Origin of the sequence: Streptomyces sp. NPDC048171 (genome assembly GCF_043202655.1) — a bacterium.
In the GTDB taxonomy this organism is placed as follows: Bacteria; Actinomycetota; Actinomycetes; order Streptomycetales; family Streptomycetaceae; genus Streptomyces.
Window position 1 is genome coordinate 56746 of sequence record NZ_JBIDAU010000018.1, and the last position, 44312, is coordinate 101057.

General features: G+C 69.5%; 36 protein-coding genes, 1 tRNA gene and 2 pseudogenes (1 of these 39 running past the window's edge). 14 read left to right on the plus strand and 25 right to left on the minus strand.

What is annotated here, in order from left to right; all coding sequences use genetic code 11:
* Together ACGF3J_RS36285 and ACGF3J_RS36290 are read left to right on the plus strand one after the other, a co-directional pair.
* On the plus strand, window positions 1-990 hold the 3' portion of the coding sequence (locus ACGF3J_RS36285) for a DnaB-like helicase N-terminal domain-containing protein (RefSeq protein WP_393855772.1). The gene continues 129 nt to the left of window position 1, outside the view; 990 of the gene's 1119 nt are visible here — the last part of the coding sequence; the start codon falls outside the window, past its left edge; it ends in the stop codon at window positions 988-990.
* Between the two features lie 67 nt (window positions 991-1057).
* The gene (locus ACGF3J_RS36290) at window positions 1058-2422 is read left to right on the plus strand and encodes a DUF317 domain-containing protein (protein WP_393855773.1); all 1365 of its coding nucleotides are present in this window, start codon (window positions 1058-1060) and stop codon (window positions 2420-2422) included.
* A 176-nt stretch (window positions 2423-2598) separates the two neighbouring features.
* Here the strand turns inward: ACGF3J_RS36290 and ACGF3J_RS36295 are convergent, their stop codons facing one another.
* Entirely contained in the window at window positions 2599-3495 is an 897-nt protein-coding gene (locus tag ACGF3J_RS36295) for a DUF5655 domain-containing protein (RefSeq protein ID WP_362092053.1), read from the minus strand.
* 210 nt (window positions 3496-3705) lie between these two features.
* Between ACGF3J_RS36295 and ACGF3J_RS36300 the strand changes: the two genes are divergently transcribed.
* A tRNA-Arg gene (locus ACGF3J_RS36300) sits at window positions 3706-3779 on the plus strand.
* Window positions 3780-4057: 278 nt separating this feature from the next.
* Here ACGF3J_RS36300 and ACGF3J_RS36305 read toward each other — a convergent pair.
* The 5 genes from ACGF3J_RS36305 to ACGF3J_RS36325 all read right to left on the minus strand — a co-directional run bounded on the left by ACGF3J_RS36305 (window position 4058) and on the right by ACGF3J_RS36325 (window position 9322).
* Complete coding sequence (locus ACGF3J_RS36305; protein ID WP_393855774.1) at window positions 4058-5194, minus strand: FAD-dependent oxidoreductase; 1137 nt, start codon at window positions 5192-5194, stop codon at window positions 4058-4060.
* Between the two features lie 257 nt (window positions 5195-5451).
* The gene (locus ACGF3J_RS36310; RefSeq protein ID WP_393855775.1) at window positions 5452-6879 is read right to left on the minus strand and encodes an amidohydrolase family protein; all 1428 of its coding nucleotides are present in this window, start codon (window positions 6877-6879) and stop codon (window positions 5452-5454) included.
* Window positions 6880-7062: 183 nt separating this feature from the next.
* A complete protein-coding gene (locus tag ACGF3J_RS36315; protein ID WP_051351870.1) occupies window positions 7063-7467 on the minus strand; it encodes a RidA family protein in 405 nt (134 codons plus the stop codon).
* Window positions 7468-7544: 77 nt separating this feature from the next.
* The gene (locus ACGF3J_RS36320; RefSeq protein WP_393855776.1) at window positions 7545-8408 is read right to left on the minus strand and encodes an alpha/beta fold hydrolase; all 864 of its coding nucleotides are present in this window, start codon (window positions 8406-8408) and stop codon (window positions 7545-7547) included.
* Window positions 8405-9322: a fumarylacetoacetate hydrolase family protein gene (locus ACGF3J_RS36325; protein WP_393855777.1), complete on the minus strand. Its 918-nt coding sequence runs from the start codon at window positions 9320-9322 to the stop codon at window positions 8405-8407. The genes ACGF3J_RS36320 and ACGF3J_RS36325 overlap by 4 nt, the downstream gene beginning before the upstream one ends.
* Window positions 9323-9761: 439 nt before the next feature.
* On the opposite strand from ACGF3J_RS36325, the gene ACGF3J_RS36330 reads away from it, so the two are divergent.
* On the plus strand, window positions 9762-10433 hold the full coding sequence (locus tag ACGF3J_RS36330; protein WP_393855778.1) for a FadR/GntR family transcriptional regulator: 672 nt from the start codon (window positions 9762-9764) through the stop codon (window positions 10431-10433).
* A gap of 367 nt (window positions 10434-10800) precedes the next feature.
* A complete protein-coding gene (locus tag ACGF3J_RS36335; protein WP_393855779.1) occupies window positions 10801-12411 on the plus strand; it encodes a purine-cytosine permease family protein in 1611 nt (536 codons plus the stop codon).
* 80 nt (window positions 12412-12491) lie between these two features.
* Here ACGF3J_RS36335 and ACGF3J_RS36340 read toward each other — a convergent pair whose 3' ends face one another.
* Window positions 12492-13739: an MFS transporter gene (locus ACGF3J_RS36340; protein ID WP_393855780.1), complete on the minus strand. Its 1248-nt coding sequence runs from the start codon at window positions 13737-13739 to the stop codon at window positions 12492-12494.
* Between the two features lie 140 nt (window positions 13740-13879).
* Here ACGF3J_RS36340 and ACGF3J_RS36345 point away from each other — a divergent pair, with 140 nt between their 5' ends.
* Window positions 13880-14581 (plus strand): FadR/GntR family transcriptional regulator, encoded by a 702-nt coding sequence (locus tag ACGF3J_RS36345; RefSeq protein WP_393855781.1) that lies wholly within the window; start codon window positions 13880-13882, stop codon window positions 14579-14581.
* A 96-nt stretch (window positions 14582-14677) separates the two neighbouring features.
* Here the strand turns inward: ACGF3J_RS36345 and ACGF3J_RS36350 are convergent, their stop codons facing one another.
* From ACGF3J_RS36350 to ACGF3J_RS36365, 4 genes are all read right to left on the minus strand, one after another.
* Entirely contained in the window at window positions 14678-16762 is a 2085-nt protein-coding gene (locus ACGF3J_RS36350) for an iron ABC transporter permease (protein ID WP_393855782.1), read from the minus strand.
* Window positions 16759-17733, minus strand: a complete 975-nt coding sequence (locus tag ACGF3J_RS36355) for an ABC transporter substrate-binding protein (RefSeq protein WP_393855783.1) — start codon at window positions 17731-17733, stop codon at window positions 16759-16761. Before ACGF3J_RS36355 ends, ACGF3J_RS36350 begins: the two co-directional genes overlap by 4 nt.
* Window positions 17730-18539, minus strand: a complete 810-nt coding sequence (locus tag ACGF3J_RS36360; RefSeq protein ID WP_393855784.1) for an ABC transporter ATP-binding protein — start codon at window positions 18537-18539, stop codon at window positions 17730-17732. The genes ACGF3J_RS36355 and ACGF3J_RS36360 overlap by 4 nt, the downstream gene beginning before the upstream one ends.
* Window positions 18540-18705: 166 nt before the next feature.
* The gene (locus tag ACGF3J_RS36365; RefSeq protein WP_393855785.1) at window positions 18706-19971 is read right to left on the minus strand and encodes an MFS transporter; all 1266 of its coding nucleotides are present in this window, start codon (window positions 19969-19971) and stop codon (window positions 18706-18708) included.
* Between the two features lie 229 nt (window positions 19972-20200).
* Here ACGF3J_RS36365 and ACGF3J_RS36370 point away from each other — a divergent pair, with 229 nt between their 5' ends.
* Complete coding sequence (locus tag ACGF3J_RS36370) at window positions 20201-20986, plus strand: AraC family transcriptional regulator (RefSeq protein ID WP_393855786.1); 786 nt, start codon at window positions 20201-20203, stop codon at window positions 20984-20986.
* Window positions 20987-21056: 70 nt separating this feature from the next.
* Here ACGF3J_RS36370 and ACGF3J_RS36375 read toward each other — a convergent pair whose 3' ends face one another.
* On the minus strand, window positions 21057-21830 hold the full coding sequence (locus ACGF3J_RS36375) for a siderophore-interacting protein (RefSeq protein WP_393855787.1): 774 nt from the start codon (window positions 21828-21830) through the stop codon (window positions 21057-21059).
* 130 nt (window positions 21831-21960) lie between these two features.
* Window positions 21961-23259, minus strand: a complete 1299-nt coding sequence (locus ACGF3J_RS36380) for a CynX/NimT family MFS transporter (protein ID WP_393855788.1) — start codon at window positions 23257-23259, stop codon at window positions 21961-21963.
* Between the two features lie 114 nt (window positions 23260-23373).
* Between ACGF3J_RS36380 and ACGF3J_RS36385 the strand changes: the two genes are divergently transcribed.
* Complete coding sequence (locus ACGF3J_RS36385) at window positions 23374-24177, plus strand: helix-turn-helix domain-containing protein (RefSeq protein WP_393855789.1); 804 nt, start codon at window positions 23374-23376, stop codon at window positions 24175-24177.
* Window positions 24178-24256: 79 nt separating this feature from the next.
* Window positions 24257-24749: pseudogene (locus ACGF3J_RS36390) on the plus strand (DUF4265 domain-containing protein).
* 551 nt (window positions 24750-25300) lie between these two features.
* On the opposite strand, the gene ACGF3J_RS36395 reads toward ACGF3J_RS36390, so the two are convergent.
* Complete coding sequence (locus ACGF3J_RS36395) at window positions 25301-27610, minus strand: FdhF/YdeP family oxidoreductase (protein ID WP_393855790.1); 2310 nt, start codon at window positions 27608-27610, stop codon at window positions 25301-25303.
* Window positions 27611-27891: 281 nt separating this feature from the next.
* Between ACGF3J_RS36395 and ACGF3J_RS36400 the strand changes: the two genes are divergently transcribed.
* Entirely contained in the window at window positions 27892-28809 is a 918-nt protein-coding gene (locus tag ACGF3J_RS36400; protein WP_393855791.1) for a LysR family transcriptional regulator, read from the plus strand.
* A gap of 222 nt (window positions 28810-29031) precedes the next feature.
* Here ACGF3J_RS36400 and ACGF3J_RS36405 read toward each other — a convergent pair whose 3' ends face one another.
* The 6 genes from ACGF3J_RS36405 to ACGF3J_RS36430 form a co-directional block, all read right to left on the minus strand.
* Window positions 29032-29163 (minus strand): hypothetical protein, encoded by a 132-nt coding sequence (locus ACGF3J_RS36405; protein ID WP_393855792.1) that lies wholly within the window; start codon window positions 29161-29163, stop codon window positions 29032-29034.
* Between the two features lie 140 nt (window positions 29164-29303).
* Window positions 29304-30086: an SDR family NAD(P)-dependent oxidoreductase gene (locus ACGF3J_RS36410; RefSeq protein WP_393855793.1), complete on the minus strand. Its 783-nt coding sequence runs from the start codon at window positions 30084-30086 to the stop codon at window positions 29304-29306.
* A 114-nt stretch (window positions 30087-30200) separates the two neighbouring features.
* Window positions 30201-30728, minus strand: coding sequence for a carboxymuconolactone decarboxylase family protein (locus tag ACGF3J_RS36415; RefSeq protein WP_393855794.1), 528 nt, complete (start codon window positions 30726-30728; stop codon window positions 30201-30203).
* Window positions 30729-30823: 95 nt separating this feature from the next.
* Entirely contained in the window at window positions 30824-31357 is a 534-nt protein-coding gene (locus tag ACGF3J_RS36420; RefSeq protein WP_087807895.1) for a DinB family protein, read from the minus strand.
* A 9-nt stretch (window positions 31358-31366) separates the two neighbouring features.
* The gene (locus ACGF3J_RS36425) at window positions 31367-31648 is read right to left on the minus strand and encodes a hypothetical protein (protein WP_393855795.1); all 282 of its coding nucleotides are present in this window, start codon (window positions 31646-31648) and stop codon (window positions 31367-31369) included.
* 132 nt (window positions 31649-31780) lie between these two features.
* Entirely contained in the window at window positions 31781-32668 is an 888-nt protein-coding gene (locus ACGF3J_RS36430) for a LysR family transcriptional regulator (RefSeq protein ID WP_393855796.1), read from the minus strand.
* Window positions 32669-32795: 127 nt separating this feature from the next.
* Between ACGF3J_RS36430 and ACGF3J_RS36435 the strand changes: the two genes are divergently transcribed.
* From ACGF3J_RS36435 to ACGF3J_RS36450, 4 genes are all read left to right on the plus strand, one after another.
* The gene (locus ACGF3J_RS36435; RefSeq protein ID WP_393855797.1) at window positions 32796-33824 is read left to right on the plus strand and encodes an alcohol dehydrogenase catalytic domain-containing protein; all 1029 of its coding nucleotides are present in this window, start codon (window positions 32796-32798) and stop codon (window positions 33822-33824) included.
* Between the two features lie 146 nt (window positions 33825-33970).
* A complete protein-coding gene (locus ACGF3J_RS36440) occupies window positions 33971-35089 on the plus strand; it encodes a flavin monoamine oxidase family protein (protein ID WP_393855798.1) in 1119 nt (372 codons plus the stop codon).
* 165 nt (window positions 35090-35254) lie between these two features.
* Window positions 35255-36520: an MFS transporter gene (locus tag ACGF3J_RS36445; RefSeq protein ID WP_393855799.1), complete on the plus strand. Its 1266-nt coding sequence runs from the start codon at window positions 35255-35257 to the stop codon at window positions 36518-36520.
* 1425 nt (window positions 36521-37945) lie between these two features.
* Window positions 37946-38548, plus strand: coding sequence for a restriction endonuclease (locus ACGF3J_RS36450; RefSeq protein WP_393855811.1), 603 nt, complete (start codon window positions 37946-37948; stop codon window positions 38546-38548).
* Between the two features lie 131 nt (window positions 38549-38679).
* Here ACGF3J_RS36450 and ACGF3J_RS36455 read toward each other — a convergent pair whose 3' ends face one another.
* The 5 genes and pseudogenes from ACGF3J_RS36455 to ACGF3J_RS36475 all read right to left on the minus strand — a co-directional run.
* Window positions 38680-39018 (minus strand): hypothetical protein, encoded by a 339-nt coding sequence (locus tag ACGF3J_RS36455; RefSeq protein WP_393855800.1) that lies wholly within the window; start codon window positions 39016-39018, stop codon window positions 38680-38682.
* A gap of 61 nt (window positions 39019-39079) precedes the next feature.
* On the minus strand, window positions 39080-42391 hold the full coding sequence (locus tag ACGF3J_RS36460; protein ID WP_393855801.1) for a DEAD/DEAH box helicase: 3312 nt from the start codon (window positions 42389-42391) through the stop codon (window positions 39080-39082).
* A gap of 79 nt (window positions 42392-42470) precedes the next feature.
* Window positions 42471-43187: a hypothetical protein gene (locus tag ACGF3J_RS36465; RefSeq protein WP_393855802.1), complete on the minus strand. Its 717-nt coding sequence runs from the start codon at window positions 43185-43187 to the stop codon at window positions 42471-42473.
* 210 nt (window positions 43188-43397) lie between these two features.
* Window positions 43398-43523: pseudogene (locus tag ACGF3J_RS36470) on the minus strand (hypothetical protein); the annotation flags it as partial.
* A 427-nt stretch (window positions 43524-43950) separates the two neighbouring features.
* Window positions 43951-44312, minus strand: a 362-nt coding sequence (locus tag ACGF3J_RS36475; RefSeq protein WP_393855803.1) for a transposase, incomplete at its 5' end; no start/stop codon positions are given.

Below are 44312 nucleotides of genomic sequence, written 5' to 3' on the forward strand. Positions count from 1 at the left end.
GGCATCACCGCCGACTCGTTCTCCACCGCCGCGCACGCCGCCCTGTACGCCGCGATCAGCACCCTGCCGCGGCCCGACCCCGCCGAGCACGCGAAGAACACCATGTGGCTCGACCGCGTACTCGCCACCGCCCTGGAGGAGGCGCGCGGACTGACCGCCTCCTACCTGCACGCCCTCGTCCAGGTCTGCCCCTGGCCCCGCCACGCCCCCGCCTACGCCCGCATGGTCGAGGCCGAGCACGCCCGCCGCCGCCTGCTGACGGCCGCCGAACGCCTCGTCCACACCATCCACGACGCCAGCCTCCCGCACCCCGTCCAGACAGTGCTCGCCGAGGCGGACGCGCTTGCCGCGGTCGTGGACGACATCGCGAACCGCTTCCCCCCGCGCTCCGGTGTCCTCCCCCGCACCCCGGCACCTCCTCCCGCAGCCGCCCCCGACTACACCGAGGCGGTCGAGGAGGAGCAACTGCTGCTCGCCACCGCCACCGCCCGCCCTGACGACATCGACGCCGTCCGGTGGCTGCTCCCCGACGACCTCACCCTGCCCCTGCACGCCGGCCTGTGGCAGTGCCTGACCACCCTCGCCCGCCGCGACGAGCCCATCGACCCCGTCACCGTCCTGTGGGAAGCCCAGCAGCGCGGCCTGCTCAACGACGGCGCCGATCCAGGCGAGGTCCTGCGCATGCTGGCCGAACCGGCCGGATCCGTCGGGCACTGGGCCGAACGCGCCCTACAGCGCTCCCTGCTGGCCACAGCCGAGCACACGGGACGGCGCATCGAGACATACGCCTGCGACCCGGCGAACACCCCCTTCCAGCTCGTCGTCGGCGCCCGCCGCGCCCTCGCCGACATCGCCGCCGTCCGCACCCGCTGGCAGCACGCCACCGGAACCACCCCGCCACAGCAGCGGCGAGCGGCGCCCGCCACCCGCGCCAGCCCGCCGACCACCACGGCCGCACACCCCTCCCGATCCACACGAGCAACCCGATAACCCCAAATACGCCACTGCCAGACGGACCCGCAGGCCCGGCCACCGGCAGAACAGATGAGACCCCCACGTGACTGACCCCATCGACGCCCACGTCCGCCTCGACACCCACCCCACACACCCAAGCGCCGTGCAAGCCGTCCTGACCGGCAGCCAGGCCCGCGTCGCCCTCACGGCTCTAGAGGCTGCCGGCTGGAGCGTCGCCGCCACAGACGTCCTGGTCCTGGCCCGCATCGATCACGAGGAGCCCTACTGGGCCGCCGACACCGCCCAGCACCTGATCGCCGAAGGCATCACCGTCGAGATCACCCCACGGCTCCAGGAGGCCATCGACGAGGAATGGACCTGGGTGAACTATCCGATGCCCTGGCTCACCCGCAGCGAAATCCGCGAGGTATCCAGCGAGGCCCAGAAGATCCACGACGACATCCGCAACGGCCACCTCCTGATCCACGCCCACGCCCACGACGGCCACACCACCATCGCGGTCGGCACATACCTCCACCAGGGCGGCAAGTCCGTCTACCTGCACGGCGAGGACCACCTGCGTCAGGTCGCCGACACCTTCGACTCACTCGCAAGCGCCCTGCTCGCCTTCGAGGAGACTCACGCGGACGGGACGCGCCCTGGACCGGCACCCCTGACTGACACCGAACGCGCCGCCATCGCAGCGCGCTCGGTCTTCGACGTCACCGCGTCCAAGCCCGACCCTGCCCGCCGGGAGCCGGAGACCGTCCCCGTCTACCTGGCCGATGCCGGCGACCACGACGCCCTCCTCGACGCCTTCCTCGACAAGCACCGCCAGTTCGAGAAGTGGCGGACCTGGTCCGATGAGACGACCCACGCCATCCACGAATCCCAGACCCTGCGCATCGAACACGTCCACGAAACCCAAGGCCGCGAGACCGCCTGGACTGTGGCCGCCTACGAGACACCTGTCTCCGACCGCATGTGGCACCTCACCGCGACCAGCGCCACCCCCGCCCCAGTACTGCAGAATCTGCTGAACCACCTCGCCGACGGCGACGGCTGGGACACGGTCATCGGCGTCCCAGTGGGCGAGAGGACGGTCACCACAGCCACACAGCCGCTCACTGAGGCCGGGTGGAAGCACACCCTGACAGGGCACGGGATCCGGTGGACGTCCCCCGACGGGCAGGCAGGCGTTCGGTTTGACCCACTGACCGCGCAGGCCCCCCAGAGCCCAGCCACCTGGACCATCTGTGCCGGCCCCGACCCGGACCGGCCCACGTGGGCCATCACCGCGTCCCCGCACACCCCGAGTTCGCTACTGGCCGACCTCTCCGAATCTCTCGCCCACGAGACCGGCACACGCCAGACGCAGCCGGCCAGTGAGCACAGGACCCGCCTAGCCGCCAGCCTGCCGTCGGTTCCGGCGGTCACCACCGGGCGACCCGCCAGCCGTTCACGCTGACCATCGCCCCGCACGAGCGGGGCAACATAGCGCGGGATCGCCGGTTGGCCAAACCGGCGATCCCGCACACCATAGACAGTCCACCGCCACGCCCTGCCCGCACGTCGAGAGGCTCCCCCCACGACCAAGACACCACACGTGCCGCAACCCCTCACGAGGCCGGCCTCTGCAGGCGATCAGGCCGCCGCGTAGCTTGCCCGGAACAGGTCCTGGGCCCGCTCCACGTCCCTGACCGTACGGAGCTGGACCTCCAGATCACCCGTGCCGTGGTGACCGAGACCGGACACGTCCCGAGTGAAGCCCGGAACAAGATCGACGTCCTTCGGGTCGACCTTCAGATAGACCAGCAGCTTGCTTCGCTGCGGCGGGCACACGCAGGCGAAGTTCCGCAGCCGCTGATACGCCCGGTAAGTCTTGCGCTCCACCCGGTTCACGCCGTCCCCGAGCCCGAGCAGGACCTCATCGACCGCACCCGCCAACTCGCGCATCGCCAACCCCCGGACATCAGCAGCCGCCCGGGCAACAGCCTGGCGCCGCGCCTGGCGGGACACCTGCGTGCCCCCGCTCACGGAGGCCACGGTCTCAAGCCCGAGCAGGTCCCTGCCGAAGAGTCGATAGCGGACCAGGTCGATCGACCTCCGGTGCTCGCGCACGGCGTGCACGTCGTAACGGGTGAAGTCGCCGGCGATGCAGATCAGGCGCGGTCCGCTCCACAGGACCTGGGACGCGGCCGTCACCCCGAGCCGGTCGCGGACCAGGTGCTCGAACTCCGCCCGGTGGTCCATCAGCCAGGCCAGGTAGAACAGGCCCTGGTTGATGACGCCGGCGTCCGTGCCGCGCTTGTACTCAACGATGACCGGCGATCCGTTCTCGTCCAGTCCGAGCGAGTCGATCCGGCCCCCGTGGGCGGGCCCAGTGCTGTACTCGCTCGCCAGGAACCGGACGCCCAGCAGGGTCTCCATGTGCGCCTCGACAAGGCCCTGCACATCGGCCTCGACCTCAGCAAGACGCGGCGTGACCTCCGTCATGCCGCTATTCGTCGTGTCCGTGCGGAACAGCTTCAGGCCCGACACCTTCCCCTCCTCGGCTCGGAGATCACCAACGCCGACGGGGTGCGGGATTGTTTCCGCGAGAGCCTTCGGGGGCGTGAAGATAGTGTGAGACCCTACGTACTGCCCGATCAGGGAGCGCTTGCGTCCCCCGGTCACCGGGAATCCGCGATTCCCCCATGTGTCCCCCGCGACCTTGGGGACAGCTCCCGGAAGCTGCGTTTACGCAGGTCAGCCCCCGTAGCTCAGCGGATAGAGCACGTGCCTTCTAAGCGCTTGGCCGCAGGTTCGAATCCTGCCGGGGCGCCGGTTTCCGCCCGCCCTTCGGGGAGGGCTTGCTACTGGTCAGGCTGATTGCGGGCGCACACGCAAGAGTTCCGGACCCTCCCCCCGGTGATCGCGGGGAGAGCAAGCGCTGTCCGGCCGCGTGTCCCCATGCCCGGGCGCGCGAAGACCAGGTGGTCAACAAGATGCGGGACGTGTGGTGACGCCCATACGCCGCGTCAAACGAGGCGGCAAGGCAGAAGCAGCCGGGAGGCGCAGCCCTGGCCCGGGGGCCGTCTCTGCTTCCAGGCGGCCGAGCGGGTCAGTGGGCTGCCAGGGAACCCATTGGCTGGTGCCGCGCGCCGCGGTTGAGGTTCCGGTCGAACCACTGGGTCTGGGACAGGCGCCCGAGCGTGCGGGCGCGGGCTCCGAGCAGTGGGCTTGGGCAGTGGCCGAGCACGAAACCGTAGTAGTAGGACCAGCGTTGCACGTGGTCGGTGATGGCTTTTTGCCGTCGCTCCCATTCGGGCAGAACGGTGGTGATGTCCTTGTTCTGTTCCGCGAGGGCGGCTAGGGCCATCGCGTTGATGAAGGCGGTGTTCGCGGCTTGTCCCAGGTTGGGCGGCATGGCGTGGGCGGCGTCGCCGAGGACGGCGGCACAGCCAGCGCTCCAGCGTCGGCAGCGGACGTTGACCAGGCGGTCCCACCGGCCGTCCTCGGCGAAGCGGTGCACGAGGTCGGCGACAGCGGGGAAGTCGGCCGCCCACAGATCGCGGTCGACGGGGAGTCGTCCGGCGCGGTCGTCCCCGACCGGGGCGCTGAGGAAGATGTAGTCCTGGTCGTCGGTGCAGGGGTTGAACAGCAGGCGCCGTGCTCCGTGCCAGTACTCGATGATCGTATCGTCGGGTTGGTCGTCGGAGCGGTCGATGAGCATGCGGATGCCGGCCTGGCTGCCGAAGTCCATCCATGCGGTGCAGAAGATCGATTCGCGCAGGCGGGAGTACGCGCCGTCTGCGGCGACGACCAGGTCGGCGCGGCTCGATTTGTCGTTGGCGTACTCCATCCGGCCGTCCGCGGACATTCCGGTGACCAGTGAGGACGTGACGATGTCGACGCCGTAGTACTCCGCGCGGGCGATCAGCGCGGCGTAGAGGTCGGCCCGGGGTGGCAGGAGCATGCGGTCGCCGGGGCCGGTGTAGCGCGACATCAGCGGCTTGCCGCGGTGGTCTGCGATGCGCCATTCGCGGATGGTGCGTGCCCGCTTGGTGGCCTGGTCGAAGGCCCCGAGGGTTTCCAGTGTCTGCAGGCCGCTTTCCCACAGCCAGATTCCGGCACCGTACATGCGCAGTTCGTCGTTACGCTCATGCAGCCGTACGTGCCAGCCGAGTTGGGCGAGCCGGGTGGCCAGGGTGAGACCGGCCAGGCCGGCTCCTGCTATTTCTGCGGTTCGCGGTGCCATCCGTAGACCTCCAAGATGCGTTGGAAAGTGCCTGGATCGGGGTGGAGCCGTCAGAGTGCGGTGTTGAGTACGGCACAGGCGCGGGGGCGACCGTGCCGGGGCGGGGCTGTCAGCGGTTGCGTCTCGTCTGGGACGTTGTGCGGTGTGCTGCTGCAGGGTGTCGGGCGGAGATTGGGGGTTGCCCGGCCGCCGGGGGTGATCCGGCGGTCGGGGAGTGAAGCATCCGGGTCCGGCCCGGCGGCTGGAGGCGCGGTGCGCTATTCGGCGGCGGCCGCGACCTCGTGCTCGCGCTTTTGCAGGTCCGAGACGAGGTCCTCGCGCTGCTCGGTGCTCCAGTCGAGTTGGGTGACCGGGCGTTCGCCGCCCTCGAAGGCGCGCTCGTAGGACATGACCTCGAAGCCGTAGTCGTGCGGCAGGTAGTTGTTGCGCAGGTAGCGGGTGCGGATGTCGTCGGGGAAGGTCTGCAGTTCGCCGGCGAGGACGACATGCGTGATCTTGCCCGGCGTGTAGAGCAGCTTGAGGTTCACGCTGGGGTCGCCGTCGACGACGATCAGGTCGGCGAGTTTGCCGACGGCGACCTCGCCGACCTCGCCCTCCAGGCCGACCATGGGGGCGTTGTTGAGCGTGCCGGCGCGGATGGCCTCCAGAGGTGTCATCCCGGCGTATTCCACGAGGAGTTCGAGTTCGCGGGCGTGGAACTCGCCGTAGGGGACGACGGCGAAGCCGCTGTCGGTGCCCATGCCGAACTTGACGCCGGCCGCGTGGGCCCGGTGCAGGGAGTCCATGGTTTTTTCGTTCATGCGCTTGGTCGCCTCGGCGATGCTGGGGCGGATCCCGGACAGGTGGGAGAACTCGACGATGTGGTGCATGAACAGCAGGGTCGGGACCAGCGGGATCTGGGACTTCGCCAGCTTGTCAATCACCTCGTCCGTCATCATGTTGCCGTGCATGATGTGGTCGAAACCCGCGTCGACGGCCGCGCCGACCTCGTCCGAGCCCCGGGCGTGGATGGTGATGCGCCGGTTGAAGCGGTGTGCGGTGTCGGCGCACAGCTTCATCTCGTCGTTGCTGAATGCCTGGAATTCGCCGAACGGGCTGTCCGCCAGTTTGATCAGGTCGACGCCGTTCTTCACCTGGTGGCGGATCTCGGAGACCATCTCGTCCGCGGTGTTGGTCAGCCGTCCGGTGCTGGCCTCCGGGTTGCCGGTGGTGTCCGGGAACCAGTCGGTGAGGCCGTTGCTCGTGGTCAGGTACCGGCCGGCGGTCGTCATGCGGGGGCCGTGCACGAGCCCCTGCCGGATGCCTTCGCGCAGGCCGACGCCGATGTAGAAGGAGCCGCCGGGCTGGGAGATGCTGGTCACCCCGGCGTGCAGCACCTTTTCGATGTTGGCCGCGGCGATCAGGGTGCGCAGCTCGGCCGGGGTGTACATGCTGATTTCTTCTTCGGTGCGCGCCAGCCCGTAGGTCATGTGACAGTGCGCGTCGATCAGTCCGGGCATGACGGTTTTGCCGCGGGCGTCGATGCGCTGCAGTGTGACACCGCGGGGTATGTCGGTTTCTGCGTCGACGCTGCCGAGCTTGACGATCCGGTCGCCTTCGGCGAGGACGTCACAGGTGCGCAGAATGGTGGAGCCATCGCCGGTGATGACGTCCCCGCCTTCGATCAACATCCACTGCTTCGCCATTGTCCAACTCCTGCTCTTTGCCGTTTTCCGCCGGGGCCTCCGTGGTGCGGGGGTCTCGGGCTTGCGGTTTTGCTGGTCGTTTCGAACGCACCGGGCGTACAGGTGGGGCGGGTCCGCGGGCGGGCGGTGCCGACTGCTTGGGGAGAAGCGTGGGCGCCGCCCGCTCGCGGTGGGCCGCTGGGTTTAGCCGATGGCGAGTGCTTCGATCTCCACGCTGAACTGCTCTTCGACGAGGCCGGAGACGAGGACGAGGGTGTTGGGCGGGTATTCGCCGTTGGGGTAGATCTCGGCGAAGACTTCCCGGCGGGCGTCCATGAACTCGGGGATGGAGGCGCGGTCGACGATGAAGGTGTTGAAGCGCAGTACGTCGGCGAAGGTGAGGCCGATGCCGTTGAGGACGGTCTGCACGTTGGCGAAGGACTGCTTGGTCTGGGCGTAGATGCTGCCGTCGCCGGGCAGGGAGCCGTCCGGGAGTCCTCCCAGCTGGCCGGCGATCGAGTGCACGGTTCCGGTCCCGCTCGAGGCCGGCGAGTAGGCGCCGTACAGCTTGCCCAGGTCGGGGATGTGCGGGGTGAACTTCACGGACATGGGGTGCTCCCGTTCAGAGGATGAGGTTGTTCAGTGGGGTGGGGCTGGTCGCCGGCGGGTCCGGGTGGCCTTGGGCGTCAGAAGGTGCGTTCGCGGCCGTGCCGGGTGGCGGTGTCGGCGAAGATCCAGTTGAGGGCGTCGATGAAGGCGGCCGGCCGCTCCCAGTAGGGGGCGTGGCCGGTGTCGCGGATCCAGGCCATGGGCAGGTCGGGCAGGCGGTCCATGCTGGCGCGCCCGGTCTCGGCGGAGACGATGGTGTCCTCGCTGCCCCAGATCATTCCGACGGGTGCCCCCTGGTCGGCGAGGCGTTGGGCGTCGGCTGCGATGAGGTGGTCGTTGATGGGGCCTTCGAAGTGGCGGCCGATGGCGTCGAAGGAGGCGTCGGCGCCAGCGGAGTTGTTGATCCTGGATTCCTCCAGGGCCCAGGCGTCGGTGACTCGCGCGGTGTCGTGGATGAGGGCGGTGAGCTTGCGTCGGCAGTCCTCGACGCCGCGCTGCTTGAGGATGACCTGGCTGATGTTGGCGCCCTCCTTCTCGTCGAGCGGGACGACGCCGAGGGTTCCCACCATGGCCAGGCGGTGCACGGGGGTGGTGGTGTTGCGTGCCATGTAGCCGCCGATCTGGCCGCCGAGGGAGGTTCCGATGACGGTCAGCCGCGAGTGGGTGTACTGGGCGGCGACCTTGCTGGCGATGTCGGCGCAGTAGGGGACGGTGAAGGGGATGGTGCCCTTGTCGGCGAAGCCGTGGCCGGGCAGGTCCAGTGCGAGGACGCGGTAGCCCTGGGCGGCCAGGGGCTCGAGCAGGGGGGTGAACCGGTCGGCCCGCGAGCCGACGCCGTGGATGCACAGGACGAGGTCGCTGCCCGATCCTGCGTCCAGGACGCGGGTCTGCACGCTTTTGCCGTCCGCCTCGACGTGGACGGGGTATTGCCTGGTGGTCACTGGGTGGCTCCTCCTGTGGGGGTGTGTGCCGGGGTGGGGTGGGCGATGGTGTTGCGCAGGGCTCCCAGGCCGCTGGCCTTGATGACGACTTCGTCGCCGGGCTGGAGGTAGCGCGGGGGGTTGAAGCCGATGCCGACGCCCTGGGGGGTTCCGGTGGCGATCACGTCGCCCGGCTGCAGGGTGATTCCGGCGGAGAGGGTCTCGATGATGGCCGGGATGTCGAAGATCAGGCGGGAGGTGTCGGAGTCCTGGCGGAGTTCGTTGTTGACGAATGTCTGCAGGGTGATCTTGTCGGGGTCGACTTCGTCGGCCGTGGTCACCCAGGGGCCCATCGGGCAGAAGGTGTCCAGGGACTTGCCCAGGAACCACTGTTTATGGTCGCGCTGCATGTCTCGGGCGGTGACGTCGTTGATGAGGGTGTAGCCCCAGACGTAGTCGAGGGCGTCGGCCCGCGGGATGCGATAGCCGGGCTTGGAGATCACGATGCCGATCTCGCCCTCGTAGTCGAGAGCGGAGGTGATGTCCGTGTGCGGGTCGATCTCCTGGCCGGGGCCGATGACGGAGTGGGCCGGCTTGGTGAAGATGACGGGCTTGTCGGGCACCTCGGCGCCGTCGGCGGAGTGCGTGGCGTCGAAGCCGCTGCGGGCGAACTCGGCGGCATGGTCGGCGTAGTTTCGGCCGACGCAGAAGATGTTGCGGTCCGGCACGAGGGGGGCCAGCAGCTTCCAGCCGGGGGGCCCCGGGCGGGTGGCCAGCCGGGCGAGTTCGTCGCCCGAGAGTCCGACGAGTTCCTGGAGGCGAGTGTAGGGCCGCTGGTTCTTCTCGTCCCACACGATGCGGGGCTCGGCGCCCTGTTCGTCCAGTACGCACAGAACCGGCCCGTAGTTCTCCGTATGTGAGCGCGCGAAGCGCATTGATCCTCCGGTTGCGCTAAACCAATGTGAACCTTCGGCTCACCATAGGTATCGATTGGTTGGCCGTCAATGGTTGCGCGCGGCCCCATTCCGTCGCCCCGCATGGGGCAGGCCCCCCGGCGCGCCGCCCGGGGCGGCAGCCTGCGAGCAGCGGGGTCTTTCGGAGCCTCGGTCGGCAGGCGAAGGCTCCGCAACACCCGCGAGCGGCGCGGGCGGCCGGGTTGCCCGTCGACCGTTCGAAGCTGCGGTGGAGGGGTGCATCGAAGGCTGCAACACGCCTCCTGCAGGGGGCGCTCGGGCCGGGATATCGCGCGCTGGCCTGGGGTGAGCCTGTTAGGCTCCTGGGCTCAGGAGGAGGGGCTGTGCGCCATTCCTCCAGCAGACGTAGACCGTGGCGGCCACGATGGGTCGCATTGGTTGTTCCGGGGAGGTGGCAGAAGTGCAGACTGTGGGGCCCGCGGCGGTGGTCCGTGCGCACATCGCGCAGGTGATCAGCGAGGAGAAGCTTGCCCCTGGCGCGCAGCTGCCCACGGAGCGCGACCTCGCCGCGTCGACCGGAGCCAGTCGAGCGGTGGTCCGGTCCGTGCTGAAGTCCCTGGCGGACGAAGGCGTGGTCGTGCGGCACGTGGGGCGCGGTACCTTCGTCGCGCCCGGCACGGAGGCCGAGCCGGCCGCCCAGGCAGGCGCGCCCAGTCCGGTCAACATCATGCAGGCGCGTCTGGTGCTCGAGCCGGAGTTCCTGCCCACCGCTGTCATCTCCGCCACGGAACAGGACCTGCGGGAGATGCGGCGCTGTCACCAAGAGGGCGAGCAGGCCGCCAGCTCCGCGGAGTTCGAGCACTGGGACACGCTCCTGCACCACAGCTTCGCCGTCGCGACCCACAATCCGCTGATCGTGGAGACGAGCCGGCTGCTCATCGACAGCCGGCACCAGCCGGTGTGGGGCCGGCTCAAGCAGCGCACCTACAGCCCCGGCCTGCAGCAGAACTACTGCCAGGAGCACGAGGCCATCGTCAGGGCGATCGAGGAGCGCGACCCCGACGAGGCCCGGCTGCGCATGCGCGCCCACCTGCAGCACGTCTCGCGCGAGCTGTTCGGCCACAGCCTGTGACCGCCTCGCGCCGCTGACGCCCCGGCGTCGCTGATCCACCGCCAGAACCTGCGCCCCTGCGCCGCCGCATGCCTGCCAGTCGGCGGCACTCGCGACGGGTCCAGCCCGGCCGCCGGTCCGCGCAAGCACGGAGGCGGTGCCCCGCGGACTTTTCCTCACCGAATGGTCGACAGGCCCGGGGGGCCGGTGTACCGTCTCGCCCCAACAACCAATGGCCCTCACTGGTCTAAATAGGTTCACCAGTGGGTGGCCTCCCGGCGGCCCCGCGGCCGCCGCGGCTCTCGGGCGTACGGCACCCGCCCAGTTCGGCGCTCCTCCCTGCTTTGAGCGCATCCGGTTGAGGTTTTGAAACCCAGCGAGGACACACATGAGCAACCCCTCTTTCGAGGTCTCCTTCCACGATGACCCGGCGGTTCTGAAGGCTGCCGCCACCGACGATTTCTCGGGGCATGTGGTGCCCCGCAGCTGGCGCAGCTCGCGCGGCTCGTTGTCCATGGCGTGGCTGTCGGTGTTCAGCGCCATGTTCTGGCTGGTCTTCCCGCAGACCCTGGCGCTGGCGGTGGGGGTGCGCGACACCCTGATCGGCATGGTGCTGGCGGCGGTCGTCATCTCCGTCGCGGCTGCCATCGTGGTGCCCTACGCGGCCCGGACCGGGACGAGTCTGGCGATGTTCAGCCGCCGGCTGATGGGTTATTGGGGCGGCGCGCTGGTCAGTCTGCTGGTGGCGGTGACGGCCCTGTACTACTGCGCGTTCGAGACGTCGATCATCGCGATCGCGTTCCATGAGTACGCCGGCACGCTGCCGCTGCAGGTCTGGTACCTGCTCGCGGTCGCCGTCGCGGTCGCGCTCGCCTTCGGCGGCGTGCGGGTGTGGCTGGACAAGTTCAACGCCTGGCTGCTGCCGGTCTATGTGGTCGGCATCGTTGCCGCCGTGGTGTGGGCCGTCGCCGAGTTCGGTTACGACTCCGCCTGGATCTCCTACATGCCCGCCCGGCCGGTCACCACTGTGGGGCCGGGCTGGGTGCTGTCTTTCAGCGGCTACCTCAGCCAGCTCGTCTTCATCATGTACCTGTGGGACTTCGCCCGGATGTCCCGCACGCAGCACGCGACGTATCACGCGCGTGTCACCTTCGGCCTGCCGTTCTGGCTGGTCACCTTCGTGCTCAACGGCCTGGCCGGGCTTTTCCTGGCGCAGACGATCGACATCCGCGGGGCGTTCTCGGAGACCTCGGCCGTTTTCGCGCTGATCTCCTTGATGGGGTTCGCCGGGGTACTGCTCGTGTGGGTCACCCAGAGCCGGATCAATACGACCAACTTCTATGTGGCGTCGCTGAATCTGCAGGCGTTCGGCAGCCGGGCGCTGCGCTGGTTCAGGCCGCGCTACGTCTGGGCGGCGGTCGCGGGCGTGCTGGTCTACGTCCTGATGCTGGCTGACGTGATCGGTTTCCTGCTCACCGCGCTCAACTACCAGACGGTGTTCGTGGCCGCGTGGGTGGCCATCGCGTGCGTGCACATCGTGCGCTCGCGCACCGCGCCGCCGTCGGCGGCGGCCGACGAATTCCGGCCCGGCCGCCTCACGCTGCTCAACCCCGCGGGCCTTACGTCGTGGCTGTGCTCGGCCACGGTCGGCGTCCTGCTGCTGGCCTTCGCCGGAGACTTCGGCGCCACCTGGGCGATCATCATCGTCCTTCCCCTCGCTGCCGCCCTGTACGCGCTGCTGGATCGGTGGCAGCCGGTGGGCAGGGCCGTCCTGATCCGCCCGGGCGACCTGCGTGAGGAGGTCGAGGACGCCTGGGCGGCCCGCATCAGGTGCGCACGCTGCGCACAGAGTTACGTCGCCTACGAGATGGACCGCGACCCTGCCAATGAGGACCGTCCCATCTGCTCGCTGTGCGGTGACACGGCGCCCGGCTTCTACCGGACCGCCGCGCGCGAGGCGCAGGCCGGGCCGGAGCGCAGCCCGGAGACGGCGGCATAGCATCGCTGGTCGCATCTGGGCAACTGCTCCTTTCCGGTGTCGTGATGCCGGCCCGGGGATCGTGCTCGTGCGGGCTGGGGTCAGTGCGGGCTGTGCTCGCGGGCGCGGGGGGCGTCTGCGGCCGTGTCCTGCTCGGGCGTGATCTCGTGGCCGGGGCGGGGACGGCGCGTGCGGGTGAGCGCAGCCACCAGGGCGCTGGAGGCGAGTGTGAGGGCTGCGATGGCGAGGATGGCCGGGGGCAGCGCTGCGGTGCCGTGGGCGCCGATGACGGCTCCCAGGGCGACGGGGGCCAGGGCCATGCCGATCATGGAGGCGGCGATGACGTAGGCGAACCGGTTGCCGTGGGCGTGGCCGGTGGTCGCCATCCAGGTCAGGCCGTTGGGGAAGATGGGGCCGATGAAGAAGCCGGTCAGCAGGTAGGCCCAGGCGGTCATTGAGCCGTGCAGGGCGAGAGCGGACGCGCCGGTCATGCCGATGCAGCTGGCCACCACGAGGGGGGCCAGGCCGACACGCCGGTGCAGGGCGGCCGCGACGAACCGGCCGGCGACCATGGCCAGCCAGAAGCCGGACGTGGCCAGCGCAGCGCCGGACGCGGTGAAGCCCTGGTCGGCCAGGACGGTGGGTTCCCAGTTGCCGATTCCGGACTGGGCACCGAAGTGTGTGACGTACAGGGCGAGGAAGCCGAAGGCGACGGCCACGCCGAGGCCCCGGCGGCGCGGGCTGTGGTGGGTGTGCTGCCCGGCCTTGGGAACCAGCTCGTGCGGGCCCGGCGAGGGAGCCACGCCCTTGAGGGTGGCCGCGCCGATCAGGCCCATCACGGCGATCACGGCGAAGACGATGCGGTACTGGGCGGCCCCCACCGCGGCGATCAGCGCGGGGGCGGCGGCGGTACCCAGGCCGAAACAGGCGTGCGCGATGTTGACCAGGGCTGGGCCCCGGGCACCGGTGCCGACGATGAGCAGTTGCGTGATCAGGACGTCGCAGCCGCCCAGTCCCACACCGGTGATCACGGCGCCCGCCAGGATCAGGGGCCAGGTGGGCGCGGTGGCCACGATCACCGCGCCCGCGGTGACCAGGCCCATCGAGGCGGCCAGGGCGGTCCGGTTGCCTCGGCGGCGCATGAGGGGCTGGCTGAGCAGGACCCCGACGACCGCGCCCAAGGACTGCATGGCCAGCCCGGTCCCGGCGGCCGTGTCGTTGATGCCGTACTGGTCCTTGAACGCGGGAATGGACGGCCCGTAGGCCGCCGTCAGGGCGCCGATCGCGGTCATTGCGATGAGGCACCCCGCGATGGCGTTGCGCTTGAACAGTGACGTCGTGGCTACCACGGAACCTCCTCCTAAGAGCTAAAGAGTAAAAGAGCAACCCTATTATGCAGCGCGAGTAGACTAAAGGGCAACCCAATCCGGTGGGAGGCGACAGATCCGCCTCACAACGACGCGCGGATGCGACGCGGAGGACAACGCACATGACGCACGCCAGCGAGGCGCCCAAGCGCTCGGCCCTGGTCGGCCAGCTGATCGACATCCTGCAGCGCAACATCCAGGCCGGCCGGTGGCCGGTGGGCGCGAAACTGCCCACGGAGGCGGAGCTGTCCACCGAGTACGGCGTCAGCCGGATCACCTTCCGGCAGGCCGTCCAGGCGCTGGTGCACGTCGGGGTGCTGGAGACCGTGCAGGGCAGCGGCACCTTCGTGCGCGCCACCACCGAACTCGACGCCGTGCTGACCCGCTACGTCGGCGGCGAGGACCTGACCACGGTGCTGGAGGTCCGGCTGGCCATCGAGAGCGAGGCCACCGCGCTGGCGGCCGTGCGGGCCGCACCCGGCGACATCTCCGTGCTGGAGGAGATCATCGCGGCCTCGCGGGCGGCGCTGGCGCGCCAGGACGGCGAGGAGCTGACCCAGCTGTCCACCCGGTTCCACCGCACGATCGTGCAGGCGGCCGGCAACACCATCCTGGCCCACTTCTACCAGGCCATCCACGACGGGGCGGAGCGCTCGGTACGCGAGACGACCGCGCCGGAGGACTTCGGTGCTTTCGTCGACCAGCACGCTGCCATCGTCGAGGCCATCCAGGAACGCGACAGCGGGCGCGCCCAGCAGCTGGCCCGCGCCCACCTCGCTCCCCTGGTCTCCGCAGCGCCGGCACAGCCCGGTCGCCCGCAGTGAGCCGGCGCCCCGCAGGCTGCCGTACCGCGGGCTGCCGTGCTGGCGGCACGGCCCTGGCGTATCGCGGCCGCGGTGCCCGGCGCTCCTCTCGCGCCGTCAGGTCCTGCTCCGGATGAGCAGATAGAGGAAGTAGGGGGCGCCGATCAGGGCGGTGGTGATGCCCGCTCCGAGCTGACCGGGGGCGATGGCCCAGCGTCCGACCAGGTCGGCCAGGGCGACCAGGCAGGCCCCCAGCAGGATTGCGGTCGGGATGACCCGCAGGTGCCGGCGCCCGACCAGGGCGCGTGCCGCATGCGGTGCGACGAGCCCGACGAAGACGATGGTGCCGGCCGCGGCGACGGCGACCGCGCTCAGCAGCGCTGCCACCGCCAGCAGGGCCAGGCGCTGACGGGTCAGGCGCACGCCCAGCAGGCGGGGGGTGTCCTGGTCGAGCGCGATCAGGTCGATCGAGGAGTGCATGCACAGCGCGAACACCGCCCCGACACCGAGCATGACCGCGACGGGCAGGGTGTCGGCCAGGGTGCGGCCGTAGGTCGATCCTGACAGCCAGGTCAGTGCCTTGACCGCGTTGGCCGGGTCGGTCAGCGTGATGACCAGCCCGACCAGCGCCCCGGTCACGGTGCTGGTGCCTATGCCGACCAGGACCAGCCGGTTCTCGGCGAAGCCGCTGCGTGCGGTGAGGCCGAAGACCAGGAGGGCGGCGGCCACCGCCCCGGCGAAGGCGGCGCCGGAGAGCGTCCATCCGCTGGCCGCGGGCAGGATCGTCAGGAGGGAGACGGCTCCCAGGGACGCGCCGCCGGAGATGCCCAGGACACCGGGTTCGGCGAGCGGGTTGCGGGTGGCGGCCTGCACCAGGGTGCCGGACAGCGCCAGCGCCGCCCCGGCCAGCAGGGCTGCCAGAACCCGCGGGATGCGGGTGTTCAGGATGAACGTGATGCCCGGCGGGGCTTGGTGGCGGGCGAAGTTGACGACGTCGCCGCCCAGCAGGGTGGCGTCGCCCAGCAGGACGGCCGCCGCGGTGATGGCCACGAGGGCGGCCAGGGTGCCCGCGGTGATCACGGTGAACCTGCGGCGGCTGACCAGGCGCAGCCGTTCGGTGCTGGTGGTCGAGCGCAGGGTGTTGCGCCGCGACAGCGCCACGGTGATCAGCGCGGCGCCGCCGATCAGGCTGGTGATGGTGCCGGTGGGCACGGTGACGGCGGTGTCGGCGGGCAGCAGGGCGCGCAGTGCCACATCCGAGCCGAGTACGAGAGCCGCGCCGGTCAGCCCGGCCACGGGGATGCCCAGCCGGGCCTTGACCAGCGACGTGCTGGTGCGGGCCAGGAAACGGACTACGGCCGGGGCGCCCAGCCCCACGAAGCCGATGGGTCCGGCCAGGGTGACGGAGACCGCGGCCAGCAGGCAGGCCAGTGCCACCACCAGGATGCGGGTGCTGGTGACGGGGACACCGACCGCTCTGGCAGCGTCGTCCCCCAGCGCCAGGGCATCGAGCCGGTGCGCCAGAGCGATGAGACCGATCAGGCCGATCAGGGCCAGCGGCAGCGTCTGGCTCAGCCCGGGGAAGCCGTCCTGGCTGATGCTGCCCTGCCCCCACTGGTACAGGCCCTGGGCCTGTTTGGGGTAGAAGAGCAGCAGCGCGTAGATGACCGAGCCCAGGCCCATCGCGAGCGCGCTGCCGGCCAGGACCAGCCGTACCGGAGATGCGCGGCGTCCGGCAAGAGCCAACACGAGGACGGCCGCGGCGAGGCCGCCGGCCAGGCCCACGGCCGTGGATGCGATGAACGGCAGCGACAGGCCGGTGATCGTGGTGAGCGTGACCGCCAAGTAGGCGCCGTTGGAGACGGCCAGGGTGTCCGGGGACACCAGGACGTTACGGCTGACCCGCTGCAGGGCCGCGCCGGCCGCGCCGAGGCAGAAGCCGACCAGGATCCCGGCCAGCGCCCTTGGCAGGCGGGAGCTGAAGACGACGGAGGTGACGGTGCGGCCGGCGTCGCCGGTGAGTGCGTCCCACACCAGGGCACCGCCGACCTCGGCGGTGCCCTGGCACATGTTGATGACGGCCAGCGCGGCGACCACACCGGTCAGGGCGGTGACAAGGACCGAGGCCGCACGGAGGCGAGAGCGGGCCGGGGCAGAGGCGGCCGCAGGGACCTCGGCCCGCTTGGCCGTCTGCACGCTCATGCGGTCAGGGCCTGGGCGACCGCCTGGGCGTAGCGGCCCATCGAGCGGGGGCCGCCGAACTGCCAGATGGTGTCGTCCAGCCGGTGCACCTTGTCGTGCTTGACGAAGGGCATGGACTTCCACAGCGCGTTGTGGGTCATCTGCTGCTTGAACAGGTCGTTTTCCTTGCCCGCCCAGGGGATGTAGAGGAAGGGGACGTCACCGAGCCGGGTGAGGGCCTCGACGTCGGTGGTGACCAGTCCGCTGTTCTCCTTCGCCGTGAGCGTCCAAGCGCTCTTGAGCCCGATCAGCTCATTGATGGCGCCTACCTGGGAGCCGCTGGTGAAGGCCCGGATGCTGATCTGGTTGGAGGTCTTGTAGCCGTCGGCGTTGGCCACCTTGGTGCCCTGCAGCCCGGCGTCGGCGATAGCCTGACGGCTCTTGGCCACCTGGGCGTCGAAGTCCTTCTTCGCCTTCGTCGCCTTCTCGGCGGTTCCGGTGGCCTTCGCCAGCAGGTCGAGGTTGGTCATCATGCGGCCGACCTGGTCGCTGCGATCGCCGTCCTGGAGCACCAGGACCGGGGCGATGGCGCGCATCTGCTCGACGGCCGCGCTGGACAGGGTCTGGGTGGCGACGATGAGGTCGGGAGACAGGCGGGCGATGGTGTCCATGCTCGGCTCGCCGCGGGTGCCGATGTCGGCGGGCTTGGTGCGCAGCGGCGCGGAGTGGTTCCACCGGGTGTAGCCCTTGATGTCGGAGATGCCCACGGGGTTGATGCCGAGCGTCACCAGGTCCTCGACCGGCATCCACTCGGTGGCGATGACCTTGGTTGCAGGGTGGTCGAGGGTGATGCGGTGCCCGGTGGCGTCGGTCAGCGTGACCTTGCTCCCCGGCCGGTCGGCGGCGTCGGTGGCGGGCTGGGTGGTGCCGCAGCCGGACAGCAGCAGGGCGGAGGCGAGGGCGGCCGCGCCCAGGGTGAGGATCTTGTTCATCGGGTGGTGTCGGCCCTTTCGTGGCGCAGGTGGTGGCGGCCGACGGCGCGGGTGCGCAGGTGGCCGGTGAGCGGGTCGGTGGAGGTTTCGATGCGGATGCCGTAGACCTCGGTCAGCTGCTGGGAGGTCAGCACGGTGTGCGGGGGGCCGGTGGCGCGCAGGCGTCCGTCGCACAGCAGCGCGATCTCGTCGGCCACGGCGGCCGCCTGGTCCAGGTCGTGCAGGACGACGCCGACGCTGATGTTGTGCTCGTCGGCCAGCTCCCGGATGCAGTCCAGGAGTTGGACCTGGTAGCGCAGGTCGAGGTAGGTGGTGGGTTCGTCCAGCAGGAGCACGTCGGTGTCCTGGGCGAGGCAGGAGGCCAGCCACACGCGTTGCAGTTGGCCGCCGGAGAGCTGGTCAGCGGCCCGGTCGGCGAGGTCGGCAATGCCGGTGAGTTCCAGGGCCCGCTGCACGGCGTGGGCCGCCTGCGCATCGCGCCCTCCGAAGGGTCCCCGGTAGGGGTGGCGTCCGAGTTCGACGACGCTGCGTACGTCCAGGCCGGAGGGGACGGGCCGCATCTGCGGCATCAGCGCCACCTGCCGGGCGAAGGCGCGCTGGGGCAGGGCGAGGGCGTCGGCGGGCCGGCCGTCTGCCGGGGTGAGGGTGATGCGGGCCCCTGCGTGTACGGGCTCCAGGCGGGCCAGGGCACGCAGCAGGGTGGACTTGCCGCTGCCGTTGGGGCCGACCAGGGCGGTGACCTTCCCCGGCCGCAGGGTCAGAGCGGCCTGGTGCAACACCTTGCGCCGGTCGTAGGACACGCTCATCTGATCGGCATGCATCGCAGTGCCGGCTCGGCGATGCGGTGCTGGGTGGTCATGTGTCATGGAAGACTGCCTCGTGTACTCAAAGGCCCCGTGTCACGGCGGCGTTGGGCAGGCGGAAGGGACCCCGGGGCGCTCGAGGTTGAGGCACCGGCGGTGGGGTGGGGTGCTAGTCGGTGGCGGGCTGGAGGGCGCCGGTGCGGGGCGGGGCGGGGGTGGTGTAGTTCCAGAACGCGCGCACGGTGAGCGCTGCCACGACGACCAGGACGAGGCACACCAGGGCCGCGCCGGACCAGGCGAGGGTCAGGCCGGCGCCGGAGGCCATGGCGCCGGCCCGCAGATCTCCCAGGCGCGGGCCGCCGGCGACGACCACGGTGAACACGCCCTGCATCCGACCGCGCATCTCGTCGGGGGCGTAGGTCTGCAGCATGGTTTGCCGGTAGACGGCGCTGACCAGGTCGGCGGCGCCCGCGCACATCAGCAGGGCGACCGTGATCCACAGGGTGCGGGTCAGGCCGGCCGCGGCGACGGCGATCGCCCACACGGCCACCGCGCCGGTCAGAGCCACCCCCTGGCGGCGGACCTTGCCGATCCAACCGCTGAAGACGGCGGCGGCGATGGCCCCGATGGCGATGGCGGAGTAGAGCAGGCCGGCCCCGCCGTGGAAGCGGGTGGCGGCGGCCTCGGGGAACAGGGCGGTCGGCATGGCCAGCACCATCGCGGCGATGTCCAGGGCGAAGGACATCCACAGCACCGGGTGGGAGGCGATGAAGCGCAGCCCCTCCCACACCATGCGGGCCCCGCTGCTCGTGGAGATGTCTCCCTGCACTGTGATCGGGGGGAGCCGGACGGCGGCGTAGAGCAGGGCGGCGAACAGCAGCGCGTCCAGCCCGTAGCAGACGGCGTAGCCGTGCGGCAGCGCCACCAGCGCACCGGCGACGAGCGGGCCCGCGACCTGGCCCAGGTTTCCGGCGGTCTGGCTGAGGGTGTTGGCGGCCGAGACGAGTTCGCCGGGCACCACCCGCGGGATGATGGCCCCGCGCGCCGCGGATGACACCGCGAACGCCGCACTCTGCGCGGCGACGAGCACCAGCAGCAGGCCCACGGAGCCGGCCTCCAGCAGAGCCTGCGCGAACAGGCCGGCCGTGACCAGCCAGGTCACGGCGGATGCAGCGAGGTACAGGCGGCGCCGGTCGACACGGTCGGCGACGGCGCCGCCGTACAGGCCGAAGATCACCAGCGGGACCAGGCCCACCAGGCCGGTCAGGCCGACGTAGAGGGAGGACTGCGTGAGGTGATACACCTCCAGCGGCACCGCGACAGTCGTGATCGCGGTCCCGATGTACGACAGGCCCTGTCCCGCCAGCAAACGGCGGTAGGCGGGCACGGCCAGCGGGCGGGTGTCCATGGCCGCGCCGAAAACCTTCCTGGCCACGCGGTGCGGTCCGGGCCCCGGGTGATCCCGTGTCTCGGCCGGGCGCGTGGGTGGTGCTGTGCTCATGAGCAACACCCTGCCAACCGGCATTAAGGTTAGGCTTCCCTAAACTGGCCGTCCGGTGTCGAAAAACGGCCACCGGCTAGGCCCGCCAAGCGCGGACAGTGGCCGGATGCGCCACCCAGCACCACGCGGCAGCGGGTGGCGGTCCCCGGTAAAGTGCGAGCAGATGTCTTCAAACAGCCACCCGGTTTCGGCGGAAGCCAGCAGCACGTGGGACCACCACCCCGCCGGCCACACCATCGAACGGCACCGGCACCTCTTCCACCAGCTGATCTACGTCAGCTCCGGCGTCTTCGCGGTCCGCACCCAGGAAGCGGCCTGGGTGATCTCCAGCGCCCGTGCCATGTGGGTGCCTGCCGGCACCTGGCACCAGCACCGGGTCTACGGCGCCAGCCGCGTCCACACCTTCGGCTTCGCCACCGACGACCCGCCACTGACCTGCGACGCACCCACCATGGTCACCGTCGGCCCCTTCCTGCGGGAACTCCTCATCGCCTGCAGTGAACCCGGCCTGCCCGTCGAGGAGGCTGGCCGCATCCAGGCCGTCATCCGCGACCGGCTGCGCCGCTCCCACATCCAGCCGCTCGTCCTGCCCGCCCCGCAGGATGCCCGGCTCGCCCATGCCTGCACGCTGGCCGAGGACGACCTGACCCAGCCGCGGACGGTGACCTGGCTGGCCCGGCACTGCGGCGCCAGCGAACGCACCCTCACCCGCCTGTTCCGCACCGAGTTCGGCATGACGTACCCCCAGTGGCGCACCACCGTCCGCGTCTTCCACGCCATGATCAAACTCGCCGAGGGGGCCACCGTCACCGAGGCGGGCCGGGACTGCGGCTGGGCCACCACCAGCGCCTTCGTCAACGCCTTCACCCGCACCGCGGGACAGACCCCCGGCGCCTACCGGACCACGATGCGCGCGGCGGACCGTGCGGCCGCCGCCCCGCCCGGCTGAACCCGGCTGACCGGCGCTGCCGCGTGTCGCGGTACCCGTGATCGCCAACTCCGCGCGGGCGGGCGGCCGGCTAATGCTCGGTGGCGTTCCAGTAGCCGAGGGCCACGCAGTTCTTCCTGTCGAGGCCGCAGGCGCGCAGATACGTTTTCACGGCGCGCACCTGCCCGGCTTCGGCAGCCACCCATTGGTAGGACGCCGGGGCAGGGGGCGGCAGCGCGGCGAGGCCGTCCAGGAGGCGGCTGTCTGCCACCCCGTTGCCCGAGCCGACGAGCGGGAGAAGTTCCAGGCGGGGGTGGGCCGGCAGGTACTCGAGATCGCTAGGATCCAGTACCTCGGCCAGCGCTGTCACGCGGATGTGCGGCGCGGTCGCCGCGAGGATGCGGGCCAGCGCCGGCAGCCCGGCGAGGTCGGCGAGCAGGTAGTAGTGGTCCGTCGCCGCCCCGGGCGGGCGGTGCCAGCAGCGCGGTCCGGCCATCAGCAGCCGCCATCCCGGCTGCGCGGCGTCGAACCACTCGATCGCGGGCCCGGCTCCGTGCCGGGCGACATCGATCGCCATGACACGTGTGTCGGGGTCGAAGGAGCGGACGGTGAAGTTGCGCCGGCCGATGCTGCGGCTGTCCTCGCTCACCTCCCAGCCGCCGTGCGCGTGCGGTGCGTGGGAGGGGTGGGTGTCGAGCAGGTGGCCTTCCTCGGCAAAGTACAGGCCGACCGACTCGTCGCCGGGTGTGGCGGGCGCGTAGCCGTAGCCGGGGCGGTCTGCCGTGATGGCGAACTCGACCCGGAAGATGCCCTTGGTGAGCTCTGTCTTGCTGAGGAAGGTGCCTACGAACCTGTCCCAGGCCATGGTGTGTCTCCGAGCTGTGCTGCGGCCGGACGTCACCGTCCGGCCCGTGGTTGTTCCAGGTCAGCGGCCCGCACGAGGGGCGGGTGGCCCCGGTGTACCGGAGGCACGGTGTCCCTCGGGGAGGTGCGCGTCAGGAGATGCCTGCTACGTCCTGCTGTCCCGCCGGCTCGGGCGCCATGGGCAGGTCGTCGTCGATGAACCGGGGGCGTGAGGCGGCGATGCCGCTCACCACGGTGAGGCCGACCAGAACGAAGAGGAGCACCAGGGAGCCCGACCATCCGCCGGTCCACGCGTTGAGCAGACCGAACAGGATGGGGCCGGCACCGGCGAACAGGTAGCCGATGCCCTGCACCACCCCGGAGGTGGCCGCGGTGGTCTCCGGTGTCCGGGCGCGCATCCCGATGAAGGCCAGGCTCAGCGAGAACAGTCCGTTGCCGATCCCGAACAGGATCATCCACAGCCAGGTCCCGGACGTCGGCGCCAGCGCCAGTCCGGCCAGAGACGCGGTGAAGCAGCAGCCGAGGACGATGACGACCAGCCGGTAGTGGCGCGGATTGATACGGGCGATGATCACCGAGACCGGCATGCTGACTCCGGCGAGGACGGCGACCATCGTGCCGGCGACGTGGCTGGCGATCCCGAGATCGCTCAGGTACAGGGCGAACCAGCCGAAGGCGATGTAGGCCAGGGCGGACAGCGATGCGAAGAAGAGGGTGAGGGCCAGCACGGTCCTGCTCTTGATCAGGTCACGCAGCGCCGGGCGGGTGCCGGATGCCTCCGGGGCGGCCGCCGCAGCGGAGGCGGTGCGCTGCGGCCGGGCCAGCATCCACGGGATCGCGGCCACCACTGGCAGCACGGCCCAGGCCGCCAGGCCCCAGCGCCAAGTCGAGAAGAAGCTCGCGATCGGCTCCGTCAGCCCGGCCGAGGCCATGGTGCCCAGGCTCAGGGCGACGACGTAGACGGACGTCTTGGGGCCGACACGGTCGGGAAAGTGCGTCTTCACCAGCGACGGCAGCAGCACGTTGGCCACCGCGGCACCGGCGAGCGCCAGCGTCGACAGCACGAGGAAGACGGCGAAGCTCGACGTCACCGCCCGCGACAGCAGGCCGATCACCGACACCGCCAGGGCGATGAGCAGCGACCGGTGCAGTCCCAGTTTGCGGGCCAGGACCGGCACGGCGATCCCGGCGGCGGCGAAGCACAGCACGGGCAGCGTCGTGAGGAAACTGATTCCGGTGGTGCCGGCGGACAGCGCGTCCTGGATGTCGCCAAGCACGGCGCCGACGCTGGCCACAGCGCTGCGCAGTCCGAAGCCGGTCAGGAACAGAGCGAGGGTGAGGATCACGGTGTGCGGGTGTCGGGCGGGGCGCCCGGGCGTCTGCGACAGGCCGGGCCCCGGCGGGGACACCGGGTGAACGTTCTTCTTCATACCTGCGAGCCTGGCAGTCGCACCCCCGCGAAAACTTCTGCTGTTCGGTCACCAAGTATCGAAATTCTGCCAGGGCGTTTACGGTGGCCTGGAGCGATGGGAGGAGGGCTGCCGGTGACAGCCGTGAAGGGCGAGACACATCCGCACACCGATGCGCTGCCGCCGCAGCCGCACCGCCCGCACGTCGGCGCGCGCACGGAACGCTACCCCGCCGGCATCCACATCGCGCTGCACTGGCACGACGAGTACCAGCTCATCTACGTGAGCTCGGGCCTGATGGCCATCCACACCGCGCGCGGCACCTGGGTCGCCTCACCGGGCCGGGCGCTGATCATCCCCGCCGGAATCGAGCACGAGCACCGCACCTACGGCGACACCCTGCTGCACCTGTTCACCTCCGACGGGCCCGGACTGCTGGACCGCGGAGCCAGGACACCGGAGGTCATCGCCGTCGACGCGCTGGTGCATGAGGTACTGAAGGCCGTCACCGACGAGAGCCTGCCCTCCGAGGAGACCGACAACCTGCGGCGCGTGCTCTTCGACCGGATACGCCGGACCCCGGTCACCGGACTGCGGCTGCCCGCACCCCGCGACCCCCGCCTGCGAGCCGCATGTCAACTGGTTCAGGCGAACCTGGAGCAGGCGTACTCGCTGCCACAGCTGGCCAGGCTGACCCACGCCGGCGAACGGACCCTGGCCCGGCTGTTCAAGTCCGAGTTCGGACAGACCTACCCCCAATGGCGCACCCACGCACGCCTGTTCCACGCCATGACCCGGCTCGCCGAAGGAGGATCGGTGAGCCAGGTGGCCCTCGAGTGCGGCTGGTCGACCTCCAGCGCCTTCATCGACTCCTTCCGCCGCGTCATGGGACAGACCCCGGGCTCCTTCCGGGAACCCGTCACCCACAGCCAACTGTAGGAGCCCCGCTTGCGGACCGCCGGAACGGGGGCGGTCGAGGCGTGCAGGTGGCTGCGCGATCATCTGGACGGTGACCTCTATGACCCCGGCCGGGCTCGCCGCTGCTGGAAGCAATCGGATCAAGGCGTGGTACCGGTTTGTGCCGCGTGACGGCTGGCTTCCCTATGACACTGAGGAGCTGTGGGCCGCGCGACTGAGCGATGATACGGCCAAGGTGGAGAACGCCCCGTTCTTGCAGGACGGGGTGGCCGAGGGCGAGATCGTGCGGTTCGTGACGGACACCGAGGGTGTCCACTGGGCGAAGGAACGGGTCGCGTCGGACAACTGCACCATCCGCATCCTGCCCGTCCCCTCCGGCCCGCTGGGGCGCAGCGCTCAGGCCGTGCACGAGCGGCTGGCGCCGTTCGGCCTGGGCGGCGAGGTCTTCAGCGAGGAGTTTCCGTTGGTCGCCTACACCGTGCCGGCCGATGCGGACCTCGGTGGGATCACGGCATTGCTCGCCCGCGGCCAGGCGGACGGGAGGTGGCACTTCGAGGCCGATCTGTGTCACCGATGCCTGGCGCGACGCGTAGGTGAGCTGCCGGTGCCTGCTGCACTCGCGCCGTCAGTATGCGAGGCGGGTGGACGTGGAGGTGCTCGACTTTCGACAGCGCGTCCGCGTTCGCGAAGTGCTCGAGCACAGAGTTCGCGGAGGCCGGGCTGCGGATAACGACTTTGTGAACGCAGGGAGTTGAGGGCGTCGAAGGTGAGGTTGCCGCAGGCAGCGGCCAGGGTGCGGAGCTGATCGCGGGCGTCGGTCCCCCGTCGTCACACGGCACAGCCCGCCGCATCTGCCCCACGGACGCCGCCGCCTCGATGACGATCTCTGGCCACGGGCATGGGCACAAGATCGGCAGAGTGCTCCCCCGCGGCCGCCTGCTTCACCTGTCGGTGAACGCCGTGGCAGCGCGCCGCGGGCACCGCCACGGCGTGCACCGACAGGGCCGGCCGCCGCCCGGGATACCCGGCTGATGGCCTGGGGCGGATGGCCGCCGTGCAGCGCCTTGCGGCGTCGTACGCGGCCACGCCGCCCGGACACAGGCCCATCTGGCCACGCCCGGTGGCTTCCAGCCGGCGCCGCGGGTCACCCCGCCCGAACAGCCGCCCGCACTCGTGCCGGCTCCAGGCGTACGACGACGCCTTTGGAGGTGGGGGTGTTGCTGACGTCAGCAACGCTGTCGAGCGGGACCAGGACGTTGGTCTCCGGATAGTAGGCGGCGGCGGAACCGGGAGGGGTCGGGTAGGCGACCACGCGAAAGCCCGGGGCGCGGCGCTCCACGCCCTCGCGCCAGACGCTGACGAGGTCGACCTCGTCGCGGTCCGCAAGCCCCAGATCCTGCAGATCGGCGGTGTTCACCAAGACGACCCGGCGGCCGTTGTGGATGCCGCGGTAGCGGTCGTTCATGGCGTAGGGGATGGTGTTCCACTGGTCGTGCGAGCGTAGCGTCTGCAGGATGAGGTGCCCCGCGGGCGCCTTAAGCATTGCGAAGGCGTTGGAGGTGAAGACGGCCCTGCCGCTCGGGGTCGGGAAGCACCGCTCGTTGACCGGGTTGGGCAGCCGGAAGCCGCCGGGGCGGGCGACGCGGGTGTTGAAGTCCTCAAAGCCCTCGACCACCCGGGCGATACGGTCCCGGATCGTGCCGTAGTCGGCCTCGAAGTCCTCCCACGCGATGGGCGGCTGGGAGCCGAGGGTGCGGCGGGCCAGGCGGCAGATGATGGCGACCTCGCTGAGCAGGTGCGGGGAGGCCGGGGCGAGGCGGCCGCGGGAGGCGTGCACCTCGCTCATGGAGTCCTCGACGGTGACGAACTGCTCGCCACCGGCCTGGATGTCGAGGTCACTGCGGCCCAGGGTGGGCAGGATCAGCGCGATCTCGCCGCAGACGGTGTGGGAGCGGTTGAGTTTGGTCGAGATGTGGGCGGTGAGCCGGCAGCGCCGCATGGCCTCTTCGGTGAGATCGCTGTCGGGGGTGGCGCGGACGAAGTTGCCGGCCACGCCGAGAAACACCTTGGCGCGCCCGTCGTGCATGGCGCGGATGGAGTCCACCGCGTCCAGGCCGTGGTGGGCAGGCGGGGTGAAGGCGAACTCCCGCCCGAGGGCGTCAAGGAACGCCTGCGGCATCCGCTCCCAAATACCCATGGTGCGGTCGCCCTGCACGTTGCTGTGCCCGCGCACCGGGCACACGCCCGCTCCGGGCCGGCCGACGTTGCCGCGCAGCAGCAGGAAGTTGACGACCTCGCGGATGGTCGGCACACCGTGCTTGTGCTGGGTCAGGCCCATGGCCCAGCACACGATGATCTTCTTACTGTTCAGCACGCGCTGGTGGACATTTTCGATCTCCGCGCGGGTTAGGCCGGTGGCGTCCAGGACCTCGGGCCACGCCACCGTCCGGGTGTGCTGGGCGAAGGCGTCGAAGCCGGTGGTGTGGGTGTCGATGAAGGTGTGGTCGAGGACCGTGCCCGGGGCCTGGTCCTCGGCCTGCAGGAGCAGCAGGTTCAGTGCCTGAAACAGGGCGAGGTCGCCGCCGGGGCGGATCTGCAGGAACTGGTCGGCGATCGCGGTTCCGCGCCCGATCACCCCGCGGGGCTTTTGCGGGTGCTTGAACCGCAGCAGTCCGGCCTCCGGGAGCGGGTTGACAGCGACCACTTGGCCGCCGTTGCGCTTGGTCTGCTCCAGCGAGGACAGCATCCGCGGATGATTGGTCCCGGGGTTTTGTCCCACGACGAAGACCAGGTCGGCGTCGTGGATGTCCTGCAGACTCACGCTGCCCTTGCCGATGCCGAGCGTCTCGTTCAAAGCGGCGCCGCTGGATTCGTGGCACAGGTTGGAGCAGTCCGGCAGGTTGTTCGTGCCGAAAGCCCGGGCGAACAGCTGCAGTAGGAACGCCGCCTCGTTGTTGAGCCGGCCCGAGGTGTAGAAGAGGGCTTCGTCCGGGGAGTGCAGGGCGCGCAGTTCGTCGGCTAGCAGGTCCAGCGCCTCGTCCCAGCCGATCGGTTCGTAGTGGTCGGCCCCGGGCCGTTTGACCATGGGTTCGGTGAGTCGGCCCTGCTGGTTGAGCCAGTAGTCGGACTTGCCCGCCAGTTCGGAGACGGGATGCCGGCTAAAGAAGTCGGCGGTGATGCGGGCGGAGGTCGCCTCGTCGTTGATGTGCTTGGCGCCGTTCTCGCAGTATTCGTTGCGGTGGCGCTGGTCGGGGGCGGGCTCAGGCCAGGCGCATCCCGGGCAGTCGAAGCCCTTGACCTGGTTGATGTTCAGCAGCGTCAGCGCGGTACGCCGCGGCGAAGTCTGCTGCAGGGAGTACTGAATCGCGTGTGCGACCCCGGGCACGCCGGTCGCCCACGTCTTGGGCGGGGTGACGGAAAGACGCTCCTCGCCCGGGTCTTCGCTCGCGCTCATTGATCGGACCGCCTTCTTCACCGCTCGTGGATGCTGGCCGACAGCGGGGACATCTGAGGAAGGTCAGCGGCCCCGAGCATGGTCTATGGGGCATGCCCCGCATGCACTGTGGCTGCGTGGTCCAGCCGTGGTCAAAGCAGTCGTTTCGATTGCACGACAAGCGCCGCCTATCACGCGAGGCCACTCGGCCCGTGGAACCGGGAAGAGCCGGTGGCCTGGCATCTCCCGGGCCGAACGGTGTCGATTGGCGGGGTGCGAGCGGTCTGCAGTAGACCCGTCCTGTGCTGCTACGCCAACTCGAATACCTCGTCGCCCTGGCCCGCGAGGGCCACTTCGCCCGTGCCGCCGACGCCTGCTACGTCTCCCAGCCGGCCCTGTCCGAAGGGCTGCGCAAACTCGAGGACGAGTTGCGCGTCCCCCTCGTCCACCGCGGGCGCAGGTACGAAGGGCTCACCCCCGAAGGAGAACGCATCCTGCTCTGGGCGCAGCGGATGCTCGCCGACCGCGACGCCCTGGAAAGCGAGGTCACAGCCCTGCGCCACGGACTCAACGGACGGCTGCGCATCGGCTCGGTACCCACCGCCTCGACGGTCGTCTCCCTGCTCACCGAACCGTTTTGCACCCAGCACCCGCTGACGACCGTCCAGGTACTGACCGACCTGCGCGCGACGGAAATCCTCGACAAACTGCAGAGCTACGAGATCGACGCCGGCATCACCTACCTCGGCCACACCATTCCCGAGCGGTTCAAGTGCGTACCGCTGTACCGCGAGCGCTACGTCCTGCTGATCCAGCCGCCCTCCGGCGCCGGACGGCTCAGCGAGATCACCTGGGCCGAGGCGGCGCAGCAGCCCCTTTGCCTGCTCGATCCGGTCATGCAGGGACGCAAAGTACTGGACACCGTCTTCCAGGAGATCGGCGCACCGGTCCGGCCGCGCGTCGAGACCGATTCGATCGCTTCCATGTTCGCTCACGTCCGAACCGGCCGGTGGGCCAGCGTGGTACCGCATTCCTGGCTGCACGTATTCGGCGTGCCCGCCGGGATGCAGGCCGTCCCCCTGGTGAGCCCGACCCGCGCGGAGCCCATGGGACTCGTGGTCGCCAAACGGGATCCCGCACCGGTCATGACCCGCGCCCTCGTGGACATCGCCCGCCGTGCCGGTATGGATGCGGTACTCACGCAGGTGCCCGGCCGCTGAGCGGCATGAACCGGAGGCCCGGAGAGTCGGCCAGGAGGACAACTGCCCGGTATCGCAGCCGGGCCTGGCGCTTCAGGGCGTGCCGCCGCCGAGCAATTGGCCCCGCAGGGGTGGGCGGCCTCTGCCTGAAGGCCGCCCACCTAGAGTGTGTACGGCGACGACCCGCCCCTGCCTCTTCGAGGCGGCGTAGGGACAGGTCGTGGCAGGGTGTCTGACCTGTGCTCAAGCGAGCGTGGTGAGGACGTCAACCGGGCTAATCAGGGTGTCTCGGCTGGGTGAGCGGCTTTCGACGAGGGCGATGAGCTCTTCGGTGTCCTTGAGTACCTGGACGTCGATGTCGTTGATGACGGACATGGGTGGGGTTCCTTCGTGAACGCGTAGAGGGCGTACCGTTGCGCCGTGCCTGAGACGGGGCCGGTGCCGTACCCATCGGCTGGAGTGCACGCGGTCGGCCTTCCGGGCCCCGAGGGCGTCTGTGCACCAGACGGTGTGGGTCAGTTGCGTCCGGCCATGACACCGCCGTCGATGTCCCAGATCGCACCGGTGACCCAGTCGGTCTGGTCGGACAGGAGGAAGGCGACGGTGGCGGCGACGTCGTCGGTGGTACCGGTGCGGCCGATCGGGTGGAAGGAGTCGAAGCCGTCCATCGTGGAGTCCATCTCCGACTTGGGGATGAACTCTTCGTAGATCGGGGTGCGCACGACGGCGGGGGCGACGGCGTTGGCGCGGATGCCGTGCGGGGCGAGCTCCATCGCGAGGTGCTGGGTCAGGGAGTGCAGTGCGGCCTTGGCCATCGAGTACGCCGAGGAGGGGGTGGCGGCGATGGCCTGGTGGGCCCACATGGAGCCGATGTTCACGATGGCGCCCTTCGTGCCGCGCTCGATCATGTTGGCGGTGACGGTCTGGGTGAGGAAGAAGAAGGCGCGGTTGAGGTCCTGGTAGCGGTCGTAGTCTGCGGCCGTGTGCTCCAGGAACGGCTTGGGGGCGAAGACGCCGGCGGCGTTGACCAGCAGGGTGGCGTCGGCGTGCTCCTTGGTGAGGACGGTGCGCAGGCGGTCGACGGCCGCGGGGTCGGAGAGGTCGGCGGCCAGGCCGACGACCTGCCCGTGGGCGGACAGGGCAGTGACGGCTTCATCGGCGCTGGGCTGGGTGCGGCCGGTGACGACGGCGGCGCCGCCGGCGTCGAGGACCTTGGCCGCGATGGCCTGGCCCATGCCGCTGGTGCCGCCGATGACGATGACCTTCTGGCCAGTGAAGTCGAGGGTGGTGCTGGACATGTGGTGCTCCTGTAGCAGGTAGTGCCGTGAAGGGGGTGAGGGTGGTCAGGGGGCAGTGGCAGACTCGGTAGCCGCGGTGTTCGGTCGGCTCCCGGTCTCCCGCGCACGGGGGTGTCAGATGGCCAGCGCCACCAGGAAGCGCGCAACCATGTTGTAGGCCGCGACAGTGGCGACCGCTTCGACCGTCCGGGTTTCACCGAAGAGACGCTTGACCTCGTCGATGACGTCGGCCTCGACCTCGACCTGTCGGGTGGACTGATCGGTCAGCGCGAGCAGGGCGAGCTCTGCTTCGTTGAAGAGGCCGCTGTCCGCGGCATCTCCCTTGAGGGCTTCGCACTTGTCTTCCGTGCCGCCTGCCCGCAGATAGGCCGGGTGGTGGACGCCCCACTCGAAGTCGGCGCGGTTGAGCACGGCCACGCGCAGCATGATCAGTTCGCGGTATTCCAGTGCCAGGTCGAACTCGGCGCGGACCCGGCCCAGCAGCCCGTTCCATCCGGTGGCGAGCGGGAAGCTCTTCAGCAGGACACGGTCGATGCCGATCAACTCACCGCCCGGCCTGCGCGCCCGCATTCCCGCGAGCAGTTCGGGCGGGGGCGCGGGGAGGCTGTCGTCCTGCCAGGGGGTGACACGCACATCACTCACGTTGTGCTCCTTGACTGGGCACCGGCCCGCGGTGGGATCGGGCCGTTGCCGGTGGTGAATTGCTGCCGGCTTCGCCTGGGCAGAGGTGCAGGCGGTCAGGCGTGGGGGTCGCAGACCAGGTAGCCGTCGATGCGGCTGAGCCAGTCCGAGGCCGGGTCAGGCGGCAGCGGGTGGCCGAGGTCGTCGGTACGGACCTCGCTGATCCACTGGTCGTGCTGGTACTCGTGATTGATGAGCGCGAGCAGCAGGTGGCCTGCGACGACGGTCAGCTGGGTCGGGGCGCCGACCCGGCCGGCGGCGATGTCGCCGATGCGGGCGTGGACACGTTCGGCGACGGTGTCGCGGAACGTGGTGAGCCGTTCGACGGTGGGCAGCGCGCCGCGGAACTTCTCCGGGTTCGCCGAGTCCATGAGCCCGTCGAGTTCCGGGTCCGGGCTGGGCTCGGCCGCGGTGAGGTTGCGGATCATGAAGTGGGCGACATGAGCCTGGTGACCCAGGTGCCAGCCGATCGCGCTGGAGTCCTCGTGCGGGCGCCAGGTCACCTCGTCCGGACTGAGGTCTTTCCACAGCTGGTCGGTGTAGACGCGGGCGCGGTCGTATTCGCGCAGCAGCGCCGTGAGCTCGTGCACGACCGGGCCTCAGACGGTGTCGTAGACGCGCACGTCGGGGTCGGCCTCCAGCAGCGGGGCCAGGCCGCCGACGACGTCACGGGTGAACAGCTCGCTGGCCAGGTACGTCCTGGCGTCGGCCACGCTCCGGAAGCCGTGGAGGACCTGGACGTCCTCGTCCCGGACGAGGAGCTCCTTGCTGAGGGCGCCGGGGGCGGTGTCGAGGAACGGCTGCCTGTACTTCTCGTACACGCCCGCGGCTGCGGCACGGTGGGCCGAGTCCACCTGCAAGGTGATCTGGAGATACGCCATGGTTATGCCTCTCTCGATGGGCAGGGAGCGGGCGGAACGGTAAGCCCCGCAATGTGCCTGCCACGTTAGGCATTCCCGGCAAGGTCCGGTAGGGGACCACGCTGAATCGGGCTATAAGCAGTGCGTATGGCCCTAGTGGCGGCTAGACGCGAGGCTGTCGGCGAGGCGGAGCAAGTCCGGGGCGAGCGGGGAGTCGGCGCTCCAGACCGCTTCGAAGGAGATCTGCACTTCGCGGCCCTGGTCGTGCAAGGGACGGTGGCAGACGTCGGGCGAGCTGAGTTTGGAGCGGGGGACCATGGCCGAGCCCAGACCGAGCCTCGTCCAGTCCTCCAGCACCCGATAGCTGGCGGCCTCGCCCGGATAGGTGTTCAGGGCCATCTCGTGCGCCTGGAACAGCTGCGTGGTGAAGGTGGTCAGGCCGCAGGTGTCGGGGACGAGGATGAACTGCTCCTTGCCTGCCTCCGTGAGTTCGACGGGGGTTGCCTCCGCCGCGTCGGGAGTGACGACGACGATCGGCTCGACGTCGATGACCCGGTGCTCGAAGCGGGGCATCGCGGCCACGGCCGGGATCAGGATGATGTCGAGTTGCCCGGCCAGCAGGCATTCCCGCAGCTCCTGCATGTTCGCCTCGCGCAGCACCAGGTCCCGGGGCGCGGGAAGGCCCTGGACCATGCTGAACGCCCGGGCGACCAGGTGCGAGCCGATCAGCGGTGAGAGTCCCATGCGGATCTTCCGCTCACCGGATTCGGTCAGGCGCCGGGCCTCCGCCCCGACGGCGTCGAGCGCGGCCAGGGCACGCTCGATCAGCGGCAGGATCCGGATGCCGAACGCGGTCTGCGTCACACCGCGCGGCGACCGCTCGAACAGCTTGCCGCCCAAGCGGTCCTCCAGCTTGGCGATCCCGTTCGACAACGCGGGCTGGGTCACCCCGTACGCGCGTGCGGCGGCGCTGAACGACTTGGTCTCCGCCACCGCCTGCGCATAGCGGAGCCCCTCAAGGTTCAGACGATCCGATGCCATAGCCACGGCTTATCACTCCATTCACTGAAGTCCTCTACCAGGCGGGATGTCCTCTGCCTACGGTAAGAGGCCTACTCCTTCAGCATAAGCAGCAGCTATGAGTAGCGTCGTCGGAACGGAAGGCAGCATGTCGGACAGCGCCGTGACCATGGTCGTGACCGAGCCCCGCGGATCCCTGCACGCTGTGGCGGCCGGGACGGTTCCGCCGCCCGCCGGGTGGGTCCGTGTGTCGGTGGTGGCGAGCGGCGTGTGCAACGCCGACATCGCGACGGCCGCCGCCACCGGCGAGGACACCGCCTTCCCGGTCACCCCCGGCCACGAGGTCGCCGGTGTCGTCACCGGGACCGGTGACGGGGTCGAGGGCTGGGTGGCCGGCGACCGGGTGGCCGTCGGCTGGTTCGGCGGCAGCTGCGGCCACTGCGCGCACTGCCGGTCGGGCGACGTCGTCCACTGTGCCGAACGCAAGATCCCCGGCCTGTCGTACCCGGGCGGCTGGGCGCAGAACATCACCGTGCCCGCCGACGCGCTCGCCCGCATCCCCGACGGCCTCGACCTCTTCGACGCCGCCCCCTTCGGCTGCGCCGGAGTGACGGCCTTCAACACGATCCGCAAGGCCGGCATCCGCGCCGGAGGGCGGGTCGCCGTCTTCGGCATCGGCGGCTTGGGCCACCTCGCCGTGCAGTTCGCCGCGAAGCTCGGGTACGAGACCGTGGCCATCGCCCGCGGCGGCGACCGCGAACACCTCGCCCGTGAGCTCGGCGCTCACCACTACGTCGACAGCGACGCCCACGCGCCCGGAGCCGTCCTGAAGGAGTTCGGCGGCACCGACCTCATCGTCTGCACCGCCTCCGCCACCACACCCGTGGACGAACTGCTCACCGGACTGCGCACGCATGGACAGCTCACCCTCGTCGGCGTCGACGCGGGATCCGTCACCGTCCCGGCGGCCCGGCTGGTCATGAACGGTCATACCCTCACCGGGCACCTGACCGGGAGCCCGCGCGAGACGGAGGAGGCCATGGCCTTCGCCGTCACCACGGGTGTCCGGCCGATGATCGAGCGGATGCCGCTGGAGAAGGCCGCCGACGCCGTCACCCGGCTGCGCTCCGGCGCTCCCCGCTTCCGCATCGTCCTGGACACCTCCGGCGGCGAGTAGCGGGCCCCTCGCCACGCCGCGCGCCCCGCCACGCGGCGGGCGGTACTCCACACGCCACGCGGCGGGCGGCACTCCACCCCGTCTTCCGCCCGATGCCGCGACCACCGACGACTGCGGGGGTTCAGCCTGCTCAGAATGGAGCCACCATGTCCCACCAGGAAGCCCACGACGTCATCGTGGTCGGCGCCGGCGCCTCCGGACTCGCCTCAGCCGACGCCCTGCACACCGCCGGCCGCGACGTCGTCGTCCTGGAGGCCCGCGACCGCGTCGGCGGACGCCTGCTCTCCACCCCTGCCGAGTACCCGGGGCGGGCGCTCGACTTGGGAGCCACCTGGTTCTGGGACGGCGAGGATCGCGTACGGAACCTGGCCGCCCGCAGCGGCATCGCCGTCTTCGAGCAGCACCTCGCCGGCGACACGATGCTCCAGGAGACGACCGGCATCCGCCGCCTCACCGGCAACCTGATCGACGCCCCCTCCCGCCGCTTCGCCACCGGGGCACAGAGCATCGCCGCCACCCTCGCCGCCGCACTGCCCGCCGGAGCTCTTCGGCTGGACACGCCCGTCACCGCCATCCGCCCGGCCGGCCAGGGCGGCCTCGACGTGCTCACCCCGGCCGGCACCCTCCATGCAGGGCACGTCGTCCTGGCCGTCCCTCCGGCCCTGGCCCTGGAGCACATCGACTTCCACGAAGCCCTCCCCGCCGACCTCGTGCGCCTGGCCCGGGCCACCCCCGTGTGGATGGGCTCCGCCGTCAAGGTCGTCGCCCACTACCCGGACGCGTTCTGGCGCCAGGACGGGCTGGCGGGTGCGGCGTTCAGCAGGACCGGCCCGCTCCAGGAGATCCACGACATGTCCGGGCCCGACGGCAAGCCCGCCGCGCTGTTCGGCTTCGCCCACGCACGCACCGTCCGCCCCGGCTTCGAGCAGGCCGCCATCAGTCAGCTCGCCCGGCTCTTCGGCCCGCCAGCCGGCGCCCCGGTGGCCCTGCATGTGCAGGACTGGAGCACCGAGCGGTGGACCGCCCCGTCGACCGTGCGGCGCCTCGCCGACCACTCACTCTTCGGCCACCGCCTCTACCAGCGCCCGGCCCTCGACGGCCGGCTGCACTGGGCGACGACCGAGACGGCCACCGGCCATGCCGGGCACATCGAAGGCGCCCTCGCCTCCGGAGAACGCGCGGCGCGTGCCATCCTCGCCGCGTCCGCCGAAGTGAAAGGGACCGCCCAGCACGTCACCGCCCCCGGGAGACAGGCCCCGGCCTGACACCGTACGAATAGACGGGCCACCGGCCTGACACCGTACGAATAGACGGGCCACCGGCCCGACGCCGTACGAAACCGCGCCCGGCCGCCGGCCTGACACCGTACGAAACCGCGCCCGGCCACCGGCTCCCGTCACGGGCCGGCCGGCTCACACATGAGGAGAGAGATGACCAACGCCGCACCCGCCGCAACGCCGGGACTCATATCCGATCCCGTCCACGCCCAGCGGCGGATCCTGCGCGTCCTGGTCGCCTCCCAGATCCTCAGCGGCGCGGGTCTCGCCGCGGGCGTCACGGTCGGCGCCCTCCTCGCCCAGGACATGCTCGGCACCACCAGCCTCGCCGGGCTGCCCAGCGCCCTGTTCACCGCCGGCTCCGCCCTCACCGCCGTCACCGTCGGCCGCATCTCCCAGGCCCGCGGCCGCCGCCCCGGCCTCGCCACCGGGTACCTCGCCGGCGCCATCGGCTCCGCCGGCGTCATCACCGCCGCCGTCCTCGACAACCCCGTCCTGCTGTTCCTCGCCCTGTTCGTCTACGGTGCCGGCACCGCCACCAACCTCCAGGCCCGCTACGCCGGAGCCGACCTCGCCCCACCCGGGCACCGCGCCCGCGCGGTGTCCACCGTCCTGGTCGCCACCACCCTCGGCGGCGTCGCCGGACCCAACCTCGCCGCCCCCGCCGGCACCCTCGCCGAACACCTCGGCATCCCCCACCTCGCCGGACTCTTCGTCATCTCCGGCGCCGCGTACGCGCTGGCCGCCCTCGTCCTCGCCCTCTGGCTGCGCCCCGACCCGCTGCTCCTGGCCCGAACCGTCGCCCAGGCCAAGGAATCCGACGCCGCGGCCAACCCGGCCGCCGCCGACACCGCCGACACCAGCGAGAGCCGCAGAGGCGTCACCCTCGGCGCGCTCGTCATGATCCTCACCCAGCTCGTCATGGTCGCGATCATGACGATGACACCGGTCCACATGCACGACCACGGCCACTCCACCGCCGCATCCGGCCTCGTCATCGGCATCCACATCGGCGCCATGTACCTGCCCTCACCCCTCACCGGATGGCTCGTCGACCGCTACGGCCGCATGAAGCTCGCCGCCGCATCGGGTGCCACCCTGCTGGCCGCCGGAATCCTCGCCGCCGCCGCGCCCAGCGGCTCCGTCGCGCTCCTCGCGCTCGCCCTGGCCCTGCTCGGCCTCGGCTGGAACTTCGGGCTCGTCTCCGGCACCTCGATCATCACCGACACCGTGCCGCTTGCCACCCGGGCCAAGACCCAGGGCCTGGTCGACGTCTCCATCGCCATCGCCGGCGCCACCGGCGGCATCACCTCCGGCATCATGGTCGCCGCCACCAGCTACCCCACCCTCGCGCTGACCGGCGGCATCCTCTCCCTCGCCCTCCTGCCCGCCGTCGCCGCCACCGCCTACCACCGATGAACCCTGACATCCCCGCGCCGGACATCACCGTCGACGGCACCGGGCTGCTCTGTGTCGCCCTCCTGCTCCGCATGCACAAGGAGACTGAAGCCGCCGTGCCCGGTGGGTCACCCTGATCGAGGAAGGTGGCTACGAGAGATAACGCCGCGCAAGACAGTGCTCTGGACACGCTCGCCCGAACCAGCCTCCTAGCGCGCCGCCTGGGCCCGTGAGCGACGCAGGATGGTTGGGGCACTACGGTCCAGAAATCTCAGGAGTCAGCTCCGACCCTGCGGCGGTGTGTCTTTATCCTTCCCGACCATCCGCCCGCCGAAGACGCACCCCTTCCCCCCCCGAGGCACACGTATTGAAGCGCGGCAGCGCTCACCACCCCAGGGCGGCGCTTGAGGTTGCGCCCCTGGACAGGCCACACGCCCGCGCACGCTGAAACGCGTGGACGGCTGCATTCCCGCACGAGTCCGACAACCGCAGGGTCTGAAACAGGCGCGATACCGACAGCAGCGGACGACACGTCGGTGCCGCCTTCTCCCCCAGCAGCAGGGACGATCCCCTGCTAATGCGCGGGGCTCCACGGACCAACGGCCGCTGGCTAGGCCGGCGGAACATAGCAGCGAAACGCCGGTTAGCCAAACCGGCAGCTCCGCAGACAATTGAGGTCTACCGCGTACACGTGGCCTGCGCACTGCATACCCGGCGCAAATCGCCACCCGCCGAGACGGAAGAAGTCGATGCACATACGAGAGGGCGAGCCTGCGAGCGCCCGATACAGTCCCGCGCACATTCGTGCCACATGGAACGGAACAGGGAGCGTGGAGAACGCCGCAAGGGCGCTTGGATTTTCGCGAGCGAAGGGGTATGAGCTGATCCGCAGGGGGCGGTTCCCGTGCCGCGTGCTTCGCATCGGACGAAGCTCGCGCGTCGTCACGGCGTCCCTGCTCCGTGTACTCGAAAGCGGACAACCGGAGTACAACGATGCCTGCACCTGACGCCATCGGCACCCGGAGCCAGTGTCGGTGAGTGAGGCCCCGTCAAACACTCTGCGGGGCCTCACCGTCCCACTGACGCTCCTGAACCGCGGGGGCCCGGCCGGCGTTATCTGGTCAGTGCCATGGTCCGTCGCGGCACCGGCCACTGTGTGAGTCGCTCAGCGCACCACATGCCGACCCCGCGACGGGCAGCAGCACTTCCGCAGACGCCGGGCATCGCCTCAGCATCGGCCCGGTTAGCCGCCTGATCCGGCCAGTGGCTGACTCCGCCTTCTACTCGGGCCGGTCTTCATTGGTCAGACTGCGGTACCGAGGTGGCCGGGGGCGGGAGGCAGGTATGGCAGCTCGGCGTGGACAAGGTGCGGCTGCGCGCAAGCGGAGGGCGGTCTGGCTGAAGCGGGCGTCGGTATGCGGGGCCATCGCTATAGCTCTCCTGGTGATGTTCTGGTCGGTGGTCTGGCCCTACGCCTCGGGGGTACTGCTGCTGGGCTGCGTGGGAACGGTCGCTTGGCGGCTGTGGCGTACTGACCGGCTGGTGCGCAAAGGGGACCACCTCTGGCGACAGGCCGACATGATCGCTGCCGGTCGGCGGACGCTGACCGAGGTGGATGCTATGACCGGTACGGAGTTCGAGGAACTGGTCGCGAACCTCTGCCGACGAGACGGGTGCGTCGAGATACGCCGGGTGGGCGGCGCGAACGACAACGGAGCCGATGTCGTCGGCCGCCTGCCAGACGGACGGAGCATGGTGATCCAATGCAAGCGGTACGCACCGACCAGCACGATCGCGAGCCGTGAACTGCGGGACCTGCTCGGGGCCCGGGTGCATTTCGGCGCCGACCTTGCTGTGTTCGTGACGACCACGCGCTTCAGTCGGCCGTCCGAGAAGTTCGCGTTGCAGCACGGGATCCTCGCCGTACACCGTGACCACCTAGGGGTGTGGAACGGAGGGGCCTCCTTAATGTCACTCGCCGAGATTAACGGTGCCGGTCAGGGGGACGCCCGGCACCGGATGCGCTGGAAGCAGGCGTACAGCGAGTAACCCCTGTAAAAGGGCAGGAGGCAGGGCTGCTGCCTGATCAGCTCCCCTTCGTGTCGTAAGCCGCTACGCCGGCCAGCGGACGGCTTCTTCTGTCTCGCCGCTGCCGCTCAGCAGGTTCCGCCGATGCAGCGTCAGCCGCAGATGACGTGCCGCGTCGGCGCCTTGATCTGGCCCCCGATCGAGCAGCACGGCCCGAGCCCGGCGGCCATTGCCTGGTCCAGGGCATGACCGGTGAACGGCAGCCTGTGACCGCCGAGCACCCCCGTGTCTGGAGAGAGTTCAGCCAGGGCGCCGGCCACGCGGCACAGGGACAACGGAACCCCGGAACCATCGTCACCGAAGTCAAGAGGAGCATCCGGTAGCAGGCCGTCGCCGCAGTTGGCCCGGGCCCGGGCACTACCGCAGAGCACGACCTGCGCGGCGGCCTGTGCGTCGAGCGGGTCCGACGTTCCCGGCAGACGGCGGGCCATCCGGCTGTGCGGCCTGCGGCGTGCGCGTTGCTTTGGAAGGACCCGCGGTGCACCTCTGGCGTTACTTCATCTCGCGGACACGGGCCATGGCACGGAAGAGATCTCGCTCTCGCTCTTCATGCATGGCCTCCAGTACCCACTCCGGTGTTTGTGCAAGGTGGCGTGCCGCAAGGCGAAGTAGATCTTCGTCGTTCATCCAGTCCGCCGAGGGGGTGAGGGGCATGCATCGCTCTATCATGTGGGCGACCACCCGAGGCCGGACGCCAGCTCTCATCCATGCGATGACACCCGGATTGCCAGCGCCCCATCTGACAGCAAACGGCAGCAGGCTGAGCGCTCTGGAGCACCCCTCTGGCAACTCCCAGCAACCGGGATGTAGTTCGTCTTCGCACGCTGTAGTGACGATCGCCCCCATAGCGCCTGCCAGCACACTTAGCCTGAACCCGAAACTCCGGTCGGTAAGGCCAATGATCTTCGGAAGGGGCATGCCTTGCCCGCGGCCGCCAGTCCTGTCGGCATGCGGCCCGAGGGCGTGGCCTGCGACGGACAGCAGGTCTTCTCCTTGAATCCAGGCGATCAGGGTGGCTGCCAGAGCCCGGTGCCCCTCGGCAGCGTCATCCGGATCGGAAGACCAAAGCGCTTCGATGGCGGTGGACCGGTAGTCGCTGGTCAGCGGAAGTAGGCTTTCCATCGTCTCTAATGGAGCTGACGCGAGAGCGTCCACGAGAAGGTAGGCCCAGTCTTCTACCGTGTTGGGTGCTTCGTACACGTCCAGCTCAGCGAGGAGCCAGCGGTAGAGGTACGAGGTTTCCGGGAGTCCGAGTCCTGCCCGGTGGGCTGCCAGGCTTACCCAGTCCGGTACTTGTTCCTGGGCGAGGAAGGCTGAGCCGGTGGCTTCCAGGGCTTCGGCGATTGCTTCGCCCTGGCCTGCCGCTCCAGCCCTGTGAACCGCCCAGGTCCGTCGCACCACGCCGGGTGCATCGCCACTGCCTGCGGCGAAGGAAAGGAACGAAAAAGCGGACTGTTCTTCGCCCTCCAGGGTGGCGACCTCCAGGCTTTCACTGAGGGCTTTTTCGATAAGACCGTCGAGTCTGCTGCTGATGTCGTTAGCGGCGTCTTCCTGGGTCAGGAAGGACGCCCCGGCCGCGATCGCCACCCTCTTGCCGCTGGCGCCGTATGTCACTTGGGTGGCTCTTCCGGGTACAACCACAGCGATCGACCGGGCAGATGTGTAGGCACGTCCGGCTCTTCCTATGGCGTTTAGGAGTTGGGTGCGTGAACGCCGCTCACGCTCGGCGGGTGAGGCATCCCGGTCGAAGCCGACCTCCGTCCCACCAATGACCACCGCAGTGGCCGGCAGGTTCAGGCCCTGCGACAATGTGCCGGTGGCGAACAGCACCCGTACCCGGTCCCGGTCGAAGGATATTTCGCTAGCACGTTGTTCTTCGCGCAGAAGGGCGCCGGTGTGCACACCCACGCCTTTTTCCAGGGTGGCCCTCAGCTCCGATGCAATGCCGAGCTCGGCATCAGCCAGAGTGAGCAGGGCCTCGATGTCCGCGTCACGGCTCGCTGGAACCCAGTCCGAGGATCCAGGCAACTTGACTGCCTGAGTGAAGCTGTGGTGCCGGTTCTTAGGGAGAAAGGCCAGGACACGGTGGCCCTTCTCAGCCATGGCCGTGACGATGGCAGCAGTCATCGGGAGACATACGCCTGTTGAAGATGGCCCATCTGTGCGGTGGAGCTCTCTCGGAGAGAGCACAGGCGTCCGAACCACCCAGTAATCCTTAGGATGGTTGGTTGCCCATGCTCCCTGAAGTCCGACCAGCAACGATACGGGGGCATCGTAGGAGAGCCTTTTCCGGCTTGACGGAAGGGCGGTCAGTTGATCCCTGGCGAGAGCCTGAGCGGCCTCCTCTCCAGCCTGGTCGAACCCCGCGATAGCTCGCAGGGTCCTCGTGGGACGCCACGGGTGGCTGATGGGTACGGCTTCCAGGCCGGTCACTGCGGTGAGCCAGTCCGCGAGCTCGTCTGCGTTGGCAACCAGCGCCGACATCAGTAGCGCCCTCACGTGAGGTGCGCGATGGAGTACTTCGGCTATGACAAGTTCCGTGAGCGCGCCACGCCCGTTTGGTTCTTCGATGAGGTGCGCTTCGTCAAGGATGCACAATTGTAGATCTTCGAAGGCGTCAGGGTTCTGCCTAAGGGCCAGCGAGCACTTTTCGGGTGTCATCACCAAAACCTGGCAGGAACCGATGACGGCGAGATCCTCACTCTCGAGAAGGGCATACTCGGCGCCGCCGAGGAACCCTCGCACCTGTACACCGGGCAGGGACTCAAAGACCGACGACAACCGTCGCACCAGCTGACCCACCAGGGCGTTCGTCGGTGCGAGGTAGAGCACCCAACCGCGGTGGAGCGTCTGGGCGATGGCGAGTTCCGCAACCGCCGACTTGCCCGCCCCGGTGGGCACGCAGACGACGGCATGAGCGTGGGGTCCCGGGAGCGCGCGCTCGGAGTAGATCCTGGCGGAGGGCCATAGCAAGGGCCGCGACTTCGCTGCCTCCTGCACATAGCTCGCATAGCGCCCATCTTCATCGGGAGGGGTCGGCACGGCACGCAATGCTCGTGTCTCGTCTTCCTCCAATGCTCTTGCGAGCAGAACGGCGATGTGGTGGATGTCGGGGTGGATGACTTGGCCTCCCCAGCCATCCGGGTCGGGGTGCAACAACGAGATCAACGTGCGGATCTCTTCAACCGCGGTCCGTACGGCACCTGCCTGATGGGTGAGCCACTGCGTGTGACGGCGTGCCGCCTGGCCCATCTTCCGCCAGAGTGCATGCCGGACACGGACGTCCAGGTGCTCACTACGACTAGGCACTGGTGGAGCATCGACAAGATCGGGATTGGCCTGAGCCAGCAACAACTCGCGAAAGGTTTCCATAGCCCACTCGGATGCCGGGGACTCAGCATCCATCGGCGTGTCGAGCTCACCGATTTCGTCCCCACATCGCGCTGCATTCGCATCATAACCAGCGATGCGATACAGCAGCCCGGCTTCCAAGTGCTCGTATCTTCTGGCCGATCCGAGCGGAGAGGCAGAGTTCAAGGAGAGTTCTGGATCCGGTTGCTCATTGCATATCGACAACGCCTCTGCCGCAACAAAGGCGCATGCCTGGATGGTGACCGCGGGCAATCCGGGTACCAGGACGGCGTGCACTTCCAATGCCGTGGCCAGTCTGCGCAGCGCAGCTCTGGGTGATGTCCAGCCTGCCATGATGACTGGCGTCTCGGGCACACCCAAGCGCTCCGCACTTCCCACGCTCGGCGCCAGATCCCGCCACTCCATGATATCCACCCAGGCGCGAGTCAGCATGCGCCTGATGTCCCTTCCATCGAACTCGCCGATTCGCGGCAGCTCTTGAAGCAGTTCGTCTATCCCGCGATTAAACACGTCACACCACAATCTCCGCTACGGCTTCCCGCATGGCATCAGCGACAGAATCAAAGAATCCATGAAAGTCTTGCAGACGGATTATCAAAAGCCGCTTGTGGTCGCGCGGAGGAGTCAATTCTTTCAGAGTGACACGGTCCCTCCTTGCATCGAAGGGAGATTCATGAACGATAGATGGAACGTAACACCGTTGCTTCAAAACTGAATTGGCCACTTGCCCGGCGAGGTCGGGTGAAAGGTATCCTTCCAGCGCCATGAGCTCTTGCCTCAAGTGACGCAGATGATCCCCCGAATCAAGGCTCTTGAATATCTTTGCTGCTTGGGTCAACTGCCCGCTGCCATCGAGACGGGACGCTTTACTCTCCCCTATCGCTAGCGACAGCACATCCCCATGCACGTAAAGAGCAACGGCATCGAAACCCTGCTGGGTCGGAATGGGATGCATCTGACGCAGCGCGTGAATACGCCCACCAAGAAGCTCTCCGGGATCTCGGTTCTGCAATACCAGGAGAACATGGAGCAGACCCTCAGCAAGCCATGCGTTCCTTTTCGTGTCACGGAAGAGGATCTCGCCGTCAGTGACGAATGAGTTGTTTGCCCCGATCAGGTCAATCACGTCGCCCGCAAGCTGTTCCCGATCGTCCGCCCCGCCTACGAGAAGAGCGGCTGCAATACTGACATTGCATCTCACCGCGCCGAGGAGCAGGCCCACCAGCACCCTGCCGAGACTCCTCGCAACTTCCGGCGAATCGACCCCAGACACAACCAGCGCCGTATGGGACGACGGCTCGGGCAACGCCCTCAACCTCACGGACGCCGCTATTTCATCCAACGCCGCCTCAACCAACCGAAGAGACAAGCCCACCCCCGACTGTAAGCCTCCCACAGCCATACCTTACGTCCACATCAGTGAGGCTCTTCGCTGTCGTCACCCACTGATCGAGGAGAGATGACCTGGCCCCTCAGTCGTCGCGCGTGAGCGGCCGATGTATACGGAGACCTGGCCGACCGGAGTCACCCAGCGGTTCCCGGCTTCGTCCCAATAGGACACGGTCCAGCGGGGTACGAGGACGGCACGGCATTCACCCGGTCACAGGCTGCCCTCACCGGTGAGCTTCACCCCACCGACCTGAGCTCGGGCCACAAGCTCGACAACCAGCCGTCACCCGGCGCGTCCGTCCCACGGACACGGCATGCGCCGCTGCCGCGCTATCGGGGACAGCAAAAGGCCCACCTGCAGCATGTGTTCACGGCCATCGCCGCAAACATCGAGCGCCTCAACCGACGGCCGCCGACCGGACAAGCACCTTCCTCTCGCGATGCGGCGCGGTAAGGCGATCCGCCGGTACATCGGCGAGTACGGCGAGGAGTACGACCTCGAGCTGCTTGCCGGCTCGGCGCCCGCACAGGACTACGACACCACTGCGGGCGGCAGCATGCACTCAGTGTCGATCGGCTCGGGCCTGACCGTCTTAGAGGTCCTAACAAAGGCGTCGAACGTGGCGGTGGGTGATCAGGCAGACGGCGAGGCCGAGGAAGGCCTCGTGGATGTCGTCGCGTCGTTCCCAACGGATGCGCAGGCGGCGAAAGCCGTGCAGCCAGGCGATCGTGCGCTCGACGACGTAGCGGAAGATACCCAGGCCGGTGCCGTGCGGCTCGCCCCGTCTGGCGATCACGGGGCGGATCCCGCGCTGCCAGAGCAGGCGGCGGTACTTGTCGTGGTCGTAGCCGCGGTCGGCCAGCAGTGTGTCGGGGCGACGGCGGGGTCTGCCGGCCTGGCCCGCGACGGCGGGAATCTTGTCGAGCAGCGGCTCGAGCTGGGTGACGTCGTTGCGGTTTCCGC

What these genes read in the sequence shown, in the direction of transcription:
- ACGF3J_RS36305 (WP_393855774.1), bottom strand. Translation starts at nt 5,194, where the DNA reads ATGGCACCGCGAACCGCAGAAATAGCAGGAGCCGGCCTGGCCGGTCTC.
- ACGF3J_RS36310 (WP_393855775.1), bottom strand. Translation starts at nt 6,879, where the DNA reads ATGGCGAAGCAGTGGATGTTGATCGAAGGCGGGGACGTCATCACCGGC.
- ACGF3J_RS36315 (WP_051351870.1), bottom strand. Translation starts at nt 7,467, where the DNA reads ATGTCCGTGAAGTTCACCCCGCACATCCCCGACCTGGGCAAGCTGTAC.
- ACGF3J_RS36325 (WP_393855777.1), bottom strand. Translation starts at nt 9,322, where the DNA reads ATGCGCTTCGCGCGCTCACATACGGAGAACTACGGGCCGGTTCTGTGC.
- ACGF3J_RS36335 (WP_393855779.1), top strand. Translation starts at nt 10,801, where the DNA reads ATGAGCAACCCCTCTTTCGAGGTCTCCTTCCACGATGACCCGGCGGTT.
- ACGF3J_RS36345 (WP_393855781.1), top strand. Translation starts at nt 13,880, where the DNA reads ATGACGCACGCCAGCGAGGCGCCCAAGCGCTCGGCCCTGGTCGGCCAG.
- ACGF3J_RS36350 (WP_393855782.1), bottom strand. Translation starts at nt 16,762, where the DNA reads ATGAGCGTGCAGACGGCCAAGCGGGCCGAGGTCCCTGCGGCCGCCTCT.
- ACGF3J_RS36355 (WP_393855783.1), bottom strand. Translation starts at nt 17,733, where the DNA reads ATGAACAAGATCCTCACCCTGGGCGCGGCCGCCCTCGCCTCCGCCCTG.
- ACGF3J_RS36360 (WP_393855784.1), bottom strand. Translation starts at nt 18,539, where the DNA reads ATGAGCGTGTCCTACGACCGGCGCAAGGTGTTGCACCAGGCCGCTCTG.
- ACGF3J_RS36370 (WP_393855786.1), top strand. Translation starts at nt 20,201, where the DNA reads ATGTCTTCAAACAGCCACCCGGTTTCGGCGGAAGCCAGCAGCACGTGG.
- ACGF3J_RS36375 (WP_393855787.1), bottom strand. Translation starts at nt 21,830, where the DNA reads ATGGCCTGGGACAGGTTCGTAGGCACCTTCCTCAGCAAGACAGAGCTC.
- ACGF3J_RS36380 (WP_393855788.1), bottom strand. Translation starts at nt 23,259, where the DNA reads ATGAAGAAGAACGTTCACCCGGTGTCCCCGCCGGGGCCCGGCCTGTCG.
- ACGF3J_RS36395 (WP_393855790.1), bottom strand. Translation starts at nt 27,610, where the DNA reads ATGAGCGCGAGCGAAGACCCGGGCGAGGAGCGTCTTTCCGTCACCCCG.
- ACGF3J_RS36405 (WP_393855792.1), bottom strand. Translation starts at nt 29,163, where the DNA reads ATGTCCGTCATCAACGACATCGACGTCCAGGTACTCAAGGACACCGAA.
- ACGF3J_RS36410 (WP_393855793.1), bottom strand. Translation starts at nt 30,086, where the DNA reads ATGTCCAGCACCACCCTCGACTTCACTGGCCAGAAGGTCATCGTCATC.
- ACGF3J_RS36425 (WP_393855795.1), bottom strand. Translation starts at nt 31,648, where the DNA reads ATGGCGTATCTCCAGATCACCTTGCAGGTGGACTCGGCCCACCGTGCC.
- ACGF3J_RS36430 (WP_393855796.1), bottom strand. Translation starts at nt 32,668, where the DNA reads ATGGCATCGGATCGTCTGAACCTTGAGGGGCTCCGCTATGCGCAGGCG.
- ACGF3J_RS36435 (WP_393855797.1), top strand. Translation starts at nt 32,796, where the DNA reads ATGTCGGACAGCGCCGTGACCATGGTCGTGACCGAGCCCCGCGGATCC.
- ACGF3J_RS36440 (WP_393855798.1), top strand. Translation starts at nt 33,971, where the DNA reads ATGTCCCACCAGGAAGCCCACGACGTCATCGTGGTCGGCGCCGGCGCC.
- ACGF3J_RS36445 (WP_393855799.1), top strand. Translation starts at nt 35,255, where the DNA reads ATGACCAACGCCGCACCCGCCGCAACGCCGGGACTCATATCCGATCCC.
- ACGF3J_RS36450 (WP_393855811.1), top strand. Translation starts at nt 37,946, where the DNA reads ATGTTCTGGTCGGTGGTCTGGCCCTACGCCTCGGGGGTACTGCTGCTG.
- ACGF3J_RS36455 (WP_393855800.1), bottom strand. Translation starts at nt 39,018, where the DNA reads ATGGCCCGCCGTCTGCCGGGAACGTCGGACCCGCTCGACGCACAGGCC.
- ACGF3J_RS36460 (WP_393855801.1), bottom strand. Translation starts at nt 42,391, where the DNA reads ATGCTGACTCGCGCCTGGGTGGATATCATGGAGTGGCGGGATCTGGCG.